Origin of the sequence: Micromonospora parva (genome assembly GCF_000718515.1) — a bacterium.
GTDB lineage: Bacteria > Actinomycetota > Actinomycetes > Mycobacteriales > Micromonosporaceae > Micromonospora > Micromonospora parva.
The window spans coordinates 1-57,671 of record NZ_JNZS01000027.1 but is presented as its reverse complement, the minus strand read 5'-3'; the positions used below and the strand labels follow the sequence as shown (position 1 = coordinate 57,671).

Here is a 57,671-nt window from a genome sequence, read left to right as displayed (position 1 = left end):
GTCGATTACGTCGCAGGTAAAGCGGCGCACACAGGTGAGGTCACTACGGTCAGGGTGTGACGACAGTGGCCCGACCGGAGCGACCGCTGGGGGACCTCCTGCGCGAGTGGCGTCGAACTCGTGGAATGAGTCAGCTCGACCTGTCGATCGAGGCGGGGGTGTCGGCCCGGCATCTGAGCTTCGTGGAGACCGGGCGATCCCGACCGAGCCCCGACCTGATCCTGCGGCTGGCGGAGCAGCTCGACATTCCGCTGGCTGAGCGCAACACCATGCTGCTCGCCGCCGGATACGCCCCCGCCTACCCCAGCCACCAGCTGGCCGACCCGGAACTGGCCCCGCTGCGGGCAGCCGTACGGCAGATCCTCGACGGACACGGCCCGTACCCCGCGGTGCTCGTCGACCGACAGTGGCACCTCGTCGAGGCCAACCCCGCCGTCGCGCTGTTCACCGCCGGCGTCGACCCCCGCCTCCTGGTCCCACCGGTCAACGTCCTGCGGCTCACCCTGCACCCCGGCGGTTTGGCCCCGCGCATCGTCAACCTCTCCCAGTGGCGGGGCCACCTTCTCGGACGGTTGCGCCAGCAGGTCCTGGCAACCGACGACGCGGCCCTGTCCGCCCTGCTCCAGGAGCTTCGTGGCTATCCCGGCGGTGACGATGTCGCGGCACCGGAGGACGACACCCTGTCGCGTGTCGTCATCCCCCTTCGCTACCGCCACGGCGACCGGGATTTGTCCTTCGTCAGCACGACCACCCTCTTCGGCACCCCGCTGGATGTCACCGTCTCCGGGCTGGCCGTCGAGGCGTTCTTCCCGGCCGACCCGGTCACCACCGCCACGCTCCACGCCCTCGGCTCGTCCGCGACCGGCGTGACCTGACCTGAACACGTCGTCGCGTCCGGGGCGTCGTCGGCGGCGACGGCCTGCACTCACCGGCGACGACTAATCCGCATCCGACGGGGCACGTCCGTCCGTATACATGGTGAGGCTCGTTCAGAATGAACCGATCGGTCATGTTTTCCGTGATGACGGTCAGGGTCCCCCCCCAAAGTCACGGAGGCGCGATGTCAACGGTTCGAACGGGTCCGGTCATCGGGCTGCTCGCGCAGATCGGTGTGCTGGCGGTGCTCGCGCAGACGGTCGGCCTCGGCCCGGCCGGGTGGGCGGCCGGGCTGGTCTACGGGGTGGTCCTGTGCGCCCTGCTGAGTCGGGGGATGACCCGCGCGGGCGCTCCTGATCTGAGCCCTGCCGACCGGGTGACCCTGAGCCGGGCGATCCTCGCCGGCGGCGTGACGGCCCTGGCCGCGGACTCGTTCACCCGACCGGCACCGGTCGCGGTGATGGTCGTCCTCACCAGTGTGGCGCTGGCCCTCGACGCGGTGGATGGATACACGGCCCGCCGCACCGGGACGTCCAGCGAACTCGGCGCGCGCTTCGACATGGAGATCGACTCCTTCCTCGTCCTGGTGCTCTGCCTGTACGTGGCCCCCTCGACGGGTGCCTGGGTGCTCGCGATCGGCGCGATGCGGTACGTCTTCGTCGCCGCGAGCTGGGTGCTGAGCTGGATGCGCGGCTCGTTGCCCCCGCGCTACTGGCGCAAGGTCGTCGCCGCGGTCCAGGGCGTGGTGCTGACGGTGGCGATGGGCGATGCGCTGCCCGGTCCGCTGACGACAGTCGTGCTGGTGGCGTCACTGGCGCTGCTGGTCGAGTCGTTCGGGCGGGACGTCAGGTGGCTGTGGACGACCCGTCACCTCCGCCGCGCCGTCGCCAACGACGCGGTCGACCAACAGACGAGCGTTGCACACGGGTCGGACGCGATGGTGCACGCGGGCAGCCAGCCGAGCCACAGCGCCGTGAGCGCGGGCGCGGGGCTGACCGGTCTGGGCCACGGCAGGACGGATGGGCTGCCCTGGCCGGAACACCGGCCGGTCGCCGTGGCCCGACGCGGGATCGCCCGCGTCTGAGCCGCCCGGATGCCGCGCCCAACGAAGATCATGGAAGGATGCCCGGGTTGTCGCTCTTGACGCGCGTACGTCAGCTGCCGAGCCAGGGACGGAGGGCGATGAGGGGCGAACTGCCGGACCCCGCCGCCACGGGTGCCACCGCCACCGACGGCACCGCACCCGAGGGTCGGCCGCGCCGCTCCATCGCGGGCCGACTGGTCACCCTGCTGGCCGTGCTGCTGGTGCTGCTCGTGCTCACCCTGCCGTACGACTTCGGCCGGTTCAGCCCCGGTGCGTTCGTGCGGATCCCCCTGGAGGCGCTGCTCGCCGTCGCCCTCCTGCTCGCCCTGCCGCCGCGCGGAAGCCGGTGGGTCGCCACCCTCGCCGGGCTGGCCCTCGGCCTGCTCGGTCTGCTCAAGCTGTTCGACCTGGGGTTCACCGCCTCGCTCAGCCGGGCCTTCGACCCGGTGCTCGACTGGGCGCTGCTCGACGAGGGGTTCGCGTTCCTCAGCGAGTCGTACGGCCGTCCCGCCGCCATCGGCGTGGCGGTCGCCCTGGCGGTGGTGGCGGTGGGCCTGCCCACGGCGGCCACGCTGTCGATGCGGCGGTTGCGCGGGCTGGTGATCCGGCACCGCGCCGGGACCACCCGGACCGTTGCGGCGCTGGTGGTCGTCTGGGTGGTCTGCGCCGCTTTCAACGTGCGGGTGGTCGAAGGCGTGACAGTCGCCGACACGTCCGCGACCACGCTGACCAACGGCCACGGCTTCCAGGTGCGCATGCGACTCGACGACCGGGAGAAGTTCGCCGCGCTGCTGCAGGACGACCGGTTCGCGCAGACCCCCGGCGACCAACTCCTCACCGCGCTGCGCGGCAAGAACGTGGTCATCTCCTTCGTGGAGAGCTACGGCCGCGACGCCGTCGAGGACCCGGAGTTCGCCCCGCAGGTCGGTGCGGTCCTCGACGACGGGACCAATCGGCTGAACGCGGCGGGGTTCGCCGCGCAGAGCGGCTTCCTCACCTCGCCGACGTTCGGCGGCGGCAGCTGGCTCGCGCACGACACGCTGCTCTCCGGACTGTGGGTCGACAACGACCAGCGGCACCGTACCCTGCTGGCGAGTGACCGGATGACCCTCAACGGCGCCTTCCGCCGGGCCGACTGGCAGACCGTGGGCGTGATGCCCGCCGTCAGCAGGGCGTGGCCGGAGGGCTCCTTCTTCGGCTACCAGCGGTTCTACGACGCCAGAGCCCTCGGGTACCGCGGCCCGAAGTTCAGCTTCGGCACGATGCCCGACCAGTACACCCTCGCCAGTTGGCGGCGCCTGGAGCAGGCGAAGCGCGACGGCAAGCCGACGATGACGGAACTCGCGCTGGTGTCGAGCCACGCGCCCTGGACGCCCGTCCCCGACCTGGTCGACTGGGCCGCCATCGGCGACGGGACGATCTTCAAGGGGACCGCCAAGGAGTCCGACGACCGGCGCCGCAACGCCACCCAGATCCGCGCCGACTACCGGCACTCCATCGAGTACACGTTGAGCGCACTGATCTCCTACGTGCAGACCTACGGCGACGATGACCTGGTGTTCATCTTCCTCGGCGACCACCAGCCCGCCGCCGTGGTCACCGGCGAGAACGCCAGCCGCGACGTCCCGATCACCATCATCACCCGGGACCGGGCCGTACTGGACCGGATCTCCGGGTGGGGCTGGCAGGACGGGCTCAAGCCCGGTCCGCAGGCGCCGGTCTGGCGGATGGACACCTTCCGGGACCGCTTCCTGACCGCCTTCGGGCCGTAGGCCCGGCCAACCCCACGGACTGGACACACACAGATGACGGCTGGCACCGACACCAGGATCGCCGCGCTCAGAACCGACCCCGGGATGTCCCTCCTGCACCGATCGCTGGATGTCTACTACGGCGACGCCGAGCGCGACGCACGGATGGACGCCTTCTACTCCCGGTTCGTCACCGAGGGCGATCTCGTCTTCGACGTCGGCTCACACGTGGGCGACCACATCGCCAGCTTCCGTCGCCTCGGGGCGCGGGTGGTCGCCGTGGAGCCGCAGCCGCTGTGCCTCCGCGCCCTGCGGACCATCTACGCCGACGACGACCAGGTGACGCTCGTCGAAGCGGTCTGCGGCGCGGCCCCCGGCAGCACCCGCTTCCACGTCAACTCCGCCAATCCCACAGTGTCCACCGCCTCGCCCGACTTCGTGCGCGCGGCGGAAGGCGCGGGCGGGTGGGAGGGCGAGGTGTGGGACACCGACATCGAGGTCCCGGTGGTCACCGTCGACGCGCTCATCACCGAGTACGGCGAGCCGACGTTCGCGAAGATCGACGTGGAGGGTTTCGAGGACGAGGTGCTGGCCGGGCTGACCCGCCCGCTGCCCGCGCTCTCGTTCGAGTTCACCACGATCGCGCGACCGGTCGCCTCCCGGTGTCTCGACCGGCTGACCGCGCTCGGCTTCGACGGCTTCGACGTGGCGTTGGGCGACGACAAGTCGATGACGTTCCAACGCTGGGTCTCCGCGACCGACATGACCACCCACCTCGCCGCGTTGCCGCACGACGCGAACTCCGGCGACGTGTACTGCGTGTCTCGTGGCCGGTTGCGACAGCTACCGCCGCCTCACGACGCGAAGCGGCGGTAGCCAGGCTCAGAAGGGGCCACCGTTCGTGACTGCCGGCCGCCAGGGGTCAGGGCTCGCGGCGGGTGCGTAGGCGTATCAGGGCCAGGCCGCCGACCAGGAGAACACCGAGGGCAGCCACAGAAGCTCCAAGTGTGGCGATGGCTGTCAGACGTCCACCCGTGACGGGCATGGGCGGAACCGGCCCGGTGAGGACCACTGTCGAGGAGCAGCTCGGTGTGCAGTCCGGGTCGGACACACCAGTGGGCGGGGTGAGGGTGGCCGTGTTGGTGAGGTCGCCGGCGGTGCCCTTCGGCACGGTTCCGCTGATCGTGTAGGTCACTGTGCCGCCAGCGAGGACGGTGATGGTGTCGTTGATGTCACCGGTGCCGGACGTTGTGCAGGTGCTTCCGGTGGATGGTTCGCAGGTCCAGGTGAATCCGGCCAGTGGTGCGGGCAGGGGGTCGGTCAGTGTCGCGCCGACCGCGTCGGACGGTCCCCGGTTGGTCACTGTCACTGTGAAGGTCACCGGTTCACCTGGCACGTAGTGGCTCGGGGTTGCGGTTTTCACCACTGCCTGGGGTGAGGGTGGCGGTGTTGGTGAGGTCGCCGGTGGTGCCGGAGGGCACGGTTCCGCTGATCGTGTAGGTCACGGTCCCGCCCGAGAGGACGGTGATCGTGTCGTTGATGGTGCCGGTCCCGGACGCGGTGCAGGAACTTCCGGTGGACGCTTCACAGGTCCAGGTGAAGCCGGCCAGTGGTGCGGGCAGTGGGTCGGTCAGGTTCGCGCCGACGGCGTCGGATGGTCCGCCGTTGGTCACCGTGACCGTGTAGGAGAAGGCTGCGCCTGGTACGTAAGGACTTGGTGTCGCTGTTTTGACGACAACGAGGTCCACCGTCGGGGTGGGGTGAGGGTGGCGGTGTTGGTGAGGTCGCCGGTGGTGCCGGAGGGCACGGTTCCGCTGATCGTGTAGGTCACGGTCCCGCCCGAGAGGACGGTGATGCTGTCATTGATGTTGCCTGTGCCAGACGCGGTGCACGCGCTGCCGGGGGATGCCACACAGGTCCAGGTGAATCCGGCCAAGGGTGCGGCCAGGGGGTCGGTCAGATTCGCGCCGACCGCGTCCGAAGGGCCGCCGTTGCTGACGGTCACTGTGTAGGAGAAGGCTGCGCCTGGCACGTAGGGGCTCGGGGTGGCTGTTTTGACGACGGCGAGGTCCACCGTCAGGGCAGCCGGCGTCACGACGGTCGACGAGCAGTTCGGAGTGCACTCCGGATCCGAGGCTCCGGCCGGTGGGCTGACGGTGGCGGTGTTGGTCAGATCGCCGGTGGTGCCGGACGGCACCGTTCCGCTGATCGTGTACGTCACCGTCCCACCGGCGAGGACGGTGACGGTGTCGTTGATGGTGCCGGTACCCGAAGCGGTGCAGGAACTTCCGGTAGCTGGCGCACAGGTCCAGGTGAACCCGGCCAAGGGTGCGGGAAGCGGGTCGGTCACTGTCGCACCGACGGCGTCGGAGGGTCCGCCGTTGGTGACGGTGACCGTGTAGGTCAGCGGTGCACCCGGCACGTACGGGCTTGAGGACGCGGTTTTCACGACGGCTAGGTCCACCGTCAGCGCCGCCGGGGTCACGACGGTCGACGAGCAGTTCGGTGTGCAGTCCGGGTCGGTGACGCCTTCCGGCGGGGTGAGCGTTGCGGTGTTCGTCAGGTCGCCGGTGGTGCCCGACGGGACGGTGCCGCTGATCGTGTACGTCACTGTCCCGCCGGCCGGGACGGTGATGGTGTCGTTGATGCTGCCGGTGCCGGAGGCGGTGCAGGAACTTCCGGCGGACGGCTCGCAGGTCCAGGTGAATCCGCCCAGTGGTGCGGGCAGCGGGTCGGTCAGGTTCGCGCCGACGGCGTCAGAGGGTCCGCCGTTGGTGACGGTGACCGTGTAGGAGAAGGCTGCGCCCGGCACGTAGGGGCTTGGGGACGCGGTTTTGACGACGACGAGGTCGACCACTGGTCCGGCGGGGGTGACCACTGTCGAAGAGCAGTTCGGTGTGCAGTCCGGGTCGGTGACGCCTTCCGGCGGGGTGAGCGTTGCGGTGTTCGTCAGGTCGCCGGTGGTGCCCGCCGGGACGGTTCCGCTGATCGTGTACGTCACCGTCCCGCCGGCCGGGACGGTGATGGTGTCGTTGATGCTGCCGGTGCCGGAGGCGGTGCAGGAACTTCCGGCGGACGGCTCGCAGGTCCAGGTGAACCCGGCCAGTGGTGCGGGCAGCGGGTCGGTCAGGTTCGCGCCGACGACGTCGGACGGGCCGCCGTTGGTCACGGTGACTGCGTAGGAGAAGGACGCGCCCGGAACATACGGGCTCGGGTTTGCGGTCTTGACCACCGCCAGATCCACCGTCAGCGTCGCCGGAGTCACGACGGTCGATGAGCAACTAGGCGTGCAGTCCGGATCTGAGACGCCCTCCGGTGGGGTGAGAGTGGCCGTGTTGGTGAGGTCGCCGGTGGTGCCCGACGGGACCGTTCCGCTGATCGTGTACGTCACCGTTCCGCCCGCGAGGACGGTGATCGTGTCGTTGATGGTGCCCGTTCCGGACGCGGTGCACGCGCTGCCAGGGGATGGTGCACAGGTCCAGGTGAATTCGGCCAACGGCGGAGGCAGGGGATCGGTCAGGTTCGCGCCGACGGCGTCGGAGGGCCCGCCGTTGGTCACTGTCACCGTGTAGGTCAGCGGCGTGCCTGGCACGTATGGGTTGGGGGATGCGGTCTTCACGACGGCCAGGTCGACCACTGGTCCGGCGGGCGTGGCCACAGCCGACGAGCAGTTCGGGGTGCAGTCCGGGTCAGTCGCGCCGGTGGGCGGGGTGAGCGTGGCCGTGTTGGTCAAATCGCCGCTGGTTCCGGAGGGCACGGTTCCGCTGATCGTGTACGTCACGGTCCCGCCCGCGAGGACGGTGATGGTGTCGTTGATGCTGCCGGTGCCGGAGGCGGTGCACGCACTGCCGGCGGACGCCTCGCAGGTCCAGGTGAACCCGGCCAGCGGTGCGGGCAGCGGGTCGGTCAGGGTTGCCCCGACCGCATCGGACGGTCCGCCGTTGGTCACTGTCACCGTGTAGGAGAAGGGTGCACCCGGCACGTACGGGCTCGGGTTTGCGGTTTTCACCACCGCCAGATCCACCGTCAGCGTCGCCGGGGTCACGACCGTCGACGAGCAGTTCGGTGTGCACTCCGGATCCGAGACGCCGTCTGGTGGGGTGAGCGTTGCGGTGTTGGTCAGGTCGCCCGTGGTGCCCGACGGCACGGTCCCGCTGATCGTGTACGTCACGGTCCCGCCTGCGAGAACGGTGATGGTGTCGTTGATGCTGCCGGTGCCGGACGCGGTGCAGGAACTTCCCGCGGACGCCTCACAGCTCCAGGTGAACCCGGCCAGCGGTGCGGGCAGCGGGTCGGTCAGGGTTGCCCCAACCGCATCGGACGGTCCGCCGTTGGTCACTGCCACCGTGTAGGAGAAGGGCGCGCCCGGCACGTAGGGACTTTGCGACGCGGTCTTCACCACAGCGAGGTCAACAGTGGGGATGACGGTGAGGGTGGTGGAGCCGGGCGGGTTGATCCCGACGATGGTGGGAAGTTGCTCTCGCAGCCGGGGATCGTGGAGCCGTCCGGGGCGACGCATCCGGTGTTGGTGTACGAGCCGACCACAGTGCTGGTCACCTGGATGGAGATCGTGCAGGAGGCGACGTTCAGGTCCAGGTTGCCGGCGAAGTCGACGGACGTGGCGCCGGCGGGAGCGGTCACAGTGGCGTCCGAGCACGTGGTGCTGTTGACCCCGGTGGCGGTCACATTGGCGGGAAGGGTGTCGGTGAAACTCATCCCGTTCTTGGCTTGCAGATCGTCGGTGTTGGTGATGGTGAACGTCAGCGTGGACGTCTGCCCCTGCCCGATGGTGGTGGGGTTGAAAGCCTTGTCGAGTTGGGGGGTGACGTCGACGATCTGCGGAAGGTCGAACGCGACGTCGTTGCCGATGCCCGTTGCGGTCGCGTTGTAGAGGCGCAGGCCCAGGGTCGGTGTATCAGCCACCGACAATTGCAGTGCCAACGATTGCAGCTTGGCTATCCAGGTGTTGTTGACGATCTCGGCGCCGGGATCCGTGCATGGGCTCAGGTTCTGTGCGAGCACCGTCGGGACGCCGTTGAGAAGCAGCTCGAACCGAAGTCGCGCCCGCTGGGCGGACGGAACGGTGCAGTTCCTCTCAGCGAAGATCGCCGAGACCGAGTAGAAGTGGCCACCGATCGCCGGAATGGTGTTGTTGTCGGTCTCCAGTTGGTATCCGGGAAGCTGCGCGCCGGTCACGCTGTTGGTGTACTCGGTGAGTACCTGGTTCGTGGCGGCCTCCCCGGGGCTCTGCCCCTGAAACAGCCCCATGTCACGGGCCATCTCCTGTAGCCGGCCCCATGCGTCTGAACGACCGCACTGGTCGTTGTTGGTGACCGGCGGGTCGCCACCGTTGGGCGGCAGCGGCGACGTCTGACGCATGATCCAGCCGTTGCACGCGCCCGCGCCGGGGCTCCACGCGGGATCCGCCGTATAGGTCTCACCGTCCGCGCCGCTGCCACCCGGCCCCGGCACGTAAACGGAACCTGGCGATCCGGTGTAGGAACCAATGCGAATCGGCGCCGCAGCCGCGCTCTCGTTGGAAAAGTCCTCAGTGAAAATCGGGGTGCCGGGCTGAGGCGTTCCGGGCAGGCCCGGCACGGTCGCCAATGCGGGTTGGCTTGACGCCACAACCACCAGCGTGGACGACGCGGCAAACGCGCCGACCGCCGCCAGCGCTGATGTGAACCATCGGCGTTCCCCGCGAACCATATTCGTTTCCCCCGTCATGCGGCCTGCAGGAGTCGCAGTAGTGGCGTTCCGACCGCGCCTGACGATCTCAAATCGCGAACGCCAGACAGAATCACCCGATACGTGGTCACCCAATCGAGTGAGGGAATGATGGCCGAATGCAATGACCGGGATGTGCAGGGAATTCGACGCGCGGCGGCTCAGCCGGGCCATCACGGCGGCCAGCTCGGCCGGCGGATCGGCGTCCCAGCCGTCCGACCCGATCACCACCACCGCCCCGCGGGTCGCCTCCGCGTGGTGGGAGGTGAGCAGGGCGCGCAGATTCGTGGCGATCCGGGTGCCCCCGTACCGGTCGGTCACCGCAACAGCCCCTCCGATGATCCGGGTAGCCTTCGCGGATGGACCTCGATGATCTTCCGCTCGCCGAGTTCGCGTTTCCGGGGCCACTGCGGGACAAACTCGTGGGCGCGATCCTGTCCGGGGCGAAGACCTCGACGACCGGTCTGCTGATCGGCTACCAGCGCGCCGACGAGCCGCTGCCGACGGTGGGCCAACTGTCCGCCGTGGTGGACTCCGCCGGTCGGCGGGTCGCGGCCATCGAGCTGACCGACGTACGGGTGATCCGGCTCGCCGACGTCGACCTGGCACACGCCCTTGCCGAGGGGGAGGGCGACGAGTCGGTGGCCCAGTGGCGCGCGGGACACGAGACGTTCTGGCACAGCGCCGCCGTGCGCGCCGAACTGGGCGACCCCGACTTCACAGTGGACGACGACACCCTGGTCGTGACCGAACGCTTCCGGCTGGTGCACGTCGTCTGAGCGACCGGAGCCGCCGTGCACCGGTCCGCGACGGGCCACACGGTCGTGCAAGGTCACCTATGCTCGGCGCGTGATCCCCCCGGCACTCGAGATCCGTGGCCTGGTCAAGACCTTCGCGGCGCATCGCGCGGTGGACGGCGTCGATCTGACCGTCCACCCCGGCACCTTCCACGGCATCGTCGGTCCCAACGGCGCCGGCAAGTCCACCACCATCGGGATGGCCGTCGGCCTGGTCACCCCGGACTCCGGCGAGATCCGGATCCTCGGCCACGACGCGCTGCGCGAGCGCGGCGTGACCCGCGCGCTGACCGGCGTACTCCCCGACGGCCTCGACTTCCCGGAACGCCTCACCGGTGCCGAGCTGCTGCGCTACAGCGCCGGCCTGCGCGGGCTGTCCCGGGCCGCGGCCACCGACCGGGCCGCCGAACTGATCGATGTGCTCGGCCTGACCAAGGGTGCCGGCACACCCCTGGCCGACTGTTCCACCGGCACCCGCAAGAAGCTCGGCCTCGCCCAGGCGCTGCTGCACGCGCCCCGGCTGCTCGTGCTCGACGAACCGTTCGAGGCGGTCGACCCGGTGTCGGCGGCCACCATCCGCCGGGTGCTGCGCCGGTTCGTGGCCGGCGGCGGCACCTGTGTGCTGTCCACCCACTCGATGCTGCTCGTCGAGCAGATGTGCGACGACGTCACCGTGATCCACCAGGGCCGGGTGGTCGCCGCCGGGCCGGTCGCCGAGGTCGCCGCCGGCAGCAGCCTGGAGGACCGGTTCGTCGAGTTGGTCGGCGCCGAAACCTCCGGCAGCGCCGGCCTGGACTGGCTGACCGGGGCACGATGAGCGCGCAACCCTCCCTCGCCCCGCTGGCCGACACCCTCGGCGCGATCGCGGTGCCGGCCCGGATGCGCACGACGATGCTGCGCCGCTCGCTGCGCGAGCACCCCGGGCCGACCGTGGCCGCCCTGGTCGGTCTGCTGGCCGCCGCCTGGCTGATCCGGTACGCGCTGCGCGGCGACCAGCACACCCTCGGCCTGCTCGCCGGTGCCTGGGTGCTCGGCTGGATCGTCCTGCCGCTGCTGCTCGGCGGCGGGCGCGGCCGGGTCCGCCCGGCCCACCTGCGGTTGGAGCCGATCGGCGGGGTCCCGGCCGCGATCGGTCTGCTCGCCGCGTCGGCGATCGGCATCGGTCCGGCCGTCTCGCTGGTGGCGCTCGCCGCGCTGCCGGTGCACGCCGCCCGGCACGGCACCGTCGCGGTCCTCGTCACCGCCGGCGGCGCGGTGCTGCTCTGGCTGTTCGGGCTGATCGGTTCGGCCATCGCGCTGGAGGTCGTCGGCCACGCCGGTGGTCCCGCCGGGGCGTTGCTCACCGGCGTCTTCACCGGCACGGCGATGGGTGTCGCGGGGTCGCTCTGGGCGGTCTTCCCGTGGGTGTCGGTCCTGCTCGTGGCAGCGCCGCAGGAGGTGGTCCGGGCGATGGCGTACGTGCCGAGCGGTTGGCCGATCGCCGCCGTGACCGGGCCAACCGGGCGAGGGGTGGGCATGATGGCGGCCCTGGTGGGCATCGTGGCGCTCTGCGCCGCCGCGTACCTCATGCTTGTCCGAAGGGTGATCGCTGCTGGCGTGCCGTTCCGGCCGCGCCGGACCACCGCGGCGTCGCTGGCCGCACCTGACCGCGAGTGGCTGGGCTGGGTGCCGGCCGCGACGCGGGCGGTCGTCGGCCGCGAGCTGCGGGCCTGGATGCGGCATCCGTTGCGGTTGCAGTATCTGGCGTTCGCGGTGGTGTACGGGGCGCTGCTCGCCGGGCTGCCGCTGCTGTCCGACGTGGATCTGCTGCTGCCGTGGGCCGGGCCGCTCGCCGTGCTCGGCGCGGCGGCCATGTCGGCCGGCCTGGTCGGGCTGGACGGCACCGCGTTGTGGCTGCCGCTCACCACGCCCGGCGGCGAACGAGCCGAGGTCCGGGGACGGGCCCTGGCCTGGCTGGTGCTGGTCACCCCGATCGGGGTGCTGCTCACCGTCGCCGGTGTCCTCCTCGCACCGGACGTCGACCCGCTGGCCGCGCTCTGCACCCTGCCGGCTCTGCTCGGCGCGGGCGCGTCGGTGCCGGTGTGGGTGTCGCTGCTGCGGGTACGGCCGGTGGCCGACCCCCGGCACCCCACCGCGGCCGACAACCCCACGGACATCGTCAGCGTGCTGGTCGCCACCGGGTCAGGGCTGGTCGCTGCCGCGCCGGTGCTCGCCCTGGTGATCTGGGGTCCGTCGGGAGTGACGCCGCTGCTGCCACTGGTCGGGCTGCTCAGCGGCGCCGCGGCCTGGCGAGGCGGCATCTGGTTGGCCGACGAACGTCTCACCCGACGCGGGCTCGACGTGCTCGCCGCCGCCGGCCAGCGCAGCCGGCCCACGGAGACGGTGCTCCCGCCGACCTGGGACGCACAGTGGTTCCGGGAGAACAAGCTGACCGCGTGGGCGCTGGGGTTGCTCACCGTGGGGTGGATCCCGGTCATCCCGCAGGGGGTGATGCCGTTGGCGTTCGGAATCGGCAGTGGGTGGATCGTGGCGGGCCACCTGAGCGGGGGTGCGCGCACCGCCGTGGGGTTGGCCATGATCGGCCTGGGTGTGGCAATGCTGCTCGCGGGCCTGGTGCTGTGGGATCGCCGGCCGCAGCCAGGCGGCAGTGCCCACCCTGCTTCCGGGCAAGCGGAGTAGGCGGGGTTTGGCACGTCGATCGGTGGCAGCTCAGCGGGGCACCGCTCGGCGTGTCGAACAGCTCAGCTGCCAACGATCGAGGGAGCAGCGCTGCCGCCGGGACGTCGTCAGGATCTCAGTGCCGTTGTTCGTCTTCGTAACCTTGGTCCGACAGACTGCGCGGTATGCGTGATGGTTGGCGCCGGTGGGCGTGGGTCGGGGTGTTCGTCGTCGGGCTGATCCTTTATCTGGCGGTGCTGCGCACCCTGGTCAGCACCAAGAATCCGAACTTCGTACCGGCGTTGATCCTGCTCGGGGCGACGCTGGTGCCGTTGACGTTCCTGACGTTCGCGCAGGCTCGTACCGGGCGGTGGCAGGTGCCGGCGTCGGTCCTGGTGACGTCGGCGTTCTTCGGTGGTGTGATCGGCACGGTGGTCGCCGGAACGCTGGAGTACGACACCCTGCGGGGGCTCGGCACCCTGCCGATGCTGTTCGTGGCGTTGATCGAGGAGTCGGCGAAGTTGATCGTCCCGGTGATCCTGGTGTTCACGGTGGTGGCCCAGCACCGGCGTCGGGTGCCCTCGGACGGGCTGATCATCGGGGTCGCGGCCGGCATGGGTTTCGCCGCGCTGGAGACGATGGGCTACGCCTTCACCGCGCTGCTGAGCTCGCAGGGCAACATCGGCGCGGTGGAGCAGACCTTGTTCATCCGTGGGCTGACCGCGCCGGCCGGGCACACCGCCTGGACCGGGCTCACCGCTGGCGCGCTGTGGGCGTTGTTGGCGAGCCCGAGTGTCGGTCGGATCTTCGGGTTCATCGGCACGTTTCTGGGTGTCGTCGCCCTGCACACCCTCTGGGACACGTTCTCCGGCTCGCTGGTCTTCGTCGTGGTGGCGATCATCAGCATCGGCTGGTTGTTCTGGGCGCTGCGCCGCTACCGCACCTTCGGCGAGCACCCCGTCGGTCAGCTCGCACCGAGCTGACCAGCGCCCCACCCGGCGCCTCGCCCGGCCGGTGTGAACGGCTGGCACGAACGGCTGGCACGGACGGCCGGGGCAGGCATGACTGTTGGTGATCCCGCTGCGACCGGACCGGCACCTCATCTACCGTCAGAGTGTTCATATATGGCGGATTGGTCGGGAAGGTGCGGCGATGGGGGTGCGCAGCTGGTTCGCGGGTTGGCCGGTGTACCGCCAGCTCACCGGCACGGACCCGCTGGGCCGGGGTGCCGCCGCGAAGTCGGACGGGTCCCGCGCGCTGACTGCCCGTACCGATACCGCTGACAGCGTGGCGCGGTCGGTGTGCCCGTACTGCGCGGTGGGGTGTGGTCAGCGGGTGTTCGTCAAGGACGGGCAGGTCAGTCAGATCGAGGGCGATCCGGACAGCCCGATCTCCCGGGGTCGGCTCTGCCCGAAGGGTTCGGCGAGCAAGAGCCTGGTGACCAGCCCGCTGCGGCAGACCACCGTGCGCTACCGCCGCCCGTACAGCACCGAGTGGGAGGACCTGGACCTCGACACCGCGATGAACATGATCGCCGATCGGGTCCTGGCCGCGCGGGACGAAACCTGGGAGGACGTCGACGCCGAGGGACGACCGCTCAACCGGACGCTGGGCATCTCCAGTCTGGGCGGGGCGACGCTCGACAACGAGGAGAACTACCTGATCAAGAAGTTGTTCACCGCGATGGGGGCGCTTCAGATCGAGAATCAGGCTCGTATTTGACACTCCTCCACCGTCCCCGGTCTGGGGACCAGCTTCGGTCGTGGCGGCGCCACCCAGTACCAGCAGGACCTGTCGAACTCCGACGTCATCGTCATCCAGGGTTCGAACATGGCCGAGGCGCACCCGGTGGGTTTCCAGTGGGTGATGGAGGCCAAGCGCCGGGGGGCGAAGGTCTTCCACATCGACCCTCGCTTCACCCGCACCAGCGCGCTGGCCGACGCGTACCTGCCGATCCGGGCGGGCACCGACATCGCGCTGCTCGGCGGGGTGATCCGCTACATCCTCGACAACGAACTGGACTTCCGGGAGTACGTGGTCTCCTACACCAACGCCGCGACGATCGTGACCGAGGAGTTCGTCGACACCGAGGACATGCACGGGCTCTTCTCCGGTTTCCAGGAGGAGAACGCCTCGTACGACCAGACCAGTTGGCGCTACGAGGGCCAAGGCCAGAACCAGACGACCCGGGACACCGAGACGCAGCGGGAGACCGGGGCCGGGCTGGAACACGAGTCACACGGCGCCCCCGTCGGCGGCGAGACCGAGCGTGACGAGACGTTGCAGCACCCGCGCTGCGTCTACCAGATCCTCAAGCGGCACTACGCCCGCTACACGCCGGAGATGGTGGAACGGGTCTGCGGCATCCCACAGGAGAAGTTCCTCGAACTGGCCCAGGCCTGGACGCAGAACTCCGGCCGGGACCGCACCGGCATGCTCGTCTACTCGGTGGGGTGGACGCAGCACAGCGTGGGTGTGCAGTACATCCGAACTGGCGCGATCATCCAGCTGTTGCTGGGCAACATGGGTCGCCCGGGCGGCGGGGTGATGGCCCTGCGCGGGCACGCCAGCATCCAGGGGTCGACCGACATCCCGACACTGTTCAACCTGCTGCCCGGTTACCTGCCGATGCCGCACCACGCCGACCACCCCACCCTGACCGAGTGGGTGGACAGCATCGCGCACCCCGGGCAGAAGGGGTTCTGGGGCAACGCCCGCACCTACGGCGTCAACCTGCTCAAGGCGTACTGGGGAGATGCCGCCACCGCCGAGAACGACTTCTGCTACGGCTACATGCCGCGGATGACCGGTGATCACGGCACCTACCAGCAGGTGCTGAACATGATCGACGGGAAGATCAAGGGGTACTTCCTGCTCGGGCAGAACCCGGCCGTCGGGTCGGCCCACGGTCGGGCCCAGCGCCTCGGCATGGCCAACCTCGACTGGCTCGTCGTCCGGGACCTGTTCGAGATCGAAAGCGCCACGTTCTGGAAGAACGCGCCGGAGATCGAGACCGGGGAGATCGTGCCCGAGGAGTGCCGTACCGAGGTGTTCTTCCTGCCCGCGGCGTCGCATGTGGAGAAGGAAGGCACGTTCACGCAGACGCAGCGGTTGTTGCAGTGGCGGGAGAAGGCCGTCGAGCCGCCGGGCGACGCCCGCTCCGAGCTGTGGTTCTTCTACCACCTCGGGCGCATCATCCGGGAACGGCTGGCGGCGTCGACCATGCCGCGCGACCGGGCGTTGCTCGACCTCGCCTGGGACTATCCCACGCACGGTCCGTACGCGGAGCCGAGCGCCGAGGCGGTGCTGCGCGAGATCAACGGGTACGACGTGGCCACCGGCCGGCCGCTGGCGTCGTTCACCGAGATGAAGGACGACGGCTCCACCGTCGGCGGCTGTTGGATCTACACCGGGGTGTACGCGGACGGCGTCAACCAGGCCGCCCGGCGCAAACCCGGCGCGCAGCAGTCACTGGTGGCGCCCGAGTGGGGTTGGGCGTGGCCGGCGAACCGGCGCATCCTCTACAACCGGGCCTCGGCCGACCCGGACGGCAACCCATGGAGTGAGCGCAAACGCTACGTGTGGTGGGACGCGGACAAGGGCGAGTGGACCGGTTACGACGTGCCGGACTTCGAGAAGACCAAACCGCCGTCCTACCGACCGGAGCACGACGCCGCAGGCGTGGCGGGCATCGCCGGCGACGACCCGTTCATCCTTCAGGGCGACGGCAAGGGTTGGCTGTACGCGCCCACCGGCGTCCTGGACGGGCCCCTGCCGACCCACTACGAGCCGGTGGAGTCGCCGGTGCGTAACCCGCTCTACCGGCAGCAGGCCAACCCGACCCGCAAGGTCTACACGCACCCGATCAACACGTTGAATCCGAGCCCGCCGCAGGAGCACAGTCAGGTGTTCCCGTACGTGTTCACTGTCAGCCGGCTCACCGAGCACCACACCGCCGGCGCGATGAGCCGCAACGTGTCGCCGTTGGCCGAGTTGCAGCCCGAGATGTTCGTCGAGGTGTCGCCGGAGCTGGCTGCCCTGCGAGGGCTGAGCCATCTGGGCTGGGCCCATCTGGTGACCAGCCGCGCGTCGGTGGAGGCGAAGGTGCTGGTGACCGACCGTGTCACGCCGTTGCGGGTGGACGGCCGGATCATCCACCAGGTCTGGTTGCCGTACCACTTCGGTTTTGAGGGTCTGGTGACCGGCGACTCGGCCAACGACCTGTTCGGCATCACCCTCGACCCCAACGTCCTGATTCAGGAGAGCAAGGTCGGCACGTGCGACGTCCGGCCCGGACGACGCCCCAGAGGCCAGGAGCTGTTGGACCTCGTCGTCGACTACCGACGGCGGTCGGGGAACCTCGTGCACCGTTACCCACCGATGGTCACGACGCGGATGGGGTTCTTCACCGATACCAGCGTCTGTATCGGTTGCAAGGCGTGTGAGGTGGCCTGCAAGGAGTGGAACGGTGTGCCGGAGAGTGGCCTCGACCTGCTGGGCATGTCGTACGACAACACGGGTGCGTTGACCGCGAACTCGTGGCGGCACGTCGCGTTCATCGAACAGCCCCGCTCGGTGGGCTGGGCGACTGCGGCGTTCGAGGACAACCCGGACGGGCCGGCGGTCAGTCCGCTCACGGCTGCCGTCGGCGCGCGTACCGAGACCGACACCGGTACGGATCCGGGTCTGCCCACCGGTTCGCCGGGGGCGGCGGCGCGGATGTCGGGTGGGCCGGAGTTTCTGGGGATGCCGGGTGCGCAGCCGCCGGGGCGGGGTTCGGGTGCGGAGGGTCGGACGGATTTCCGGTGGTTGATGATGTCGGATGTCTGTAAGCACTGCACCCATGCGGCGTGTCTGGACGTGTGTCCGACGGGTTCGTTGTTCCGGACGGAGTTCGGGACGGTGGTGGTGCAGGAGGACATCTGCAACGGCTGCGGTTACTGCATCTCCGCGTGCCCGTACGGGGTGATTGACCAGCGGTCGGGCGTGGAAGTGCACGTTGTGCTACGACCGGTTGGGTGTGGGGATGACGCCGGCGTGTGCGCAGGCGTGTCCGACCGAGTCGATCCAGTACGGGGAACTGGACGAGTTGCGGGAGCGGGCTGCCGCGCGGGTGGCGACGCTGCACGAGCGGGGGGTTGCGGAGGCGCGACTGTACGGGCACGACCCGAACGACGGTGTGGGTGGGGACGGGGCGTTCTTCCTGCTCCTGGACGAGCCCGAGGTGTACGGCCTGCCACCCGACCCGGTGGTGACCACCCGCGACCTACCGGCCATGTGGAAACGCGCCGGCCTGGCGGCGATGACGATGGCGGTCGCCGCGGCGGTCGCGTTCCTGGGTAGGCGGCAATGACCGACGAGACACCATCGAACGAGTCGGTCGGCGCCCGGTTCCGCGAGTTCCAGGCCGGCCTCGACCAGCCCGACGGGAAGCGCCACCGGCAGCCCGGCCGGCGACGCGGCGACGGCGGTGAGCAGCTCACCGTGCCGCCGGCCGACTTCGCCTCCTACTACGGCCGGCCCGTGCTGAAGCCGCCGGTGTGGAAGTACGACATCGCCGGCTACCTGTTCACCGGTGGCCTCGCCGCCGGAAGCGCGCTGGTCGGCGCGGGCGCCCAGCTGACCGGACGACCGGGGCTGCGCAAGGTGGGCCGGTGGACGGCGCTCGGCGGCGTCGCCGCCAGCACGTACCTGCTGATCCACGACCTCGGCCGGCCGACCCGGTTCCATCACATGCTCCGGGTGGCCAAGGTGACCTCGCCGATGTCGGTCGGCACCTGGATCCTCGCCGCGTTCGGGCCCCTCGCAGGCGTGGCAGCGGTCGCCGAACTCGCACCGCTGCTCCCGCGGCATGGTGTGCTCGGCCTCGCCCGCCGGATCGGACCGCCCGTCGGGAACGTCGCCGGACTGGCCGCCGCGGCCACGGCACCGGCGCTGGCGACGTACACCGGGGTGCTGCTCGCCGACACGGCCGTGCCGTCCTGGCACGACGCCTACCCCTCGCTGCCGTTCGTCTTCGCCGGCAGCGCGCTCGCCGCCGCGTCCGGGGTCGGACTGATCGCGGCACCGCCCTCGGAGACCGCCCCACTACGGCGACTCGCAGTGGCCGCGGCGGCCGTCGAGTTCGGTGGGGGGCACCATCTGGAGCGGCAGGGCCTCACCGGTGAGCCCTACACGCACGGACGCAGCGGCCGGCTGGTCAAGGCGGGACGCGTCCTGCTGACAGTGGGCACGGTCGCCGCACTGGTCAGTCGACGCAGCCGGATCCTGTCGGCGCTCTCCGGCGCCGCCCTGGTGGCGTCGTCGATCGCGACCCGGTTCGGTGTCTTCGAGGCGGGACGGGTCTCGGCGCGCGATCCGAAGTACACGGTCGTGCCCCAGCGGGAGCGGCTCGACGAGAGCCGGTCGACGACCCCACTCTGAGCGGACCGACGAGGAAGGCGCCCCCCGACGGGGCGCCTTCCTCGGATCCGAGGAGAGGTGTGGGCGCGACGGGCCACCGCCGGCGCGGCCGGTCAGCCGGTGAACAGCTTCGCGGCGGTGATGGCGGTCTGGACGATGCCGTACCCGAGGAGCACCGCGACCAGCAGCCACGACAACCACAGTCGTCCGGTCTGGCTACCGACTCGTGGCGGCGCGGGCGGCTGGCTCTGCGGCCCGATGGCCACCGGTTCGGTGATGGTCGCCTTCGCCACGGGCGACGTCGGCCCCCGGTTTGGTTCGTGGAACCGCTCGGGCACCGAACGGACCAGCAGGTTCGCGATGAACCCGATGGCGAGGACGCCGACCATGGTGAACAGCGCGGGCCGGTACGCCGCCGCGGTGAGTGTGCCGGGCTTGCCCTGCGTGTCGAGGATCCCGTTGACGATCAGCGGGCCGGCGACACCCGCGGCCGACCAGGCGGTGAGGATCCGGCCGTGGATCGCCCCGACCTGGAAGGTGCCGAACAGGTCACGCAGGTAGGCCGGCATGGTGGCGAAGCCACCGCCGTAGAAGGAGATGATCGCGGCGGCGATCAGCACGAAGACCGCTGTCGCGGAGTGCCCGGCCACGGCGAGCAGCAGGTACAACACCATGCCGACGCCGAGGTAGACCATGTAGATGGGCTTGCGGCCGATGAGGTCGGACGTCGTGGACCAGACGAACCGGCCCGCCATGTTGAACAGCGACAGCACCCCCACGAAGCCGGCCGCCGCCGACACCGAGACCGTGGTGGCGGTCCCGTTGTCCCGGAAGAAGTCCTGGATCATCGGGCTGGCCTGCTCCAGGATGCCGATGCCCGCGGTGACGTTGCAGAACAGCACGATCCACAGCAACCAGAACGACCGGGTACGCACCGCGTTCGACGCCGACACGCTCGCCGTCGTCACCAGAGGTTTGGCGGCAACGCTCGCCGGGTCGAACCCGGCGGGCCGCCAGTCCGGTGCCGGAACCCGGACGTTGAACGGGCCGAACATCATGATCACGAAATACCCGATGCCGAACGTGACGAAGAGCGCCACGAGGGCGCTGCCCGACGCCACGGCGGCCGGGTTGTCGGGGTTGTAGCCGGAGTCGTAGAGGGAGAGCAGTTGGCGCGCGAGCGGGCCGGCGACCAGGGCGCCACCGCCGAACCCCATGATGGCCAGCCCGGTGGCCAGGCCGGGGCGGTCCGGGAACCACTTGATCAGTGTCGAGACGGGTGAGATGTAGCCGATGCCGAGCCCGATGCCGCCGATGACGCCGTATCCGAGGTAGAGCAGCCAGAGTTGTTGCGTCGCGATGCCGAGCGCGCCGACCAGGAACCCGGTGGCCCAGAAGCAGGCGGAGGCGAACATCGCCCGGCGCGGCCCGTTCTTTTCCACCCAACGGCCACCCACCGCGGCGGACGAACCCAGCATGACGATGGCGATGCTGAAGATCGCCCCGATCGCCGTCTGGCTGCTGTCGAAGTGCGCGATGAGGGAGTTCTTGTAGACACTCGTCGCGTAGACCTGACCGATGCACACGTGCACAGCCAGTGCCGCGGTTGGGATGAGCCAGCGGCTGTATCCCGGGGGAGCGACAGTGTGCCGAGGATCGAAGACCGAGAGCATGGGCATCGTCCACACCTCCTGCGGCTGAGCGACGTTGCGGAGCTGTCCGACCCGGCAGTTGGCCGAGCGGCGCCGCCGCAGTGGCGGCCGGGCGCACGTCTGGCGATCAGCCGATTACCGGCTCTACCTCACGTTACGTGGCGACTTGTGCACGTCATGTGATTACCGAAAAACGCGGGGATGGCGACGTCGGCGCCCGCGGCTGAGGCCGGAAGGGGGCACGAAGCGGGGGCGGGCCCTCCGGCCCGCCCCCGACTCTCTGTCGTACCGCTCAGTGCATCGCGGCCTTTGCGGCCGCCTCCTCCTGGGCGCGTCGTTCGTCCCCGCTGACGGTGTGCAGCGGCTTCTCCTTGATGAACAGCACGACGATCAGCGCCAGCAGCGCGAACGGCGCGCCGACCAGGAAGAGGTCCGCGGTGGCGATGCCGTACACGTCCTGGAGGATGCGTACCACCGGTTCGGGCAGGGTGGACAGGTCGGGCACCTCGGTGGAGCCACCACCGGCGGTGGCCGCCGGGCCGAGACGCTCGGTCGTCAGTGAGGTCACCCGGCTCGCCAGGACCGCGCCGAGGGCGCTGACCCCGATCGCGCCGCCCATGCTGCGGAAGAACGTCAGTACGGAGGTGGCAGCGCCGAGCTCCTGCGCTGGCACGTCGTTCTGCGCGGCGAGCACGAGGTTCTGCATGAGCATGCCGACGCCGACACCCAGCACGGCCATGTAGATCGACAGGACGACGACGCTGGTGTTGGCGTCGATGGTGCCGAGCAGCAGCATGCCGGCGGTCATCACCGCGGCGCCGGCGACCAGGTACGCCTTCCACCGCCCGTACTTCGTGATGAGCTGCCCGGCCACCGTCGACGACACCAGCAGACCGAAGATCATCGGGAGGCTCATGAGGCCCGCGACGGTGGGCGACTTGCCCAGCGAGATCTGGAAGTACTGGGAGAGGAAGACGGTGCCGCCGAACATCGCCACACCCACCAGCACGCTGGCGATCGTCGCGAGCGAGACCGTGCGGTTGCGGAAGATGTCGAGCGGGACGATCGGCTCGGCCGCCCGCGACTCGACGACCACGGCCAGCGCCAGCAGGACCAGGCCGCCGGCGACCATCAGGGCCGTCCAGCCGGAGGCCCAGTCGAACTTGTTCCCGGCCAGCGACGACCAGATCAGCAGCGTGGAGACGCCCGAGGTGATGAGCAGGGCGCCCAGCCAGTCGATCGTCGCCTTGCGGCGGACGACGGGCAGGTGAAGGGTGCGCTGGAGAAGGGCGATGGAGATGATGCTGAACGGGACGCCGATCAGGAAGCACCACCGCCAGCCCAACCACGACGTGTCGACGAGCAGGCCGCCGATCAGCGGACCGGCGATGGTGCCCACACCGAAGACCGCGCCGAAGATGCCGGCGTAGCGGCCCAGCTCACGCGGCGGGATCATCGCCGCCATGACGATCGTGGCCAGCGCTGTCATGCCGCCGGCGCCGATGCCCTGGACGACCCGGCTGAGCAGCAGAACCTCGACGTTCGGCGTGAAGCCCGCGATGAGCGAACCGACCACGAACAGTCCCAGCGACAGCTGGATCAGCAGCTTCTTGCTGTACAGGTCGGCCATCTTGCCCCACAGCGGCACCGTCGCGGTCATGGCGAGCAGTTCGCTGGTGACGATCCAGGTGTAGACGGTCTGGCTGCCGTTGAGGTCGGCGATGATCCGCGGCAGCGCGTTCGCCACCACCGTGGAGGCGAGGATGGACACGAACATGCCGACCATCAGGCCGGACAGGGCCTGGAGCACCTCCCGACGCGACATGCGCGTGCCGGCGGCGACGTCGGCGGGCGGGGCGGTTGTGGTCATTGACGCTCCCTTATCGGGTTTGTGGCGGAGTGACTGGCCCCGGCGCTGATGCGGCGGGGCGGGACCGGTGGGGGTTCACGAGGCGGGTGGCGGATCCGGCAGGCCGGCGGCCACCGCGGCGAAGGCCTCGTCGACGAGGTCGCGGAGCGGGCGGGTGTCGTCGCCGGCGGCCCACCGCAGCATCGCGGTGTGGAAGGCGGCGCTGGTGACAGCGGTGATCAGTGGCGGGAGGCCGTGGTCGGGGCCCACGCCGAGGCGGGTGGCGATGACCGAGACCATGGCCCGCTCGGTCGCGATGTTGCTGGACACCAGCCGAGGCAGCAGCGTGGGGTTCTGGGTGATGACCGTGAGCCGCAACCGCCACAGCTCCCGGTCGGCCTGGATCGTGTCGATCGCCTCGTCGAGGGCCAGCCGGACGGCCCGCAAGGCCGGCACGTGCGCGGGGACGGCGGCCAGACGCGCCACGACCGGTGTGCCGTCGAGTGCCGGATCGTCGGTGAGTGCCTCGTCCTTGCAGGTGAAGTAGTTGAAGAAGGTCCGCGAGGAGACGTCTGCGGCCTCGCTGATCTCCTCCACGGTCACGTGCTCCAGGCCGCGTTCGGCCACCAGTCGCAACGCGGCGGCGGTCAGCGCGGCCCGGGTCTGTGCCTTCTTGCGGTCCCGACGCCCGATGGCGACGTTGTCGGTGTCGGTCACGCGAGCGAGGCTAGGAGCGAAGTTGCACAGACTGCAAGTTTTTAGCGTGTGAAGTGATCTTCCTGACTCGGGACCGTCAGACGGCAACCGACGGATCCGGCCGGTCGCCGCGGGGGACGGCGCCGGTGGTCTCCAGGATGAGCGCGGCGACCAGGTCCGGGTCGTCGCTCATCGGCACGTGACCGCAACGGGGCAGCGTCACCACCCGTGCCGCCGGCAGGCCCGCCCGGACGCGCTCGGCCTGGTGAACGCCGAAGATCCGGTCGCGGTCGCCCCAGCCGACGGTCACCGGCACCGCCGGGTCGGACAGTCGATGGCAGTCGAAGCGGTAGTCGCGGGCGGCTCTGGCCACCGCGTTGAAGCCGCGTCCACGGCGTAGGGCGAGCGCGTCGCCCAGCGCGCGCTCGACGTCCAGCAGCGTCGGGCGGGCCATCAGCGGCGCGAAGCACAACGCCCGCAGGTACGCCGAGCGCAGCGCGACCCGCATGATCGGCGTGGGCAGGTACGAGTTGGCCCGGAGCATCCGGAGGATGGCCAGCGCCCGGCGGCGCTCCGCCGGGGTGAAGAAGCCGGCGGGGGAAAGTGCGGTGGCCGAGGCGACCGCCCCGGCGGCGGCGAGTTCCAGGGCGATCGCCCCACCGAGGCTGTAGCCGGCGACGTGCGGACGCGTCAGCCCCCACCCGGTCAGGACCGGCAGGACCCCGGCCACGGTGGCGGCCATGTCGGCGGGCATGCCGGTGCCGGGCACCGGCGAGTTCCCGAACCCGGGCAGGTCGAGCGCGATCACGTCGTGGTGGGCGGTGAGCCGGTCGAACACCGGCTCCCACGCCTGATGACGGTGACCGATGCCGTGGACGAGCACGAGCGGCTCCCCGCTGCCCGCCCGGCGGAAATGAACTGTCATGACCGCCCTCCCACCGACGTCCTGCCGAAGGACCGCCCGAGCTGGCGCACCTCGTCCTCCATCTGGTCGACCATCGTCCGGCCGCCGAACCTGGTGATCAACGCGTCCGTCAAGCCGCTCAGCACCACCGGTCGCAGCGCCTGCACCACGGCGAGCGAGCGTGGCACGTACACCTTGCGTCTGCGGCGCTCGACACCGCGCAGCAGGGCCTCGACGCACTGCTCGACCGGGACGACCGTGGACAGCGGCCGTGGCAGCCGGCGCAGCGCGGTGCGGAACGACGCCAGGTCGTCACGGATGTCGCGGACCAGGTCGGTGTCGATCCAGATCGGATGCGCGGTGCCGACGGTGACGCCCTGCGGGCGGGTCTCCAGGCGCAGCACGTTGGCGAACTGCTCCACCCCCGCCTTGGACGCGCAGTAGGCGGCCATGCCGGGCATCGCCGTGAAGGCCGCGGCGGACGAGACGATCAGGACGTGACCACGGGCGGCGGTGACGTGGGGCAGCGCCGCGCTGACCGTGCGGATCGCGCCGCAGAGGTTCACCTCGACGGTACGGACCAGCGCGTCGACCGGTCCCACGGCGACGGTGCCGAGGTTCGCGATGCCCGCGTTGGCCACGACGACGTCGATGCCACCGAAGCGGTCCACGGTCGAGGCCACGGCGGCGTCCAACGCCGCCTGGTCGGTGACGTCGCACTCGTACCAGTGCGCGTCGAGGTCGGCGCTGAGCCGCTCGAGCAGCTCGCCCTCCAGGCCGACGAGGGCGACCCGGGCCCCGCGGGCGACGGCCTCGCGGGCCAGTTGCGCCCCGATGCCGCGCGCCGCGCCGGTGATGAGAATGGTCTTGCCGGCCAGGTCATAGCGCATCGGCATGCTCCCGTTCCGAGTCGTTGGGGGTGCTGCCGGCCGAAACGGTCCGGTAGTCGGCCGGGCGGAAGCGGCGCAGACGCATCCGGAAGCTGGTCGCGAGGCCCGGCCAGACGGTGGTGTTGCGGCCGGTGGCGTCGAGATACCAGCTCGAACAGCCGGTCTGCCAGACGGTGCCGGCCATCTTCTGGTCGATCCGCTCGGTCCAGCGCTGTTGCGCCTGCGCGGTGGGCTCGATGGCCTGGATGCCCGTGGCCCGCATGTGCCGCAGGGCCGCGAGGACCAGGCGCAACTGCGCCTCGATCATCAGCACCACCGAGGTGTGCCCGAGCCCGGTGTTCGGGCCGAGCAGGAAGAACAGGTTGGGGAAGCCGGCGATGGTGGTGCCCCGGTACGCGTGCATGCTCGGGGTCCAGGCCTCGCTCAGGCTACGTCCGGCACGGCCGTGGATGCGCCGCACGACGGGGGAGTCGGTGACATGGAAGCCGGTGCCGAAGATGACCGTGTCCGCCGCGTGGTGCACACCGTCGTCGGTGACGAGGCCGTCCGGCACGAGCCGGGCGATGCCGGCGGTCACCACGTCGACGTTGGGCCGGGTGAGCGACGGCCAGTAGTCGTTGGAGATCAGCACCCGCTTGCAACCCATCGTGTACCGGGGGGTGAGCTTGTCCCGCAGGTGCTGGTCGGGGACCTGCCGGCGCAGCGTACGCAGTGACAGCCGGGAGGCGAAGCGGTTGAGCGCCGGGTACAGGAAGCCCAGGCCCAGGCTCTCGCGGAGCAGATAGAGCCGTGCCCGGGCGAGGCGTTGCGCGCCGGGCACTGTGCGAAACGCGGCCTGCTCGACAGCGCTGATCCGGCGCGACAGCCTCGGCATGATCCACGCGGGGGTGCGCTGGAAGAGCGTCAGCTTCTCGACCGTCGGCTGGATCTGGGGCACGAACTGGACGGCGGAGGCGCCGGTGCCGATCACCGCGACGCGGCGGCCGGTGAGGTCGTGATCGTGCCGCCACCGCGCCGAGTGGAACACGGTGCCGGCGAACTCGTCGATCCCGGGCAGGTCGGGGATGGCCGGGTCGCTGAGCGGGCCGGCCGCACAGATCAGGACCCGGGCGGTGTGCTCGCCGCCGGAGGTGCGCAGCAGCCACCGTTGGCGCTGATCGTCCCACCTCGCCTCGTGCACCTCGTGGCGCAGCCGCAACCTCGGGCGGATCCCGAAGCGGTCGACGCAGCCGCGCAGGTAGTCCCAGATCTCCGGCTGACCGGAGAAGGTGTTGGACCAGTTCGGGTTGGGCGCGAAGGAGAACGAGTAGAGGTGCGACGGGACGTCGCAGGCGCAGCCGGGGTAGCTGTTGTCCCGCCAGGTGCCGCCGACGTCGTCACCCCGGTCGAAGACGAGAAAGTCGGTGAAGCCGGCCCGCTGCAGGCGGATGGCGGCGCCCAGGCCACCGAAGCCGGCGCCGATGATGGCAACGTCTGTCTCCATTCACTCCTCCGTGGGCTCGGTTGCGGCGGCTGGGTCGGGCTCGGGCGGCCAGGGCGGATCGCCCACGCCGGTGACGCGTACGCCGCCCCACGGGTCGACCTCGGCCAGTCGGGCGGGTCGGACCCGGTCGGCGATGCGCACCTCGACGTCGCGCCGCCCGCGGCGCAGCAGGTGGGTCACCAGTGGCGCCGGTTCGATCCGCCCACCCCAGTGGAAGCGACCGTCGACCGGCTCCCACCGCCCGCTGAGATGCACCCGGACCGAGATGCCCTCGACACCCGCCGGGCCGTGGTAGGTCACGGCACGATCCGTTCGTGGGCGCGGGTCAGCTCGGGCGGCAGGTCGGCGCTGGCGCGTACCCCCTCGATGCCGCTCCACAGCAGAGTGGTCAGGTAGTCGGTGAGGGCGGCCCGGCTGATCGGCTGGCCGTGCGTGGTCCACCAGTCGCCGACCGCCTGCACGAAGCCCACCAGGCCGTACGCCCAGGGCTCCGCCGGGCCGGCGTCCAGCCCCAGCGCCCGTAACCGGTCACCGATCACCCGGGCCAGCCCGGCGGCGACCTGCCGGCTGGTGCCGGCGACCACCTGGTGGATGCCGGGTTGACCGGACTGTCGCATCAGGAACCGGTAGAGCGTGGGCTGTGACTCGATCACCCCGAGGTACGCGTCGATCGTCGCCTCGACCAGGTCACGTTCCTCGCGGACCTGCTCGATCGCCGGCGCGATGGCGTCGACCACCCGGGCCGCCACCACCTCGCTCACCGCGACCCAGAGCTGCGACTTGTCGGCGAAGTAGCGGTACAGGACCGGTTTGCTGACGCCCGCGGTGGCGGCGACCTGTTCCATGTCGACGTCCGGGCCGTGTCGCAGCAGCGCCTGCACGGCGGCGCCGACCAACTCCTGCCGTCGGTGCTCACGATGGTCTGCCCAGCGGTCCCGGCGGCCGTTGCCCTTCGCTTTCGGATCGTCGGCCGGAGGTGGGTCGGATGCATTGACATCAGTGAGCGGCGATTGCATGCTACTACTCGTAACAGTTACCGGCCGTCACGTCAATATGGAGGAGTCATGGAGGCCGCACCGGCGAAAACCGAGCGCGCGGCGGTCGCCGAGCGACTGCTCACGTCCACACTGCGGACCAGCTACGACCCCACCGTCGAGATCGACTGGGACGCCCCGCACATTCCCGGCGCCTACTGGCTGCCCCCACAACGCAGCAGCCTCTACGGCACGCCGTTGTGGGAGCGGCTCAGCGAGGAGCAGCGCGTCGAACTGACGAGGCACGAGGTGGCCAGCGCCGCCAGCGCCGGGCTGTGGTTCGAGACGATCCTCATGCAGATGCTGATCCGGGAGTACTACCGCGCCGACCCGACCAGCCGCCAGGCCCAGTACGCGTTGACCGAGGTCGCCGACGAGTGCCGCCACTCCATCATGTTCGGCCGGCTGATCGAGGCGATGGGTTGCCCGGTCTACCGCGCGAGCACTGTGGACCACCACCTCGGGCGCTTCCTCAAGGCCACCGCCAGCGGCCCCCGGATGTACGCCGCGATCCTCATCGCGGAGGAGATCCTCGACGCGTTCCAGCGCGAGATCATGGCGGACGAGTCGCTCCAACCGTTGATCCGGATGGTCTCCCGCATCCACGTCGTGGAGGAGGCGCGGCACGTCCGGTTCGCCCGCGAGGAGTTGGCCGCCGCGGTGGCGGCCACCGGCCCGGTGGGCATGGCGTACGCCCGGCTGTTGGTCGGCCGCGCCGCCTACACGATCGCCAACCGCCTGGTCCATCCCGACGTGTACGCGGCGGTGGGCATTCCACCGGCGGTCGGTCGTGCCGCCGCCCGCGCCAACCCGCACTGGCGAGCCACCCTGCGCTGGTCGGCGGCGCGGGTGCACGCCAACCTGGCGGGTGTCGGCCTGGTGGCGGGGCCGGGGCGTCTGCTGTGGGCCCGGGCCGGGCTGATCTGACCGGTCGTCACCTGGGGCGACAGCGTGGGGGGTCCGGGGTTGTTGCTGATCTTCCGGTCGAGATCGGTTCAGGCGACGTCGCTGTCAGGCCCGTTCGACCCGGGCCTGCTGGTGATCGGTCAGCCGTAGCCCCACCCCGCGCACCACGTCGATGGTGGCCCCGGTGCCCAGGTCGGTCAGCTTGCGGCGCAGTCGCTTCACCAGCGACTGCACGTCCGCCTTGCGTTCGCGCCCCTCGTCACCCCAGACCGACCGGTGCAGCTCGGCGTAGCTCCACACCCGGGCCGGCTCGGTGATCAGGCAGGTCAGCAGGTCGTGTTCCAGCCGGGTGAGGTCGATCTCCCGATCTCCGCAGCGGGCGCTGGAGCGGGCGGAGTCGATCACCAGGGTGGCGACCGGCGCCGGTTCGGACGCGGCGGCGACCTGCTGCGGAGCGGCGATCAGCCGGCGCAGCTCGTCGAGGTCGGCGACCAGCAGCAGCGGCGCGATGCCGTCGAGAAGCTCCGCGAGCCGGATGCGCTCGGCCGGCGACGGGGTGACCGCGATCAGCAGCGGGAACGGCTCGTCGGCCGCATCACCCCTGTTCACCGTTGCCTCGTCCTTGGCCACCGCACCACCCGGGATCGATGGGCATCCCTGCCCAGCTCTCGTCACGGTTCTGACAATGATTGGCAAGCGCGCCGCCGGCCACTGCGACTCTTAGCGACAAGTTGCTCACGGCAAGTTCTTGATCGTCCGTTCTTCTCGATCATAGTGTCCACTCGGGCAACCGGCGTGACCCGCGCGGTGCATGGGGAGGTCCACCATGGCCCACTACACCCTGGGTCGTTCTGAGGGAGGCAGCACCTATGTTCAGACGTCCACAATGGCGGCGCGCAGCCAGATCGCTGGTGAGCGCCGGTGCGGCGACGATCCTCGCCGCGACATGCCTGGTCACCATCGGTTCGGGCGCGCAGGCCGCGCCGGGCGGTGCGATGGGGGCGGGCACCTCGACCGGGGACAAGATCCGACCCGAACTCGCCAAGCAGCTCCAGGCCAAGAGTGAAGGGGACTTCTGGATCCGGTTCAAGGACCGGGCGGACCTGAGCAAGGCCAGCGCCATCAAGGACTGGTCGAAGCGCGGCACAGCGGTGGCGGACGCGCTGCGCAAGACCGCCGCGGCGAGCCAGGGCAAGATCCGGGCCGACCTCGACAGCTCGGGCACGAAGTACCAGACCTTCTGGGCCACCAACGCCATCAAGGTGAACAGCGGCTCGCTGGCGATGGCGCAGAAGTTCGCCGGCCACTCGGAGGTCGAGGGCCTCTACGCCCCGGTCGCGTACAAGGTGCCGGAGACGACGAAGGGCGCCGACGAGAAGACGGTGAACGCCCTGGAGTGGGGCATCGCCAACATCAACGCCGACGACGTCTGGTCCCAGTACGGCGTCAAGGGCGAGGGCATCACCATCGCGAACATCGACACCGGGGTGCAGTTCGACCACCCGGCGCTGGTGAACTCCTACCGGGGCAACAACGGTGACGGGACCTTCGACCACAACTACAACTGGTTCAACGCCGCCAACGCCACCGGGGCCTGCGCGACAGCTCCCTGCGACGGCGACGGTCACGGTACGCACACGATGGGCACCATGGCCGGCTCCGACGGCGCGAACCAGATCGGTGTCGCCCCCGGGGTCAGGTGGATCGCGGCGAACGGGTGCTGCCCCAGTGACGCCGCCCTGATCGAATCCGGTCAGTGGATGCTGGAGCCGCTGGACCTCAACGGTCAGAACGCGGACGCGAGCAAGCGACCGAACATCATCAACAACTCGTGGGGCACCCGGGACCCGTCCAACGAGCCGTTCATGGAGGACGTGACGAACGCCTGGGCCGCGTCCGGCATCTTCGGCGTCTGGTCCAACGGCAACAGCGGACCGGCCTGCCAGACCAGTGGCTCGCCGGGCAGCCTCGCCAGCAACTACTCCACCGGCGCGTACGACATCAACAACAACGTCGCCGGCTTCTCCTCCCGCGGCGCCGGGCAGAACGGCGAGATCAAGCCCAACATCTCCGCGCCGGGCGTGAATGTCCGGTCGAGCATCCCGGGCAGCGCCTACGGCAGCATCAGCGGCACCTCGATGGCCGCGCCGCACCTCGCGGGCGCGATCGCGCTGCTGTACTCGGCGGCGCCGTCGCTGGTCGGTGACGTCAACGCGACCCGCGCACTGCTCAACGGCGCCGCGATCGACAAGGCCGACGACCAGTGCGGTGGCACCGCCGCCGACAACAACGTCTACGGCGAAGGCCGACTGGACGCCCTCGCGCTGCTCAACGCCGCCCCGACCGGCGACATCGGCACGCTGGCCGGCACCGTCACCGACGCGACCTCCGGCGCCCCGATCGCCGGCGCGACGCTGACGCTCACCGGCCCGTCCGAGCGTGAGCTCACCACCGGTGCCGACGGCAAGTTCTCGACCCAGCTGCCCACCGGTGACTACCAGGTCGCCGTCGCGGCGTTCGGGTACGGCGGCACCACCACGACGGCAACCATCGCCAAGGGCACGACCACGACGCTCAACGTCGCCCTCACCGCGGTGCCGAGTGTCAACGTCACCGGAGCGGTCACCGACGGCTCCGGCCACGGCTGGCCGTTGTACGCGAAGGTGACAGTGACCGGCGTGTCCGGCGTCTACGACTACACCACCCCGTCGAACGGCCGCTACAGCATCAAGCTGCCGGCCGGGCAGACGTACACCCTGACGTACGAGTCGCAGTACCCCGGCTACCAGACCGTCACCAAGCAGGTAGTGGTCGGCTCGAGCAACGTCACCGCCAACGTCGCCGTGCCGGTGGACACCACCGACTGCACCACCGCCGCCGGGTACACGTTCGGCTCCGACGGTGAGTACGAGACCTTCGACGCCACCACCACGCCGGCCGGCTGGACCGTCGTGGACAACGCGGGCAGCGGTCAGGTCTGGAAGTTCACCGACGACGGCAACCGGGGCAACCTGACCGGCGGCAGCGGCAACTTCGCGATGATCGACAGCGACGACTACGGTGCGGGCACCAGCCAGGACACCTCCCTGGTCAGCCCGGTGGTCGACCTGACCGCCGTCACCGCCCCGGTGATCCGGTTCAACCAGGACTTCAACCAGCTCAACGACGACACCGCCGACGTCGACCTGAGCATCGACGGCGGTGCCACCTGGACCAACGTGCTCCGGCAGGAGACGGACGTCCGGGGACCGAAGCTGACCGAGATCCCGATCCCGCAGGCCGCCGGTCAGGCGCGGGTGCAGGTCCGGTTCCACTACTACGACGCCTCGTACGAGTGGTGGTGGGAGGTCGACAACGTCCTGATCGGCAGCCAGGTGACCTGCGTGCCGGTCGACGGTGGTCTGGTCGTCGGCAACGTCCGTGACAAGAACGACGGCAGCTACGTCAACGGCGCGACCGTCACCAGCAAGGACCGGCCCGCCGAGAAGGCCGTCACGGTGGCGACCCCGGACGACCCGGAGCTGGCCGACGGCTTCTACTGGATCTACTCGTCGCTGACCGGCGAGCACCCGTTCACCGCGTCCGCCGGCAACTACGTCGGCCAGGCCAAGACTGTCGACGTCGAGGCCGACTGGGCGACCACCGCGAACTTCCAGCTCGCGGCCGGCCGGCTGTCGGTGACGCCGACGCAGCTCAGCGCCACCCTCCAGATGCCCAACGGCAAGACCAGCAAGACGTTCACGGTGACCAACACCGGCGGCGCGCCGGTCGAGGTGAAGTTCGGTGAGCGGGACAACGGGTTCGAACTCCTGCGGGCGGACGGCTCCACTGTCACCCGGCAGCAGGTGCTCGGGTCCGGCGGCGCGCCGGAGCAGCGGCTCACCGTGCCGACGTCGTTCGCCGCCAAGGCGTCCGGCAAGGAGGCCAAGGCCGCTGCCGCTGCGGTCGGCCCGAACGCGGCGCCGTGGACCGACATCGCCAACTACCCGGCCACGATCATGGACAACCGGGTGGTGAACCTGGACGGCAAGGTGTACTCGCTCGGTGGCGGCAACGGTGAGGCGTCCACCACCAAGAACTACGCCTACGACCCGGCCGCGCAGACCTGGACGGCGATCGCCGACCTTCCGGGCGCCCGCAACGCCGTGACCGCCGGCGTGGTGAACGGCAAGATCATCGTCAGTGGTGGCTGGGGCGACGCCGGCCCGGACTCCGCCACCTGGTCGTACGACCCCGGGGCCAACACCTGGACCGAGCTGGCCGACAACCCGGCGCCCCGGGCCGCGGCCGGTCAGGGTGTCGTCGACGGCAAGCTGTACGCGGTCGGTGGCTGCACGACCGCGTCCTGCACGCCGATGTCGAACAGCGTGGTCCGGTACGACCCGACCAGTGACACCTGGGAGACGATGGCCAACTACCCGAAGTCGGTGGCCTTCGCCTCCTGCGGCGGGATCGACGGCGTCCTCTACTGCACCGGCGGCAACGACGGTTCCGCCGCGCAGAAGTCCAGCTACGCCTTCGACCCGGGTGCCAACACGTGGACCGCCATCGCCGACGCGCCGACCGACAACTGGGCCAGCGCGTACGCCGTCGCCAGCGGCAAGCTGCTCGTCGTCGGTGGTTCGCAGGGCGGGGCCATCAGCAACGCCGGCTTCGCCTACGACCCGGCCGCCGGTTCGTGGTCCAACCTGCCCAACGCCAACACCGCGCGGTACCGCGGCGGCGCGGCGTGCGGCTTCTACAAGATCGGCGGCTCGTCCGGCAGCTTCGACGCGGCTCCCGAGAGTGAGGTGCTCCCGGGCTTCGAGGGATGCTCCGAGTCGGCCGCCGACGTCAGCTGGATGACCGTCGACAAGTCGGAGGTCACCCTCGCACCGGGTGCGAAGGTCACTGTCACCGTCGGTCTGACGGCGAACGTGGACCAGCCGGGCACCTACTCCGGCGCGGTAGCGATCTCCGAGAACACCCCGTACTCGGTCGCGCCGGTCGCGGTGACCATGACCGCGAACCCCCCGAAGACCTGGGGCAAGCTCATGGGTACGGTCACCGGCACCAGCTGCCAGGGTGCGACCTCGCCGCTCGCCGGTGCGGTCGTGCAGGTCGACTCGTGGGCGGCGTCGTACACCTTCGCCACCGATGCCGAGGGCAAGTACGCCTACTGGGTGGACCGCCGCAACAACCCGCTCACGATGATCGTGGCCAAGGACGGCTGGAAGCCGCAGACCCGCCAGACCCGGATCGACACCGCGACCCCCACGGTGGAGAACTTCGGGTTGGCGCCCATCAGGTGCTGACGGCCGAGCACTAGTCGCGTGACGTCCGGCCCGCCTGGTCCTCGACCAGGCGGGCCGGACCGCGCCCGGGGTGATCAGACGGGCGCGAGCCGGAATCCGACGCCGCGTACCGAGTGGATCGTCGCCGCGGCGTTGAGCCTGGCGAGTTTGGCGCGCACCCGGCGGACCACCGAGTGCATGTCCGAGCCCCGGCCGAGGTGCCGGTTGCCCCAGACCTCCAGGTGCAGCCGCTCGTAGGTCCACACCTGCCCGGGGGCGTGCACAAGGCAGAGCAGCACGTCGTGCTCCAACCGGGTCAGGTCGATCTCCTGGTCACGCCACCGCAGCACCCGACGGTCGGAGTCGACCGCCAGGTCCGGTGGCGGGGGCTGCGGGCTCGGCGCCACCTCGGCGCGCGCCGCGGTGGTCGGCGGGGCCGGTGCGGCGGGCGCCTCGACCACCCCGAGAAACTCTCGCGCCTGGTCGACTGTCGAGACGATCAGAAAGGCGTCGCTGCCGCCGAGCAGCCGGGCCAGATGTCGCCGCTCGGCCGGCGAGGATGCGATGCCGATGACCAGGCTGGCGACTGGAATTTCCTGCATGTGCCAACACCTTCCGGTTCCCCACATCACTCCGGATGGATTGTCGTACCGCCGACCGAGACATCGATCGGCGTCCTGACCCTAGTGGTGGCTGATCTCGGCTGGGTAAAACATAGTTGCATGTAAGCATGTGAATCCCGTTGCGCCGACCAGGCCACCCGACCCCACCGCCGACCATGCGCTTCTCCGGAAGCGGCGGGGGTGGTTGTGACAGAACCAAGACAATCCGAGGACGGCGTACGGACCTGCGGGGGCGAGCATGGTCGCCATGTCCACCGGATCGCTGTACTCCGTCGGGCGCCCGACACCCGGTCCGGCGCGCCCGCTGCCCCACGCCCGCGCGGCGGTGCCGTTGGGGCTCCGACTGCTCGCCGCGGCGCTGTGTGGTCTGCTCGCGCTGACCCTCACCGCCGCTGTCTTCGTGCGGACCTATCCCGGGCAGTGGCTGGACGGGGTGCTCCTGCCGCCCGCCGAATCCGGCGGCGGGTACGAGCAGCGGACAGCGCTCGTGGGCCCGGCCAAGACCGCGCTGGCCACCTTCGGCAACCCGACGCTCATCGCGGCCCTGCTCGGCGTGGTGCTGCTGGTGGGTGTGCTGCGCCGCCGGCTGGTGGCGGGCGTCGTCGGCGTGGGCATGGTCGTCTGCGCGGTGCTGGTGGCCGGCGCGGTGAAGACACAACTGCCCCGCCCGGACCTGCAGATCGAGAGTTCCACCACCCACAACAGCTTTCCCAGCGGTCACGTGGCGGCGGCGACCGCCCTGCTGCTGGCGTTTCTGCTGGTCCTGCCCGGGTGGGCCCGGCGCTGGCTGGCGGTGCCGGGTGCGGCGGGAGTCTCGGTGATCGCCGCCGCCACGATGATCGCGGGCTGGCACCGGTTCAGCGACGTGCTCGGTGGCGTACTGCTGGGGGTGACACTGTTTCTCCTGGCCGCGGCCGCGTTGGCGGCCCGGCCCACCGACCACGACGCGACCGGCGGTTCGGCCGGCGGCGGCCTCTGGCGCGGGCTGGCCGAGGCGGCGGTCGGGCTGGTCGTGCTGGTCTGGGCGCTGGTGGTGGTCGTGCCCGGTCTGGCCGCGTCGGTGCAGCGCGGGCCGCTGGTTGCGATCGTGGCCGCGGCCGTTTCGACGATGTTCCTGGTGGGCGCTGTGGTGTTCCTGGTGCGTTCGACGGATTTCGCGGTGCCGAGGGCGGTGCGGAGCCCCGCGCAGCCGCAGCCGTCGACCGAAGCCCGAAAGATCTCATGATGGGATACTTGACGACATGTCCCAGGTGCTGTTGATCGAAGACCACCAGACGGTGCGCGACGGACTGCAGTTGGCGCTCACCCGGCAGGGCCACACGGTGCACGCCGTGGGCACCGGTGAGCAAGGGCTGGAGCGGCTGCGCGCGGCCCCGTCCGACGTCGTGGTGCTCGATCTCATGCTGCCCGGGATGGACGGGTTCGAGGTCTGCCGCCGGATCCGGCAGCTCGGTGACCTGCCGATCATCATGCTCACGGCCCGCAACGACGACATGGACGTGGTCGCCGGCCTGGAGGCCGGCGCCGACGACTACGTGGTCAAGCCGGTGCAGGCCCGGGTCCTGGAGGCGCGCATCCGCGCGGTGCTGCGACGCACCGGTGGCGACTCGCGGCGCGGCGGCGAGCGGGCCGGCCTGGAACAGCACGGCGCGTTGACCATCGACCGGGCGGCGCTGGTGGTCAGCAAGGACGGGACGCCGGTCAGCCTCGCCCCCACGGAGCTGCGGCTGCTGCTCGAACTCTCGCACACGCCCGGTCAGGTGCTCAGCCGGCAGCAACTGCTGGAGGCCGTGTGGGAGCACGGGTATCTCGGTGACTCGCGACTGGTGGACGCGTGCGTCCAGCGGGTCCGCGCCAAGATCGAGGCCGATTCGTCGGCGCCGGTCTTCATCCAGACCGTGCGTGGTTTCGGATACCGGTTCGGGCCGCTGTGACCTTCTGGCGCTCGGTCGCCGCCCAGGCATCGAGCCTGCGGGTCCGGCTGCTGCTGGCGTTCGCGCTGCTCGGGGTCACCACCACGGCCGTCGTGGCCAGCGGCAGCTACTTCCAGGCCCGGACCGTCATCCTCCAGCAGGCGCAGGACGCCGCGGTGATGTCGCTGACCGACCAGCTCACCAAGGTCTACCCGATCGCCCAGCTTCCGCCGACCCAGAACGACCTGGACCTGTTGGCCCAGCGGCTCTCCGACCGCGAGGGCTTCGCGGTGGTCATCTACCGGGACATGCGGGCACAGGGCTCGCAGACACCCGCCCCGCTCAGCCCCGAGCTGCGGGCGGAGGTCGGCGACGGTCAGATCGCCTGGCAGCGTGTCTCGCAGGACGGGCGGCCCTGGCTGCTCATCGGCACCCAACTGCGGCTCGAGCGCCCCGACGGCACGGCCCACCCGTCCGGGTTGGAGGTCTATTCGGTGCGCGATCTCGTGCCCGAGCAGCAGAGCATCGACCAGCTCGCCACCAGGGCGTGGTGGACCGGAGGGTTGTCCCTGCTGCTCGCCGTCCTGCTGGCCCTGCTGTCCGCCCGGGGGGTCCTGCGACCCGTCCGCGATCTGGGCCGAGCGGCCCGCCGCCTCGGCGAGGGCGACCTGAGCACCCGGCTGACGGTCCGGGGCGTGGACGAGCTGGCCGACGTGGCGCGGACCTTCAACGACACCGCCGGCACGCTGGAGCGGCAGGTCGGGGAGCTGCGGCGGATGGAGTCCGACGCCCGCCGCTTCGTCGCCGACGTCTCGCACGAGCTCCGCACCCCGCTGGCCGCGATGACGGCGGTCACCGACGTGCTCGATGAGGAGGCCGAGCACCTGCCCGGGGACGCGGGCCGGGCCGCTCGGCTGGTCAGCCAGGAGACGCAGAACCTCACCCACCTGGTCAACGACCTCATCGAGATCAGCAGGTTCGACTCTGGCACGGCCCGGCTCGCCCTCGACGACGTGGACGTGGGCGCGGCGGTGACCGCGACCCTGCGGATCCGCGGCTGGACCGACCGGGTACGCGCCGACCTGCCTCCCGCTGTGGTGGCCCGGCTCGATCCCCGCCGGCTGGACGTCATCGTCGCCAACCTGGTCGGCAACGCCTTCCGGCACGGTGCCGAGCCGGTGACCGTACGCGTGAGCGCCGATCCGGACTGGGTCACCATCGAGGTGGCCGACCAGGGGCCGGGGCTGGACCCGGAGGTGTTACCGCACGTGTTCGACCGCTTCTACAAGGCCGACACCGCGCGGACCCGCTCCGAGGGCAGCGGCCTCGGCCTCGCCATCTCCTGGGAGAACGCGCGGCTGCACCGCCACGGCGAGCGCCGGGGGGCTCTCGTCGCCGGCAACGCCCCGGGTGGCGGCGCGGTCTTCACGCTCCGGCTGCCCCGCGAGACGACGGACACCGGGGGTGCCCGGTGACCGGCCGGCGCACCGGGCGGGCGCTGCTCGCCGGCGCACTGCTGCTCGGTCCGCTGCTGGCGGGGTGCGGGGTACGGCCCAGCCTCGTCATCACCGGTCGTCCCGCGGTCAGCGGCCCCGCGCAGGGAGTCGGGCTCTACCTGGTCGCGCAGGGCGAACTGGTGCTGGTCCTGCGCCCGGCCCGGGGGGATTCCTCACCGACCAAGGCACTTGCCCTGCTCGCCGCCGGCCCGCAGCCGAACGAACGCGACCAGGGTCTGACCAGCGACGTGCCGACCGGGTTGAACCCGGTCGTCGAGGTGACGCCCACGGCCGGTCGGTTCGGTGGTCTCACGGTGCGCGTCACCGGGACGGCGCAGGCGTTGTCGCCGACGGCTACCGACCAGATCATCTGTACGGTGTCCGACGCCGCCGCCCAGGCCGGCGTGGTGGCAAGCTCGGGCCCGGTCACCATCGTCGGGTCCGACGGTGCCCAGCCAGCCCGCCGGTGTCCCGCCAGGTGACCGGGCCCCACCGCCTCACACCAGGTCGACAGCTCGGGCCTGCCGGGGCAGGCCGCTGTGGTGGCGGTGGTCCTGATCGGCCAGCGCGCCGGAGATCAGGATGTCGATCAGGGTGGCGAACCCGATACCGGCCTGCTGCCAGATCTGCGGGAACTGTGACGCGGCGGTGAAGCCGGGGAAGGTGTTGACCTCGTTCACGATGGGCTCGGGCGACCCCTCGGCGGGCAGGAAGAAGTCGACCCGCAGCAGCCCGCGGCAGTCGAGGGCCTGGAAGGCGCGGATCGCACGGTCCTGGAGCACCTCGGTGGTCGCCGCGTCGAGTGGGGCGGGAATCTGGAAGGTCGCCCCGCCGTCGTACTTCGCGTCGTAGTCGAAGAAACCCGCGCCGCTCACCCTGATCTCCAGCGGCGGGCCGGCCTGCACCCGCCCGTCCGGGTGCTGGAGGACGGCCACGTCGATCTCGCGTCCGCGCGCGCCCTGCTCGATGAGCACCTTCGGGTCGACCTGACGGGCCTGCTCCAGCGCGGCGGGAACCCCCGCCCAGTCGTCGACCTTGACCACACCCAGGCTCGAACCCGCCCGGGCCGGTTTCACGAAGACCGGCAGCTGCAGCCGGCGCTGGTCATCGGGCGACAGTTCCTCGCCGGGACGCACTGTCACCCCCGGGCTGACCCGCAGGCCCTCCGCCGCGAGGAGCCGCTTGGTGACGCCCTTGTCCATGCCGGCGGCGCTGGCGAACACACCGTTGCCGACGTAGGGCACGCCGAGCCATTCCAGCAGCGACGACACGGTGCCGTCCTCGCCGTACGGGCCGTGCAGGGCGGGGAACACCACGTCCTGGGCGCGCAGCACACGCAACGCCGCGGGAAGTGGCGTCGGTCGACCGCCGACGTGCCACCCGCCGTCGCGGTCGATGAGGACCTCGGTGACCTGGTACCGCTCACGGTCCAGGTGGGCGAGGATGCTCGCCGCCGAGCGGCAGGACACCTCGTGCTCGCCGCTCTGCCCGCCGTAGAGGACCGCCAGTCGCGTTGTCATGAATTCCGTGCCCTTCCGTCGAGGTGGTCGCGGGCCACCCGAGCCCCGATGCCGGTCAAGATCTCGTGTGGGTTGGTGTCGGCCCAACGGGCCCACTCGACGACGGTCGGAGGGTGGTGGTCACCCTCGGCGGGGCCGAACACCACCACCGGGTCGCCGATCGTCACGGGAAGATCCCCGGCGTCGACCACGCACTGGTCCATGGCGATGCGTCCGACGATCGGGCACCGCCGACCGCCGAGCCACACCGAGGCGCGCCCACCCGCGACCCGGGGCAGCCCGTCGGCGTAGCCGAGCGGCAGCAGCGCCAGCGTGGTCGGTGCGCTGGTCACGTGTTCGAACCCGTAGGAGACACCCGTACCGGCCGGCACCCGCTTGACGTTGACCACGCTCGTCCGCAGTGTCATCGCGGCGCGCAGCCCGTACTCGCCGGGACCACTCGCGCCGAACGGGTCCACGCCGTACAGGGCGATCCCGATCCGGCAGAGGTCGAAGCGGGTCTCTGGTGCGCAGAACGCGGCCGCCGAGTTGGCCAGGTGGACGAGATCGGGGTCCAGACCCGCCGACCGTGCGATCCGCAGCGCCTCCTCGAAGATCGCCACCTGTCGGGTGAGCGCGGGGGCGCCCGGCAGGTCGGCGTCGGCGAGGTGGGACCACACCCCGCGCACCCGGATACCGCCCTCCCGTTCGTACTTGCGGGCCCAACCGACCATCTCGGGCCAGTCGTCCCCGGCGGCCCCGTTGCGGGACAACCCGGTGTCCGCCTTGAGCTGCACCATCGCCGGCGCGCCGAGCAGACGGGCCGCGTCGGCGACGGCGTGCAGGTGCGTCGTCGTGGACACGCCGATGTCGACGCCACCCTTGATCAACATACCGAAGTCGTCGTCCGGGCGGTGCAGCCAGCTCAACGTGGGCGCTGTCACACCCGCCTCGCGCAGGCTCAGCGCCTCGGCCGTCGAGGTCACCCCCAACCAGGCGGCACCGGCCCGGAGCGCGGCCCGGGCCACCTGCACCGCGCCGTGGCCGAACCCGTTGGCCTTCACCACGGCCATCAGCCCGGTGCCGGTGACCGACGCGATCGTCCGCACGTTGGTGGAGATCGCCTCCAGGTCGACCAGGGCTTCGGCGAGCATGCTCATCGGGCCGCCTCCACCCGCCGCCGGCCGGGGAGCGCGAACAGCCAGCCCGCGCGGACCGCGAGCAGCGCGCGGTGCACGGCCAGGCTCAGGCCGATCACCAGCCCGGTCAGCAGAATCGGATAACCGAACACGATCAGGCCCTGAGCAGACCCACCCAACCCGGAAACCGGTACGAGCAACAGCCGGTGCAGCAGGGCCAGGACCGGCATGTGGACGACGTAGATCGGCAGGGTGATGCGGCCGAGCCTAGCCAGTGGATCGCTGAGCACCGACCAGGAGGTCAGCCGGGCGGCGGCGGTTATGCCGAAGATCACTGCCAGCACGGAGACGGCCGGCCACACACCGAACCACTGCTGCGCGCCGGTCACCGCCATCGCGGCGAGCGCCAGGACGTAGGCCCCCGAGGTCAGTACCAGCCGGCGGCGGTTGGCGGTGGCCGCCCACCGTTCGATCTGCTGTCGCAGGGACAGGCCGGCGAGGAAGAAGACCAGGTTCTGGTAGAGACCCGCACGGTTGCCCGGGGTGTCGAGCAGGCCGGCGGCGGCGACGGCGGACAGCGCGGCGGCGGGGAGCAGGACCAGCGTCCGGGGCAGCCGTCGGGTCGCCTTGGCGATCGTGAAGTACACCGCCAGGGCGTACAGGTACCAGAGGTTGGACGGCGTGATGGTGAGCTGCTCCAGCAGACCGAGCGCCGAGGTGGCCCGGTCGGTCGGCAGTTGCGGCGCGGCGGCGAGCACCGCCGTGTGGATCAGCAGCCAGACGGCGTACAGGTAGAGGAACCCGGCGATCCGGCCGCGGGCGACCAGCCGCCAGGGCCGCTGGGCGGCGTTCGCCGCGAAGACGCCCGAGATGGTGAAGAACAGCGGCATCCGCAGCGGGAGGAACTGCTCACCGAGCGTTCCCCAGAAGCCCGGCACCGGTACGCCGATGCGCCAGTCGATCTGGAGGTAGTCCTTCACCACCACGTGCCACAGCACGACGAGGACGATGCAGACGCCCTTCGCGGCATCGGCCCACTGCGCCCGCGGTGATCCGGCGGCGGGCGCGGACACGGTGGCAGGGGTGGGTCCGGTCCGCTGGCGGTGGCGGAACCGGACACGCGTCGCGTCGGGCTCCCGCTCGGTGGGCCGGGACTCGGTGGTCTGTTGGATCACCCACCGAAAGCTGCCAGCCGGATATCCGCGCGTGATCCCCGAATTGTCATGATCCGGTAATGGACGTGGCCGCACCCGACTCGTCGGCGACGCGGAGCCGCCCCGGCGCGGGCCGGGCGGCACTAGGCTCGTTGCGGAGGTGCCGAACATGAAGCTCGGGCTGCACTACTGGAACTACTCGACCCCGGCCGACCCGGCCGCCATCGCACCGACACTGGCCCAGGCCGCCGCCAGCGCCGAGCAGGCCGGCGTCGCGTCGTTCACGGTGATGGACCACTTCTTCCAGATGGACGCGGTGTTCGCGGCCGACGAACCGATGCTGGAGGCGTACACCACGCTGGCCTACGTCGCGGCGAAGACCCAGCGGATGACGCTGGGCGTGCTGGTCACCGGTGTGATGTACCGGTACCCGGGATTGCTGGCCAAGACCGTGACGACCCTCGACGTGCTCTCCGGCGGCCGGGCCCGCCTCGGCATCGGCGCCTCCTGGTACGAGCGGGAGCAGCTCGGGCTGGGTGTGCCGGTGGTACCGGTGGCCGAACGGTTCGAGCGGTTGGAGGAGACGCTGCGCATCTGCCTGCAGATGTGGAGCGCCGACGACGGCCCGTTCAACGGCAAGCACTACCAGCTCGCCGAGACCATCAACTCGCCGCAGCCGTTGAGCCGCCCGCACCCGCCCATCATGATCGGTGGCGGGGGCGAGAAGAAGACCCTGCTGCTGGTGGCCCGGTACGCCGACGCCTGCAACCTGTTCGGCCGCGCGGGCATCGACGACGTCGCGCGCAAGCTGGATGTGCTGCGCGGGCACTGCGCCGCCGAGGGCCGCGACTACGACACCATCGAGAAGACGGTGGTCGCCGCCCAGGCGCCGCTGGACGACACCGACGCGTTCCTCGCCGAGGTGTCCGCGTACGCGGCGCTCGGCGTGAGCGAGGTGCAGGTGACGCCGGATCGGCACCCGGTCGAGTTCGCCCAGCGGCTCGGCGACGAGGTGCTGCCCCGGTTGGCCGACATCGGCTGACGGGGGCCGCGACTGGCGGTGTCGACACGAGACAGCCGCGGTGGATCCGGCGACAGCGTCAGGACACCGACGAGGGCCGTCCTCCCGGTGGAGCGGAGGACGGCCCTCGTCGGTCGGTCAGGTCAGGTCAGGCGACCGAGACAGGGAATCGTTCCCACACCCGGTGCGCGGCCATCAACTGCTGCACCGCGGTCAGTGCCTCGGTGCCCGAGCCCGCCGCGACGACACCCGGCGTGCCGGCGACGCCGGCCTGCTCCAGCACCGTGACGCCGGCGCCCCAGGCGCCGATCGCCTTCGCGTGCCGCCAGCACTCCTCGACCAGCAGCAGCACCCGTGGGTCGACAGTGGTCGGTTCCGGCCGGCCCGCCTTGGCGTCGCGGGCGGGCAGGGCGTCCGGCGCGGGTGCCGGCGCTCCGGCCAGCAGGACCGCGTCGAACTCGACCGACCGGCCGGTGGCGAAGGTGCGCTGCACCGGCAGGTCACCCACCATGCCGCCGTGCGGGGCGATCAGCAGCGGCACCATGCCGGCGTCGAACACGGCCCGGCGGACCTCGTCGACACCGTCCAGGTCACCGGCGGGGTCGACGACGATCCCGACGGTACGGCCGTCGCCGGGCCACTCCCGGCCGACCTGCGACAGCGCCGGGCTGGGCGCGACGTCGGCCAGCGGCACGCTCGGCTGCGGCGCGGGCAGACCCAGGCCGGTGGCGACCTGCTCACACAGCACCGGGTCGATGTTGGCCAGGCTCTGCAGCTGACGCTCCTTGATCGCCTGGTGGTAGCACTTGCCCAGCTCGAAGGTGTACGCCCGGATGATGTGCTCCTTCTCGACCGGCGACATGCTCAGCCAGAACAGGCGGACCTGGCTGTAGTGGTCGTCGAACGAGGCGGGGTTGGCGCGTACCTTCGGCGCTTCCGCCACCGTGACCGGCACGTCGACGAAGGCGTGCTCGGCGTCCCCGGCGGGGAACGGGTTGCCGCCGTCGAGCGAGTTCGGCCGGTACGGCGCGACGCCCGCGTGCACGGCGTGCTGGTGGAAGCCGTCGCGCAGCATGTCGTTCACTGCGGCGTGCGGGCGGTTGATGGGGATCTGCGCGAAGTTGGGCCCGCCCAGCCGGGTGAGCTGCGTGTCGAGGTACGAGAAGAGCCGGCCCTGCAGCAGCGGGTCGTTGGTGACGTCGATGCCCGGCGGCAGGTGGCCCAGGTGGAAGGCGACCTGCTCGGTCTCGGCGAAGAAGTTCGTCGGCGTCCGGTTGAGCACCAGCCGGCCGATCGGCTGCACCTCGGCCAGCTCCTCCGGCACGATCTTCGTCGGGTCCAGCAGGTCGATGCCGGCGAAGGTCTCCTCGGGAGTGTCCGGGAAGACCTGGATGCCCAGCTCCCACTCGGGGTACGCGCCGGCCTCGATGGCGTCGTACAGGTCGCGGCGGTGGAAGTCCGGATCCATGCCGCCGAGCAGCTGCGCCTCCTCCCAGGTCAGCGAGTGCACACCCAGCTTCGGCTTCCAGTGGAACTTCGCCAGCACCGTCTCACCGGCCTCGTTGACCAGCCGGAAGGTGTGCACACCGAAGCCCTCCATCGTCCGGTACGAACGCGGGATGCCCCGGTCGGACATGTTCCAGATGGTGTGGTGCTGCGCCTCGGTGTGCAGCGACACGAAGTCCCAGAAGGTGTCGTGGGCGCTCTGCGCCTGCGGGATCTCCCGGTCCGGGTGCGGCTTGCCGGCGTGGATGATGTCCGGGAACTTGATGGCGTCCTGGATGAAGAACACCGGCATGTTGTTGCCGACCAGGTCGAAGGTGCCCTCGTCGGTGTAGAACTTCGTCGCGAAGCCACGGGTGTCGCGGACGGTGTCGGCCGAGCCCCGCGAACCGAGGACCGTGGAGAAGCGGACGAAGACCTCGGTCTCCCGCCCCTTCTTCAGGAACCCGGCCCGGGTGACCGCCTCGGCGGTGCCGTACGCGGTGAACACGCCGTGCGCGCCGGCGCCCCGGGCGTGCACCACCCGCTCCGGGATGCGTTCGTGGTCGAAGTGCGTGATCTTCTCGCGGAGGTGGTGGTCCTGCAGGAGCACCGGGCCGCGCGGGCCGGCCTTGAGCGAGTGGTCGGTGTCGCGCAGCCGCGCACCGTTCGCGGTCGTGAGGTAGGCCCCCTGCTGACCGTTCGCGGTCGTCGGCGCGCCGGTTTCCGCTCCGGTCGGGGTGCGCGTCTGCGGTGCCCCCTGCTCCGGCTTCGGCGGCAGCGGTTCGTGCGGCGTCGTCGGCTCCTCGACGGGCGGTGGCGCGCTCCCCGGCGCACCGGGGACGTCCGGGGTGAGGGCGTCGGCGATCTTTCCTGAGGCGGTCTTCACGGCGTTCTTGACCGCCTCGGCGGGCTTGCTGGAATCCACTGAACGAACCCTCTCCATGGCGCGTGTACGGGCAGGCGCCTGCCCTGCTACCCCTGGTCAGAGGGTCGAAACACATCTGGGCGCGGCATCCTTCGCGGGGACTGGTGATTTCGCCGATGCCGGGACCGCCGGAGCGGCTGAAACTGACACACGTCGATATCCCTCGACTCTAGGGAGTGCCCGACGTGTCCTCACCAACCACCACCCGTCCCCGTTCCGTCGTAGCCCGGTTCGCACTGGCCGCCGTCCTGGCCGCCGGCGGCGTCGTGGCCGGCTCGGCCGGTGCCGCCCAGGCCGCGAGCCCGTACGAGCGGGGCCCGGCCCCGACCACCGCGATCCTGGAGGCCAGTCGCGGCCCGTTCGCCACGGCCTCGCAGAGCGTGTCCTCGCTGAGCGTCACCGGCTTCGGCGGCGGCGTCATCTACTACCCGACCAGCACCAGCGAGGGCACCTTCGGCGCCATCGCCATCTCGCCCGGCTACACCGCCAGCTGGTCGAGCATCAGCTGGCTCGGACCGCGCATCGCCTCGCACGGCTTCGTGGTGATCGGCATCGAGACCAACACCCGGCTGGACCAGCCGGACAGCCGGGGCCGGCAGCTGCTCGCCGCGCTGGACTACCTCACCGAACGCAGCTCGGTGCGGACCCGGATCGACAGCAGCCGACTCGCTGTGGCCGGCCACTCCATGGGTGGCGGGGGCAGCCTGGAGGCCGCCTCGTCGCGGCCCTCGTTGCAGGCAGCGGTGCCACTGGCGCCGTGGAACCTGGACAAGAGCTGGTCCGAGCTGCGGGTGCCGACCCTGATCATCGGTGGGGAGAGCGACAGCGTCGCGCCGGTGGCGACGCACTCGGTGCCCTTCTACAACAGCATCCCGGCCTCGGCGGAGAAGGCGTACCTGGAGCTGAACGGGGCGAGCCACTTCTTCCCGCAGACCACCAACACGCCGACCGCCCGGCAGATGGTGGCCTGGTTGAAGCGGTTCGTCGACGACGACACCCGCTACGAGCAGTTCCTCTGCCCCGGCCCGAGCGGTTCGGCCATCCAGGAGTACCGCAACACCTGTCCGAGCGCCTGACGGCGGTCACCGGGGCGGTCGCCGTTGGCGGCCGCCCCGTCCGCCTGTTCGGGGGAGCATTGAAGGTCTTGACGCCATACCCGAGAAACGTACACTGCGAGTGTAAATAAACACCCGCCACGACAGAGGGATGGGTGATGGAGCGCGGCCTCGAACTGCACCACATCGGCGTCCGTTTCGGCGGCCTCACCGCCCTCGACGACGTGTCCCTGCGGGTGCCACCCAACCGGGTGGTGGGCGTGATCGGGCCCAACGGCGCCGGCAAGACCACGCTTTTCAACGTGATCTGTGGTTTCGTCGCGCCGGAGACGGGCTCGCTCACCCTCGACGGCCGGCCGCTGCGGCCCCGACCGCACCGGCTGACCCGGCTCGGCATCGCCCGGACCCTGCAGGGCACCGGGCTCTTCGCCGGGCTCAGCGTGGTGGAGAACGTGATGACCGGCGCGTCGCACACCGCCCGTGCCGGCTTCGTCCCGGCGCTGCTCGGGCTGCCGGCCAGCGACCGCGACGAGCGCCGGCTGCGCGGCGACGCCCTGGCCATCCTCGACGAGCTGGGCATCGCCGGGCACGCCGAGGCCGCGCCGGGCACCCTGCCCTTCGCGGTACGTCAGCGGGTGGCCCTGGCCCGCGCGCTCGCCGCCCGGCCCCGGCTGCTGCTGCTCGACGAGCCGGCCGGTGGCCTCGGCGCCGACGACATCGCCGAGCTGGCGGAGCTGGTGCGGCAACTGCCCCGGCGGGACACCGATCCCTGTGCGGTGCTCCTGGTCGAGCACCACATGGATCTGGTGATGGCCGTGTGCGACGAGATCGTGGTGCTCGACTTCGGCCGGGTCATCGCCGCCGGCACCCCGGACGAGGTCCGCGACGACCCCGCGGTCACCGACGCGTACCTCGGTGCCACCGTCGAGGAAGAGGTCTCCCCGTGAGCGCGAGGAGTGAGCCGGGTTTGCGAGCCCCGCAGTCGCGAACGAAAGGCGGCACGGTGTGAGCGCGAGGAGTGAGCCGGGTTTGCGAGCCCCGCAGTCGCGAACGAAAGGCGGCACGGTGACCGGGACCGACCTGCTCGTCGTGCGGGGGCTGGCCGCCGGTTACGGCGCCGCGCCCGTGCTGCGGGCCATCGACCTCACCGTCCCGGCCGGCACGATCGCCGCTGTGGTCGGCGCCAACGGCGCCGGCAAGACCACCCTGCTGCGCGCGCTCTCCGGCATGATCCGCCCGACCGCCGGCCAGGTTCTGCTGGGCGGGGAGGACCTTCGGGGTACGCCGGTGGAGCAGCTCGTTCGACGCGGGATGGCGCACGTCCCGGAGGGCCGGGGCGTGATCAGCGAGCTGACCGTTGACGAGAACCTGCGGCTCGGCGGGTTGTGGCGGCGTGACCGGGCCGACGCGGGACGGGCTCTCGACGAGGTCTACCAGCTCTTCGAGCCACTGGCCCGACGCCGTCGGCACCTGGGTCACCAGCTCTCCGGGGGTGAGCGGCAGATGCTCGCGCTCGGTCGGGCCCTGGTCGGCCGACCCCGTCTGCTGCTGCTGGACGAGCCGTCCCTCGGCCTGGCGCCACGGGTGGTCGCGCGGACCATGGCCCTGCTCCGCCAACTGCGCGACCGCACCGGCCTGACCGTCCTGCTCGTCGAGCAGAACGTGCGCAGCGCGCTCGCCGTCGCCGACCAGGGCGTCGTGATGTCCCTCGGTCGGGTGGTGATCGCCGCCCCGGCGGCGCAACTGCGCGACGACGTCGACCTGCGCCACGCGTACCTCGGTTTCTGACCACCACCTCGTCCCCCGGAGGGAGGACTGTTGGACCGCTTCGTCTTCCTCACCGTCGACGGCCTGTCCCGGGGCGCGGTGTACGCCGCGTTCGCGTTGGCCCTGGTGCTCATCTGGCGGGCGGCGCGGGTCGTCAACTTCGCCCAGGGGGCGATGGCCGTCGCCGCCGCGTACGTCGCCTACTCCGTCAGCACCGCGACCGGCTCGTACTGGCTGGGCTTCGTGGTCGCGATCGTCGCCGGCCTGTTGCTCGGCGCGCTGGTGGACCGGGTGGTGATGCGGCACGTCGATCACGCCTCACCGCTGAACCCGGTGATCGTCGCGCTCGGGCTGGTGCTGCTGATCCAGGCCGTGCTGGGCATGGTGTACGGCAGCGAGTTCCGCCCCGCGCAGGCCCCGTTCAGCCGGTCCGCCCTCACCGTGGGCGGGGTGGCCGTGCTGTCCCCGTACGACCTGTTCGTCTTCGCCACGATCGGCGTGGTGGTCAGTGGCCTGGCCTGGCTGTTCGCCCGTACCCCGGTGGGGTTGCGGATGCGCGCGGCGGCCTTCGCCCCCGAGGTGTCCCGGCTGCTCGGGGTCAACGTGGGTGGGATGCTGACTCTCGGCTGGGCGCTCGCCTCCGGGGTGGGCGCGCTGGCCGCCATGCTGGTTCTTCCGACCGAGTTGGGCCTGCACCCGCACGCGATGGACCTGGGGTTCGTCTCGGCGTTCACCGCGGCGGTGGTCGGCGGGCTGGACAGTCCACCGGGGGCGGTGGTCGGCGGCCTGGTGGTGGGGTTGCTGCTCTCCTACGTGAGTGGCTACGCCGGCAGCGACCTGACGCCGCTCGCGGTGCTGGTCCTGCTGCTGGCGGTGCTGTTGGTCCGGCCCGGTGGGCTGTTCGCCCCGGTCGCGGCGAGGCGGGTGTGAGCGCCACCAGGGCGGCGGTGCCGCCGAAACAGCAGCTCGTCGGGGCGGGCCGACCGGCCGACCGTCGGCGCGGCTCGACCCTGCTGCGTCACCTGGCGGTCGTGCTCGCCGCCGGGTTGCTGCTGGTGGCGGTCAGCTACTCCGTGGAGCCGTTCCGCAACTTCCAGCTCGCCACGGTGGCCGCTTACTTCTGCGCGACCGCCGGGCTGACCGTCCTCACCGGGCTCAACGGTCAACTGTCGCTCGGGCACGGCGCGTTGATGGCCACCGGTGCGTACACCGTGGCGCTGTGCCAGACCGCGTTCGCCGACCGGGGGATGACCGGCGGCTGGCTGTTGCCGCTCTCGCTGGCGGCGGCGGTCGTCAGCACGGTGGCGGTCGGCGCGGTGGTCGGGGTGGCCGCGGCCCGGCTGCGCGGCCCCTACCTGGCCGGGGTCACTCTCGCCGTGGCCGTGGTGGTGCCGGCGCTGGCCGTCACCTTCGACGGCGTGTTCAACGGCGAGCAGGGGTTGTCGGTGCCGGTGGAGCCGCCGCCGTTGTCGCTCGGCGCGTACTTCCCGTACGAGCGGTGGCAGCTCTGGGTCACCGGCGCGGCCACCCTGCTGGCGTTGCTGCTGCTGGCGAACCTGATCCGCAGCCGGTACGGGCGGACCTTCCGGGCGGTCCGCGACGACGAGGTGGCGGCCCGCCTCGCCGGTATCCACGTGGCCCGCACCCAGGTCCTCGCGTTCGTGGTCAGCGCCGCCACCGCCGGGCTCGGCGGCGCGCTGCTGGCGGTGCTCGCGCAGAGCGTCTCACCCGGGGCGTTCTCGCTGACCCTGTCGCTGTTCCTGCTGATGGCGGTGGTGATCGGTGGCCTGGGTCGACTGAGCGGCGCGCTGTGGGGGGCGGTCCTGCTGGTCGCCCTGCCCGATCTCACCCACTCGCTGACCGAGCTGCTGACGCTCTCGCCCGCGGTGGCGCAGCGGCTGGAGGGCAACCTCCCGCTGGCGATCTTCGGACTCACCCTGATCGTCGTCATGATCGCCGCCCCGGGCGGTGTGCAGGGTCTGCTGTCGCGTCTCGGCCGGGCTCTGCTGGCCAGGCGGCCGACCCGGCATTCCTGAGCTGTCCTCGGTCCGGCCTCGGCCGGGCGCCCCACCACCACACCGTTCCCCAGACAACCGGACCGAGAAAGGTCGGTGTTTCCCATGCACCGTAAAGCGCATCGCGGCCTCGCGATCGCCAGCACCCTTGCCCTGCTCATCGCCGTGGCCGGCTGCGGCGGTGACGACGGCCCCGGCTCAGGCGGGGCGCCGGTGCCGGGCGTCACCGACACCGAGATCACCGTCGGCACCCACATGCCGCTGACCGGGCCGGCCTCGGCCGGCTACTCGAAGATCGCCCCGGCGACGAAGGCGTACTTCGACTACGTCAACGCCAACGGTGGCGTGCACGGCCGCAAGATCACCTACAAGATCATGGACGACGGCTACAACCCGGCGAACACCCAGCAGGTGGTCCGTCAGCTCGTCCTGCAGGACAAGGTCTTCGCCGTCCTCAACGGCCTCGGCACGCCGACGCACACCGGGGTGCTCGACTTCCTCAAGAGCAACCGCGTGCCGGATCTCTTCGTCGCCTCGGGCAGCCGCAGCTGGGACCAGCCCGACAAGTATCCGGGCACGTTCGGGTTCAACCCGGACTACACGGTCGAGGGCAAGATCCTCGCCACCTACGCGAAGACGAACCTGGCTGGTCAGAAGGTCTGCTTCCTCGGGCAGGACGACGACTTCGGCCGGGACAGCCTGGTCGGCGTGGAGAAGGTGCTCGGTGCGTCGGCCGTGGCGGTCAAGCAGACGTACGTCACCAGCAACACCAACGTGGCGCCGCAGATCGGCGCGTTCAAGGCGGCCGGTTGCCAGGTCGTCGTGCTCGCCACGGTGCCCGGCTTCACCGCGCTCTCCATCGGCACCGCCGCACGGCTGGGCTTCAAGCCGCAGTGGCTGGTCTCCAACGTCGGCGCCGACCACCCGACCCTGGCCAAGCAGCTCGGCGCCGCCGCGCCGCTGCTGGAGGGCATGGTCGGCACCAACTACCTGCCGATGCAGAACGACACCGCGAACCCGTGGATCCAGCTCTTCACGAAGATCAACAAGGAGCACAACGGGGACGCGCCGTTCGACGGCAACACCGTCTACGGCATGTCGGTCGGGTACCTCTTCGTGCAGGTGCTGCTCGCCGCCGGCAAGGACCTCACCCGGGAGAAGGTGCTGGACGCCGTGCAGAAGGGTGGCTTCCAGGGCCCCGGGCTGGTGCCGCTGCGCTTCTCCGAGAAGGACCACTCCGGGTACGGCGGCCAGCGGTTGAGCCGGGTGAGCGGGGGAGTGCAGACCTACTTCGGGCCGGCGTACGAGACGGACGAGGCCGACGGGGCGGTCAACGAGTACACCGCCCCTGCGGCGGTGCCGCCGGCGAACGGGGTGCCGACCGGCTCCTGAGCCGGGGTGTCCGGACGTCCGACCGGGCTGGTTCGCGTGACCACGCCCGGTCGGACGGCTGCGCGCGTGTTGCTGACGCGGTCTGCCGGCGCGACCGTCCGAGGCGTTGACCGATGCCGATTGACGCTCCTACTATCTGCACCGTGAATGCATATTCGGATCGCCTCGCGGACCGGGTCGCCATCGTCACCGGCGCCGGTCGGGGGACCGGTCTGGCCCTCGCCCAGTGCCTCGTCGCCGAGGGCGCGCGGGTGGGTCGGTGCGACGGCGGCGTCTCGCTGACCGGCCGGGCCGGATGACGGCGTCGGTGGCGCGTCCGGGAACGCTGATCAGCCCCTGTCTAGACTCGGCGGTGCGTCGGGGGACGCCATGGCGGTGAGGGGGCGGGGGCGGATGGACGGGGTCGATGTGGTGGGCCGGGTCGACGGGCGCACCGCCCGCGCCGAACGCACCCGCGCGGCCATCGTCGAGGCGCACCTCGCGCTCATCTCCGAGGGTGACCTCCGCCCGACCGGCGAGCGCATCGCCGAGCGGGCCGGGATCTCGCTGCGCACCCTCTGGACCAACTTCAAGGACATGGAGACGCTCTTCGAGGCCAGCGGCGCGGAGGTGCTCCGTCAGCAGGACGCCGCACACCGGCCGATCTCACCCGGGCTGCCGCTGGCGAAGCGGGTCGACGCGTACTGCCGCCAGCGGGCTCGGCTGCTCCAGCTCATCGCGCCGTCGGCGCGGGCCGCCCAGATGCGTGAGCCCGTCTCCGAGCAGCTGCACCGCAACAAACTCAAGCACATCGAGCGGGTCCGCGACGAGGTCGAGGAGCTGTTCGCCGTCGAGCTGGCCGAGGCCGGGCCGGGGCGGGAACAGTTGGTGCACGCCCTGGTGGCGGCGAGCACCTGGCAGGCCTGGTCGATGCTGCGCTACGGGCTCGGTCTGGGCGTGGACCAGGCCCGCGCGGTGATGTCCCGGACCGTGGGCGCGCTGCTGGCCGAGGTCACGCCCGACTGATTCCGGCCCGGCCCGATATCGCCCCCTCTTTCCATTCGGTTTCCGATGGGTAACACTGGCAGGCATGGTTACTGCATCAAGAGTGCAACTAACCGTGCTGCGTGGCCGGGACGACGAGTGCCGGGCTGTCCGGAGCCTGCTCGACGGCATGACCAACGCCGGCGGTGCCCTGCTGTTACGCGGAGAGCCGGGATCGGGCCGGACCGCGCTGATCGGCTACGCCCACCGGCACGCCGAGGACCGCACCGTGCTCGTCGGCAGTGGGCTCGCCGAGGAGGCCACCCTGCCGTACGCCGGCCTGCAACGGTTGGTCGACCCGGTGCTGCACCATGCCGCCGAGCTGCCCGACGAGCAGCGCCAACTGCTGCGGCGCGCGCTGGCCGGGGAGAGCTGCCCGGCCGACCGGCAACTGACGCTGTCGATGGCGGTGCTCGGGCTGCTCGCCGCCGCCGCCCACACGCGGCCGTTGCTCGCCACCATGGACGACGTCGACCGGGGTGACCCGCAGACCGCGCAGGTGCTCGCGTTCGTCGCCCGCCGACTGCGGCACCTGCCGCTGGCCGTCCTGCTCACCGCTGACGTCACCGCCAACCTCGACGGGATACCGGCGCACCGGCTGCGGGCGCTGACCGAGCACGAGAGCAGCGCCGTCCTCACCGACCGGCTTCGTCGGCTCGCCGAGCGCGCGGGCGTCGACCGGCTCCCCGAACGGCCGGCCGCGTCGGCGCTGGCCGCGTTGGCCACGACCGGCGGCGGCAACCCGCAGGCCCTGGTGGACCTCGCCGAGGGGCTCAGCGCGGGGCAGTGGCGGGGGGAGGAGCCGCTGCCCGCCGCGCCACCGGCGGACGGGGCGCTCGGTCGGGCGTACCGGGCCCGGCTGGACCGGCTGCCACCGGAGACCCGACGGGTGCTGCTGCTCGCCGCGCTCGACGAGGACGGCGCACCGGGCACCCTGATCCGGGCCGCCGCAGCCGCCGGCGCCGAGGTCGAGGCGCTCGCCCCGGCGGAGGTCGCCGGCCTGGTCCGCGTCGAGCAACGTGGTGTCACCTTTCCGCAGCCGCTGGTGCGCATGATGATCGCGGCCAGCGCACCGCTCGCGGAGCGCCGCGCGGCGCACCGACTGCTCGCCGAGGTGCTGGTCGCGCAGGGGCAGCGGCTGCGCCGGGCGATGCACCTCGCCGCCGCGACGGCGGGCGCCGATCCGGCCCTCGCCGCCGAGTTGGAACAGGCCGCGGTCGGCGGATCCGATGGCTGGGCCACCGCGTCGGTGGCCCTGCGGTGGGCCGCCGAGTTGAGCGATCAACCCCAGTTGACCGCCGCCCGGCTGTTGACCGCCGCCCGCTACGCCTGGGCCGGTGGGCAACCCGACGCGGCCCGGCTGCTGCTCGACCGCCTCCGCGCGGTCTGCCCCGATCCGGTCGTCCGCGCGCGTGCCGACCTGCTCCGCGGTGAGCTGGAGCTGCGCTGCGGCACCGCGTCGGGCGCGTCGGTCACGCTGCTGGCCGCCGCGGCGGCCGTGGACGGCACCGACCGTGCCCTGGCCCTGACCGGGCTGGTGCGGGCCGGTGAGGCGGTCTGCTTCTCCGGCGACCAGTACCGCTACGCCGAGGTCGGCCGCCGTGCGCTGGCGTTGCGGCGCCCGGACGACCCGCCGGCCCTGGAGGTGATGGGCTGTCTGGTCGCCGGGGTGGCGGCGACCCTGCGGGGCGACCACGAGCGGGCCGGACCCGCGCTGCGCCGCGCCGTGGTGCTGGGCGGCCGGCTGACCGGTTGGGCGCTGACCCCCACCGCGCTCAGCTGCGCCGCGGCGGCCGGGCTGCTGGTGGCGGTGGACGGCGCGGCCCACCGGCTCGCCGGGCGCGCTGTCGAGCTGGCCCGGGAACGGGGCGAGCTGTCGATGCTGTCGCGGGCGTTGGAGCTGCGGGCGGTCGCCGAATACTGGCTGGGTCGACACGAGGCGGCGGCGGAGACCTCCCGCGACGGGCTGCGCGTCGCCCGGGCCACCGGCCAGGTCAACTGCGCCAACGTCCATCTGGGCATGCTGGCCGTGCTGGCCGCGATCCGGGCCGACCGGGCCACCAGCCTGCGGCGGATTCGGGAGATCGGCGAGTCACCGACGCCGGGCAGCCGTCCGCACGCGCTCGCCGCGTGGGCCCTGGCGGTGCTCGACCTGGTCGACGGCCGGCACGCCGAGGCGGCGGACCGGCTGGCGTCGCTGGCCCGGCTCGGCACCGGTCGAGGTCAGGTCCTCGTGCAGGTGATGGCCACCCCGTACCTGGTGGAGGCGGCGGCGCACCTGGCGCACCGGCCGGCGGCGACGGCCGCGCTCGCCGCCTTCGACAGGTGGGCCAGCAGCACCGCGAGCCCGCTGCGCCGGGCCCTGTCCGCGCGGTGCCACGCGCTGCTCGCTCCGCGGGGTGGCGCTGAGGCGGAACGACACTTCGAGGCGGCGTTGCGGCTGCACCCGACAGAGGCCGGCACGTTCGAGCGGGCCCGCACCGAACTGCTCTTCGGTCAGGAGTTGCGCCGCAACCGACGCCCCCGCGACGCGCGGACGCACCTGCACCAGGCCCGCGAGATGTTCAGCCTGCTCGGCGTGGAGTGCTGGGCCGAGCAGGCCACCACGGAGCTGCGGGCGGCGGGGGAGTCGATCGGCCCGCCGGACCTGCCCGCGGCACGATTGCTGACCGGCCAGCAACTGCGGATCGCCGAGCTGGTCGCCGAGGGCGCCACCAACCGGGAGATCGCCGCCCGGCTGTTCCTCTCCACCCGTACTGTCGATCACCACCTGCGCAACGTGTTCCACCGGCTGGGCATCCGTTCGCGTACCGAACTGGCCCGCGCGTTCACCGCCGAACGGCACGTCGGTCTGGCCTCGGACCGGTGACCCTCCGGTCTGGACGCGTTAAACTATCACCGCTAGTTTGATCGTCATGGACCTCACCCTCTCCGCCGAGCAGGCGGCGGTCCGCCAGCTGGCCGCCGAGTTCGCCGACCGCGAGCTGCTGCCGCACGCGGCCGCCTGGGATCGCCGCGAATCGGTCGACCCCGCCATCGTCGGCATGCTCGGTGACCTGGGCTTCCTGGGGCTGACCATCGCCGAGACCGACGGCGGGTCCGGCGGCGACCACCTCGCGTACTGCCTGGTGCTGGAAGAGCTGGGCCGGGGCGACTCGGCGGTGCGCGGCATCGTCTCGGTCTCCCTCGGCCTGGTCGCGAAGTCGATCGCCGCCAACGGCAGCGCGGAACAGCGGGCCGAGTGGCTGCCGAAGCTCTGCGCCGGCACCGCGCTCGGCTGCTTCGCGCTGACCGAGCCGGACAGCGGCTCGGACGCGGCCGCACTGCGTACCCGTGCGGTCCGCGACGGCACCGACTGGCTGATCTCCGGCACGAAGACGTTCATCACCAACGGCACCACCGCCGACGTGGCGCTGGTCTTCGCCCGCACCGGCGGCCCCGGGCACCGGGGGATCAGCGCGTTCCTGGTGCCCACCCGCAGTCCGGGGCTGACCCGACGGGAGATCCACGGCAAGCTCGGCCTGCGCGGCCAGGCCACCGGCGAGCTGGGCTTCGACGAGGTGCGCGTGCCCGACACGGCGCTGCTCGGTGCCGAGGGCGGTGGATTCCGGCTGGCCCTGGCCACCCTCGCCAAGGGGCGGATGTCGGTGGCCGCCGGGTGTGTCGGCATCGCCCAGGGCTGCCTCGACGCGGCGGTCGGTTACGCCGGGCAGCGGACCCAGTTCGGCGGGCCGATCGCCGGGCACCAGCTCGTTCAGCAACTGCTCGCCGCCATCGCTGTGGACACCGCCGCGGCCCGGCTGCTGGTCTGGCAGGTGGCCGACCTGATCGACCGCGACCAGCCGTTCGCCACCGAGGCGTCGGTGGCCAAGCTCTTCGCCAGCGAGGCCGCCGTCCGCGCGGCCAACAACGCGGTCCAGGTGTTCGGTGGGTACGGCTACATCGACGAGTACCCGGTCGGCAAGTACCTGCGCGACGCCCGGGTCGCCACCCTCTACGAGGGCACCAGTCAGATCCAGCAACTCCTCATCGGACGCGCGCTCACCGGCGTCAACGCCTTCTAGTAGCTGTAGGGAGACCTGGCATGAGAGTGTTCACCTCGTTCGAGGAGTTGGCCGCCGCGACCGGTGAGAGCCTCGGACCCGGTCCGTGGCAGCGTGTCGAGCAGAGCCGTGTCGACCTGTTCGCCGACGCCACCGACGACCACCAGTGGATCCATGTCGACCCGGTCCGAGCCGCGGCCGGGCCGTTCGGCCAGCCGATCGCGCACGGGTATCTCACCCTGTCGCTGTTGCCGGCGCTGGCCGGTGGGCTCTACCGGGTCGAGGGGGTGGCGATGGGTGTCAACTACGGGCTGAACCGGGTGCGTTTCCCCGCGCCGCTGCGGGTCGGCGCCGCCGTACGCGCCACCGCCACCATCGCCGACGTGTCGCCGGTGAGCGGCGGCGTGCAGCTGGTCGTGACGGTCGTGGTGGAGAGCGACAGCGGCGGCAAGCCCGTCTGCGTGGCCGAGACCGTGAGCCGGCTCTACGCTGCCGCGCAGCGCTGACCCCAGCTCGTCTGCGGTCTGGTCGGTGTGCCGCGACCTCCGGTAGCGTTGCGAGAGAACTTCCGGAACTTGCGGTGCCCTGCGGCTGGTGAATCCACCCGGCCGATGTAACAGGGCACCGCCGTCGCCTTCCGATGGCACCCGGCCTGGGCAGCTACGTCCTGCTCCGGTACCCGGGCCGAATCAATTCTCGCAATCCTTCCGGAAATTCTTGCCTGTCGATCAGTGGCGCTGACATACTTCACATCCACCGAGGTCGATGACCAGCGGTGTGTGCCACTTCCCGGGCGCACTCCCGCGCGTGGTCGTGACCCGGCACCCCACCACCGCAGGGGCGGTGCGTGTCACCTGCGCTGCCCCGGGTTCACGGAAGGAAAAGACATGATCGAACGGTGCCAAGAGGACACCCGCCCACGCTTCGGCCCCCGAGCCCGTACGGCGGTCGTCCTCGCCGCCGCCGCTCTGCTCGCCGCAACCAGCGCCGCGTTCCTGCCGGGCACGGCGAGCGCCGGTACGACGCTGGGCGCGTCGGCCGCGGAGAAGGGGCGGTATTTCGGTACGGCGGTGGCGGCGAACAAGTTGTCTGATAGTGCGTACACGACGATTTTGAACCGTGAGTTCAATTCGGTGACG

Annotated in this window: 44 protein-coding genes and 4 pseudogenes; 30 read left to right on the top strand and 18 right to left on the bottom strand. The window is 71.1% G+C overall.

Features of this window, described 5'->3' with window-relative positions; translation table 11 throughout:
• The first annotated feature begins 56 nt into the window (after nucleotides 1-56).
• The 4 genes and pseudogenes from IF22_RS0127800 to IF22_RS0127785 all read left to right on the top strand — a co-directional run bounded on the left by IF22_RS0127800 (nucleotide 57) and on the right by IF22_RS0127785 (nucleotide 4,587).
• The gene (locus IF22_RS0127800) at nucleotides 57-875 is read left to right on the top strand and encodes a helix-turn-helix domain-containing protein (protein ID WP_030337064.1); all 819 of its coding nucleotides are present in this window, start codon (nucleotides 57-59) and stop codon (nucleotides 873-875) included.
• Nucleotides 876-1,060: 185 nt separating this feature from the next.
• Nucleotides 1,061-1,753, top strand: a pseudogene (locus IF22_RS0127795) (CDP-alcohol phosphatidyltransferase family protein); the annotation flags it as partial.
• 305 nt (nucleotides 1,754-2,058) lie between these two features.
• Entirely contained in the window at nucleotides 2,059-3,732 is a 1,674-nt protein-coding gene (locus IF22_RS33420; RefSeq protein WP_167337349.1) for a sulfatase-like hydrolase/transferase, read from the top strand.
• A gap of 33 nt (nucleotides 3,733-3,765) precedes the next feature.
• The gene (locus tag IF22_RS0127785; protein WP_051708822.1) at nucleotides 3,766-4,587 is read left to right on the top strand and encodes an FkbM family methyltransferase; all 822 of its coding nucleotides are present in this window, start codon (nucleotides 3,766-3,768) and stop codon (nucleotides 4,585-4,587) included.
• A gap of 46 nt (nucleotides 4,588-4,633) precedes the next feature.
• Here the strand turns inward: IF22_RS0127785 and IF22_RS0127780 are convergent, their stop codons facing one another.
• The 4 genes from IF22_RS0127780 to IF22_RS36505 are packed head-to-tail and all read right to left on the bottom strand — an operon-like array spanning nucleotide 4,634 to nucleotide 9,759.
• Nucleotides 4,634-5,092, bottom strand: coding sequence for a DUF11 domain-containing protein (locus IF22_RS0127780; RefSeq protein WP_245233754.1), 459 nt, complete (start codon nucleotides 5,090-5,092; stop codon nucleotides 4,634-4,636).
• A 4-nt stretch (nucleotides 5,093-5,096) separates the two neighbouring features.
• Entirely contained in the window at nucleotides 5,097-5,459 is a 363-nt protein-coding gene (locus IF22_RS0127775; protein WP_081884099.1) for a DUF11 domain-containing protein, read from the bottom strand.
• Nucleotides 5,381-8,110, bottom strand: coding sequence for a hypothetical protein (locus IF22_RS0127770; RefSeq protein ID WP_425339856.1), 2,730 nt, complete (start codon nucleotides 8,108-8,110; stop codon nucleotides 5,381-5,383). Before IF22_RS0127770 ends, IF22_RS0127775 begins: the two co-directional genes overlap by 79 nt.
• A complete protein-coding gene (locus tag IF22_RS36505) occupies nucleotides 8,107-9,759 on the bottom strand; it encodes a DUF7933 domain-containing protein (protein WP_245233753.1) in 1,653 nt (550 codons plus the stop codon). Before IF22_RS36505 ends, IF22_RS0127770 begins: the two co-directional genes overlap by 4 nt.
• A 38-nt stretch (nucleotides 9,760-9,797) precedes the next feature.
• Here IF22_RS36505 and IF22_RS0127755 point away from each other — a divergent pair, with 38 nt between their 5' ends.
• The 7 genes and pseudogenes from IF22_RS0127755 to nrfD all read left to right on the top strand — a co-directional run bounded on the left by IF22_RS0127755 (nucleotide 9,798) and on the right by nrfD (nucleotide 19,316).
• On the top strand, nucleotides 9,798-10,217 hold the full coding sequence (locus tag IF22_RS0127755; protein WP_030337047.1) for an ASCH domain-containing protein: 420 nt from the start codon (nucleotides 9,798-9,800) through the stop codon (nucleotides 10,215-10,217).
• A 70-nt stretch (nucleotides 10,218-10,287) separates the two neighbouring features.
• Entirely contained in the window at nucleotides 10,288-11,052 is a 765-nt protein-coding gene (locus IF22_RS0127750; protein WP_030337046.1) for an ABC transporter ATP-binding protein, read from the top strand.
• Nucleotides 11,049-12,914, top strand: a complete 1,866-nt coding sequence (locus IF22_RS0127745) for a hypothetical protein (RefSeq protein WP_030337045.1) — start codon at nucleotides 11,049-11,051, stop codon at nucleotides 12,912-12,914. The genes IF22_RS0127750 and IF22_RS0127745 overlap by 4 nt, the downstream gene beginning before the upstream one ends.
• A 164-nt stretch (nucleotides 12,915-13,078) precedes the next feature.
• Complete coding sequence (locus tag IF22_RS0127740; RefSeq protein ID WP_036412437.1) at nucleotides 13,079-13,876, top strand: PrsW family intramembrane metalloprotease; 798 nt, start codon at nucleotides 13,079-13,081, stop codon at nucleotides 13,874-13,876.
• A 169-nt stretch (nucleotides 13,877-14,045) separates the two neighbouring features.
• Nucleotides 14,046-17,285 (top strand): annotated as a pseudogene (gene fdh, locus IF22_RS0127730) (formate dehydrogenase); the annotation flags it as partial.
• Nucleotides 17,274-18,246, top strand: a pseudogene (locus tag IF22_RS35205) (4Fe-4S dicluster domain-containing protein). The pseudogenes fdh and IF22_RS35205, both read left to right, overlap by 12 nt.
• Nucleotides 18,243-19,316: an NrfD/PsrC family molybdoenzyme membrane anchor subunit gene (gene nrfD, locus IF22_RS0127725; protein ID WP_030337041.1), complete on the top strand. Its 1,074-nt coding sequence runs from the start codon at nucleotides 18,243-18,245 to the stop codon at nucleotides 19,314-19,316. Before IF22_RS35205 ends, nrfD begins: the two are co-directional and overlap by 4 nt.
• Before the next feature lie 92 nt (nucleotides 19,317-19,408).
• On the opposite strand, the gene IF22_RS0127720 is transcribed toward nrfD, so the two are convergent.
• The 8 genes from IF22_RS0127720 to IF22_RS0127685 all read right to left on the bottom strand — a co-directional run bounded on the left by IF22_RS0127720 (nucleotide 19,409) and on the right by IF22_RS0127685 (nucleotide 27,785).
• Nucleotides 19,409-20,968: an OFA family MFS transporter gene (locus IF22_RS0127720; protein WP_036412435.1), complete on the bottom strand. Its 1,560-nt coding sequence runs from the start codon at nucleotides 20,966-20,968 to the stop codon at nucleotides 19,409-19,411.
• Nucleotides 20,969-21,239: 271 nt separating this feature from the next.
• The gene (locus tag IF22_RS0127715) at nucleotides 21,240-22,817 is read right to left on the bottom strand and encodes an MDR family MFS transporter (protein ID WP_030337036.1); all 1,578 of its coding nucleotides are present in this window, start codon (nucleotides 22,815-22,817) and stop codon (nucleotides 21,240-21,242) included.
• A 75-nt stretch (nucleotides 22,818-22,892) separates the two neighbouring features.
• On the bottom strand, nucleotides 22,893-23,513 hold the full coding sequence (locus tag IF22_RS0127710) for an acyl-CoA-like ligand-binding transcription factor (protein WP_036412433.1): 621 nt from the start codon (nucleotides 23,511-23,513) through the stop codon (nucleotides 22,893-22,895).
• A gap of 76 nt (nucleotides 23,514-23,589) precedes the next feature.
• A complete protein-coding gene (locus IF22_RS0127705) occupies nucleotides 23,590-24,417 on the bottom strand; it encodes an alpha/beta fold hydrolase (protein ID WP_036412430.1) in 828 nt (275 codons plus the stop codon).
• A complete protein-coding gene (locus tag IF22_RS0127700) occupies nucleotides 24,414-25,286 on the bottom strand; it encodes an SDR family oxidoreductase (protein ID WP_030337031.1) in 873 nt (290 codons plus the stop codon). The genes IF22_RS0127705 and IF22_RS0127700 overlap by 4 nt, the downstream gene beginning before the upstream one ends.
• Entirely contained in the window at nucleotides 25,276-26,769 is a 1,494-nt protein-coding gene (locus IF22_RS0127695; RefSeq protein WP_051708821.1) for a flavin-containing monooxygenase, read from the bottom strand. The genes IF22_RS0127700 and IF22_RS0127695 overlap by 11 nt, the downstream gene beginning before the upstream one ends.
• A complete protein-coding gene (locus tag IF22_RS0127690; protein ID WP_030337027.1) occupies nucleotides 26,770-27,069 on the bottom strand; it encodes a DUF4873 domain-containing protein in 300 nt (99 codons plus the stop codon). It lies immediately after the preceding gene.
• Nucleotides 27,066-27,785 (bottom strand): TetR family transcriptional regulator, encoded by a 720-nt coding sequence (locus tag IF22_RS0127685; RefSeq protein ID WP_030337026.1) that lies wholly within the window; start codon nucleotides 27,783-27,785, stop codon nucleotides 27,066-27,068. The genes IF22_RS0127690 and IF22_RS0127685 overlap by 4 nt, the downstream gene beginning before the upstream one ends.
• 48 nt (nucleotides 27,786-27,833) lie before the next feature.
• Here IF22_RS0127685 and IF22_RS0127680 point away from each other — a divergent pair, with 48 nt between their 5' ends.
• Nucleotides 27,834-28,730, top strand: a complete 897-nt coding sequence (locus IF22_RS0127680; RefSeq protein ID WP_030337025.1) for an AurF N-oxygenase family protein — start codon at nucleotides 27,834-27,836, stop codon at nucleotides 28,728-28,730.
• A gap of 84 nt (nucleotides 28,731-28,814) precedes the next feature.
• Here the strand turns inward: IF22_RS0127680 and IF22_RS0127675 are convergent, their stop codons facing one another.
• The gene (locus tag IF22_RS0127675; protein ID WP_245233752.1) at nucleotides 28,815-29,318 is read right to left on the bottom strand and encodes a winged helix-turn-helix domain-containing protein; all 504 of its coding nucleotides are present in this window, start codon (nucleotides 29,316-29,318) and stop codon (nucleotides 28,815-28,817) included.
• Between the two features lie 302 nt (nucleotides 29,319-29,620).
• Between IF22_RS0127675 and IF22_RS0127670 the strand changes: the two genes are divergently transcribed.
• Entirely contained in the window at nucleotides 29,621-34,003 is a 4,383-nt protein-coding gene (locus IF22_RS0127670) for a S8 family serine peptidase (RefSeq protein WP_245233751.1), read from the top strand.
• 74 nt (nucleotides 34,004-34,077) lie between these two features.
• On the opposite strand, the gene IF22_RS0127665 is transcribed toward IF22_RS0127670, so the two are convergent.
• Nucleotides 34,078-34,584: a winged helix-turn-helix domain-containing protein gene (locus tag IF22_RS0127665; protein WP_030337020.1), complete on the bottom strand. Its 507-nt coding sequence runs from the start codon at nucleotides 34,582-34,584 to the stop codon at nucleotides 34,078-34,080.
• A gap of 268 nt (nucleotides 34,585-34,852) precedes the next feature.
• Here IF22_RS0127665 and IF22_RS0127660 point away from each other — a divergent pair, with 268 nt between their 5' ends.
• Genes IF22_RS0127660 through IF22_RS0127645 form a run of 4 tightly spaced genes read left to right on the top strand, consistent with a single transcriptional unit; the run spans nucleotide 34,853 to nucleotide 38,496 of the window.
• Nucleotides 34,853-35,830 (top strand): phosphatase PAP2 family protein, encoded by a 978-nt coding sequence (locus tag IF22_RS0127660; RefSeq protein ID WP_167337348.1) that lies wholly within the window; start codon nucleotides 34,853-34,855, stop codon nucleotides 35,828-35,830.
• 16 nt (nucleotides 35,831-35,846) lie between these two features.
• Nucleotides 35,847-36,539, top strand: coding sequence for a response regulator transcription factor (locus IF22_RS0127655; RefSeq protein WP_030337016.1), 693 nt, complete (start codon nucleotides 35,847-35,849; stop codon nucleotides 36,537-36,539).
• Nucleotides 36,536-37,993, top strand: a complete 1,458-nt coding sequence (locus IF22_RS0127650; RefSeq protein ID WP_030337015.1) for a sensor histidine kinase — start codon at nucleotides 36,536-36,538, stop codon at nucleotides 37,991-37,993. Before IF22_RS0127655 ends, IF22_RS0127650 begins: the two co-directional genes overlap by 4 nt.
• Nucleotides 37,990-38,496 carry a hypothetical protein gene (locus IF22_RS0127645; protein WP_245233750.1) on the top strand — a complete coding sequence of 169 codons (507 nt, stop codon included), beginning with the start codon at nucleotides 37,990-37,992 and terminating at the stop codon, nucleotides 38,494-38,496. The genes IF22_RS0127650 and IF22_RS0127645 overlap by 4 nt, the downstream gene beginning before the upstream one ends.
• Nucleotides 38,497-38,511: 15 nt before the next feature.
• Here IF22_RS0127645 and IF22_RS0127640 read toward each other — a convergent pair whose 3' ends face one another.
• The 3 genes from IF22_RS0127640 to IF22_RS0127630 are packed head-to-tail and all read right to left on the bottom strand — an operon-like array spanning nucleotide 38,512 to nucleotide 41,827.
• Complete coding sequence (locus IF22_RS0127640) at nucleotides 38,512-39,534, bottom strand: D-alanine--D-alanine ligase family protein (protein ID WP_030337011.1); 1,023 nt, start codon at nucleotides 39,532-39,534, stop codon at nucleotides 38,512-38,514.
• On the bottom strand, nucleotides 39,531-40,673 hold the full coding sequence (alr, locus tag IF22_RS0127635) for an alanine racemase (RefSeq protein ID WP_030337009.1): 1,143 nt from the start codon (nucleotides 40,671-40,673) through the stop codon (nucleotides 39,531-39,533). Before alr ends, IF22_RS0127640 begins: the two co-directional genes overlap by 4 nt.
• Nucleotides 40,670-41,827, bottom strand: a complete 1,158-nt coding sequence (locus IF22_RS0127630) for an acyltransferase family protein (RefSeq protein WP_030337007.1) — start codon at nucleotides 41,825-41,827, stop codon at nucleotides 40,670-40,672. The genes alr and IF22_RS0127630 overlap by 4 nt, the downstream gene beginning before the upstream one ends.
• A gap of 148 nt (nucleotides 41,828-41,975) precedes the next feature.
• Between IF22_RS0127630 and IF22_RS0127625 the strand changes: the two genes are divergently transcribed.
• Complete coding sequence (locus IF22_RS0127625) at nucleotides 41,976-42,848, top strand: LLM class F420-dependent oxidoreductase (protein ID WP_030337005.1); 873 nt, start codon at nucleotides 41,976-41,978, stop codon at nucleotides 42,846-42,848.
• A 127-nt stretch (nucleotides 42,849-42,975) separates the two neighbouring features.
• Here IF22_RS0127625 and IF22_RS0127620 read toward each other — a convergent pair whose 3' ends face one another.
• On the bottom strand, nucleotides 42,976-45,237 hold the full coding sequence (locus IF22_RS0127620) for a catalase (protein ID WP_030337003.1): 2,262 nt from the start codon (nucleotides 45,235-45,237) through the stop codon (nucleotides 42,976-42,978).
• Between the two features lie 185 nt (nucleotides 45,238-45,422).
• Here IF22_RS0127620 and IF22_RS0127615 point away from each other — a divergent pair, with 185 nt between their 5' ends.
• The 12 genes and pseudogenes from IF22_RS0127615 to IF22_RS33415 all read left to right on the top strand — a co-directional run.
• Nucleotides 45,423-46,313: an alpha/beta hydrolase family protein gene (locus IF22_RS0127615; RefSeq protein ID WP_030337001.1), complete on the top strand. Its 891-nt coding sequence runs from the start codon at nucleotides 45,423-45,425 to the stop codon at nucleotides 46,311-46,313.
• Between the two features lie 137 nt (nucleotides 46,314-46,450).
• Nucleotides 46,451-47,239 (top strand): ABC transporter ATP-binding protein, encoded by a 789-nt coding sequence (locus IF22_RS0127610; RefSeq protein WP_030337000.1) that lies wholly within the window; start codon nucleotides 46,451-46,453, stop codon nucleotides 47,237-47,239.
• A 118-nt stretch (nucleotides 47,240-47,357) separates the two neighbouring features.
• Nucleotides 47,358-48,080 (top strand): ABC transporter ATP-binding protein, encoded by a 723-nt coding sequence (locus IF22_RS0127605; RefSeq protein ID WP_030336999.1) that lies wholly within the window; start codon nucleotides 47,358-47,360, stop codon nucleotides 48,078-48,080.
• A 30-nt stretch (nucleotides 48,081-48,110) separates the two neighbouring features.
• Nucleotides 48,111-48,989 carry a branched-chain amino acid ABC transporter permease gene (locus tag IF22_RS0127600; protein WP_030336998.1) on the top strand — a complete coding sequence of 293 codons (879 nt, stop codon included), beginning with the start codon at nucleotides 48,111-48,113 and terminating at the stop codon, nucleotides 48,987-48,989.
• Nucleotides 48,986-50,095: a branched-chain amino acid ABC transporter permease gene (locus IF22_RS0127595; RefSeq protein WP_030336996.1), complete on the top strand. Its 1,110-nt coding sequence runs from the start codon at nucleotides 48,986-48,988 to the stop codon at nucleotides 50,093-50,095. Before IF22_RS0127600 ends, IF22_RS0127595 begins: the two co-directional genes overlap by 4 nt.
• 84 nt (nucleotides 50,096-50,179) lie before the next feature.
• A complete protein-coding gene (locus IF22_RS0127590) occupies nucleotides 50,180-51,466 on the top strand; it encodes an ABC transporter substrate-binding protein (protein ID WP_030336994.1) in 1,287 nt (428 codons plus the stop codon).
• Nucleotides 51,467-51,609: 143 nt separating this feature from the next.
• On the top strand, nucleotides 51,610-51,765 hold the full coding sequence (locus IF22_RS35200) for a hypothetical protein (protein ID WP_209444613.1): 156 nt from the start codon (nucleotides 51,610-51,612) through the stop codon (nucleotides 51,763-51,765).
• Nucleotides 51,766-51,859: 94 nt separating this feature from the next.
• On the top strand, nucleotides 51,860-52,471 hold the full coding sequence (locus IF22_RS0127580; protein WP_030336992.1) for a TetR/AcrR family transcriptional regulator: 612 nt from the start codon (nucleotides 51,860-51,862) through the stop codon (nucleotides 52,469-52,471).
• Nucleotides 52,472-52,553: 82 nt separating this feature from the next.
• Complete coding sequence (locus IF22_RS0127575) at nucleotides 52,554-55,358, top strand: AAA family ATPase (RefSeq protein WP_245233749.1); 2,805 nt, start codon at nucleotides 52,554-52,556, stop codon at nucleotides 55,356-55,358.
• Nucleotides 55,359-55,404: 46 nt separating this feature from the next.
• Complete coding sequence (locus IF22_RS0127570) at nucleotides 55,405-56,553, top strand: acyl-CoA dehydrogenase family protein (RefSeq protein WP_030336988.1); 1,149 nt, start codon at nucleotides 55,405-55,407, stop codon at nucleotides 56,551-56,553.
• Between the two features lie 20 nt (nucleotides 56,554-56,573).
• Nucleotides 56,574-57,038: a MaoC family dehydratase gene (locus tag IF22_RS0127565; RefSeq protein WP_030336986.1), complete on the top strand. Its 465-nt coding sequence runs from the start codon at nucleotides 56,574-56,576 to the stop codon at nucleotides 57,036-57,038.
• Between the two features lie 381 nt (nucleotides 57,039-57,419).
• Nucleotides 57,420-57,671 (top strand): annotated as a pseudogene (locus tag IF22_RS33415) (endo-1,4-beta-xylanase); the annotation flags it as partial.

Coding starts and splice junctions, on each gene's coding strand:
- IF22_RS0127660 (WP_167337348.1), top strand. CDS start 34,853: ATGTCCACCGGATCGCTGTACTCCGTCGGGCGCCCGACACCCGGTCCG.
- IF22_RS0127785 (WP_051708822.1), top strand. CDS start 3,766: ATGACGGCTGGCACCGACACCAGGATCGCCGCGCTCAGAACCGACCCC.
- IF22_RS0127655 (WP_030337016.1), top strand. CDS start 35,847: ATGTCCCAGGTGCTGTTGATCGAAGACCACCAGACGGTGCGCGACGGA.
- IF22_RS0127700 (WP_030337031.1), bottom strand. CDS start 25,286: ATGCGCTATGACCTGGCCGGCAAGACCATTCTCATCACCGGCGCGGCG.
- IF22_RS0127715 (WP_030337036.1), bottom strand. CDS start 22,817: ATGACCACAACCGCCCCGCCCGCCGACGTCGCCGCCGGCACGCGCATG.
- IF22_RS0127705 (WP_036412430.1), bottom strand. CDS start 24,417: ATGACAGTTCATTTCCGCCGGGCGGGCAGCGGGGAGCCGCTCGTGCTC.
- IF22_RS0127570 (WP_030336988.1), top strand. CDS start 55,405: ATGGACCTCACCCTCTCCGCCGAGCAGGCGGCGGTCCGCCAGCTGGCC.
- IF22_RS0127640 (WP_030337011.1), bottom strand. CDS start 39,534: ATGACAACGCGACTGGCGGTCCTCTACGGCGGGCAGAGCGGCGAGCAC.
- IF22_RS0127625 (WP_030337005.1), top strand. CDS start 41,976: ATGAAGCTCGGGCTGCACTACTGGAACTACTCGACCCCGGCCGACCCG.
- alr (WP_030337009.1), bottom strand. CDS start 40,673: ATGAGCATGCTCGCCGAAGCCCTGGTCGACCTGGAGGCGATCTCCACC.
- IF22_RS0127685 (WP_030337026.1), bottom strand. CDS start 27,785: ATGCAATCGCCGCTCACTGATGTCAATGCATCCGACCCACCTCCGGCC.
- IF22_RS0127610 (WP_030337000.1), top strand. CDS start 46,451: ATGGAGCGCGGCCTCGAACTGCACCACATCGGCGTCCGTTTCGGCGGC.
- IF22_RS0127590 (WP_030336994.1), top strand. CDS start 50,180: ATGCACCGTAAAGCGCATCGCGGCCTCGCGATCGCCAGCACCCTTGCC.
- IF22_RS0127695 (WP_051708821.1), bottom strand. CDS start 26,769: ATGGAGACAGACGTTGCCATCATCGGCGCCGGCTTCGGTGGCCTGGGC.
- IF22_RS0127745 (WP_030337045.1), top strand. CDS start 11,049: ATGAGCGCGCAACCCTCCCTCGCCCCGCTGGCCGACACCCTCGGCGCG.
- IF22_RS0127755 (WP_030337047.1), top strand. CDS start 9,798: ATGGACCTCGATGATCTTCCGCTCGCCGAGTTCGCGTTTCCGGGGCCA.
- IF22_RS0127740 (WP_036412437.1), top strand. CDS start 13,079: ATGCGTGATGGTTGGCGCCGGTGGGCGTGGGTCGGGGTGTTCGTCGTC.
- IF22_RS0127665 (WP_030337020.1), bottom strand. CDS start 34,584: ATGCAGGAAATTCCAGTCGCCAGCCTGGTCATCGGCATCGCATCCTCG.
- IF22_RS0127565 (WP_030336986.1), top strand. CDS start 56,574: ATGAGAGTGTTCACCTCGTTCGAGGAGTTGGCCGCCGCGACCGGTGAG.
- IF22_RS0127580 (WP_030336992.1), top strand. CDS start 51,860: ATGGACGGGGTCGATGTGGTGGGCCGGGTCGACGGGCGCACCGCCCGC.
- IF22_RS0127680 (WP_030337025.1), top strand. CDS start 27,834: ATGGAGGCCGCACCGGCGAAAACCGAGCGCGCGGCGGTCGCCGAGCGA.
- IF22_RS33420 (WP_167337349.1), top strand. CDS start 2,059: ATGAGGGGCGAACTGCCGGACCCCGCCGCCACGGGTGCCACCGCCACC.
- nrfD (WP_030337041.1), top strand. CDS start 18,243: ATGACCGACGAGACACCATCGAACGAGTCGGTCGGCGCCCGGTTCCGC.
- IF22_RS0127720 (WP_036412435.1), bottom strand. CDS start 20,968: ATGCTCTCGGTCTTCGATCCTCGGCACACTGTCGCTCCCCCGGGATAC.